A 57,671-nucleotide genomic window follows, 5' to 3' on the forward strand; every position below is an offset into this window, starting at 1 on the left:
GTAATAATTTTTTAAGGATCGCCTCTTTACGTTCTGGTGAATACCGAGCCATATCGTTCTCTTTTGCCGCACCCTGTCTTTAAACATAATGATTATTTAGGGGTGACAACAATCCTGACACAGGGGGGAGATATGAAGTGATACAAAAAAATAACTTGAGCAAGGTCGCCATTTGTGTGGGGCTCGCTTTAACATCTAGCTCAGCTATAGCTGCAAACAGTTGGTTATCACGGGTCAATACTGTCACTGAACAGCAAGACAAATCCATTGTATCAGCAAACCATATGCAATCAGTTTCAGTGATGACTTCTGATTCTTCTAACGCTGTATTCGATATTACTGTGTCTTTGCACAATAATCCTGAAGGGAGTGATCAGAAAGCCTACGAGGAAATATTGGGTTATTTTGCCGATGGGGTATGTGAGCAATCGAACGGTGAACATAAGCTCGGAAAGATAAGTATTTTCAGAGAAAATAAGCATAGATCTAAATCTGACATTATTTGGGGCGAGCGTGAATGGCCGCGAGCAAATACTGCGGGCTTTGGCGCCAATGGTATGCATATTTGGTTTGGAGATGTTTTTCCAAATGGTGCAGGGCAAGGCAAAGATCACAATATGCTCACCGATACCCTGGGCTCTGGCTACACCTTGGCCCACGAGTGGGGACACTACGCCTATGGTGTGTATGACGAGTATAAAGGTAACGCGGTTTCCGGTGCAGCTAATGCAACGCTCACCACTGACGTGGCTACTGATTCCATCATGAGTAATCAATGGCAAGCAAGAAACGGTGATATGAAATGGTTGAATCATTCAACTGCGATTAATATTGGTGATGTAAACCGTACCGCACAGGGACGAGTGTATGGTAAGAGTGCTTGGGAAGTACTTACTCAAGACGTTAAAGACGACCCTAAATCTGGGCGGAAAACGGCTCAGCCAACTCGTACTCGATATACTACTTTGGCGAATAATGCGCCAGATGCTAATAATCCGGTAAAGAAAGAGTTACCCGCAGCGCAGTTTAGTTGTCGTGATCAGCTTGATTTTGTTTGGGTTGAAGGCGATATCGATATGCAGATTGTCATGGACCGTTCGGGTAGCATGTCTGGTTCACCTATCGATAACGCCAAGCAAGCCGCTAAAATACTTGTTGATGCGACTGCTGAAGGCAGTACTGCGATGGGATTAGTTTCATTCTCAGGCCGTTCGAGTGTTGAGCAAGATTTTGCGATGCAAAAATTGCCCAAGCCAGATAACGGTGTTAAACAAGCTTTGAAAGGTGCAATTGATAATATTTATGCCTATGGTTCAACGGCATTGTTCGATGGCAGTCAGTTAGCACTTGATAATTTATCGGCTTATCAGGCTTCGGCGGCAAGTGGCGCACCAGGTGTCGTTTTTGTGCTTGCTGATGGTGACGATAATAATTCTATAAAATCAGAATCCTCGGTCATCACTGCCTATCAAAATGCTAATGTACCAATTTTTAGTTTCGGTTATGGCTCAGCTTCTCCAACGGGTCCCTTAGTGACAATGGCCAATGCTACCGGTGGAAAATACTTTTCTTCACCAACAACACTCGCGGAAATTATCGATGCTTTTTTACAAGCAAATGCCATTGCCACTGATAACCAAAACTTAGTGTCATCAACGCTTAATATTGCAAGTGGCACGGGTGCAACCCAGAGTATTTATATCGATTCTGGTTTAGATAATGTCAATATTTTCGTAAACCATAAAGGCGGCGCTTCTGACCTGCAACTCACGCTAAAAGATGCTTCAGGTCATAATGTCAATGGCGTAACTTTCGATTGTTTACCTGTGTCTGGAGGGCAATCTTGTAGCGTCAATGTCCCTAATAGTCTTGTTGCCTCACTTGGTCATGGTGAGTGGCAACTTGAGTTAATAAACACAAATGCAAATCGTGCGCTAGATGCGACGGTCAATGTCAGTGCAGAGCCAAGTCTAGCGGGAAGTTATACTGTCTCTGTTGAGGGATTTGCTGGTAATGCTGTAAGTTACCCAAGCCCGATGATTTTAACGACTGCGTTAACCAAAGATAAACTTATCACTGGTGCTAATGTCATCGCTACGATCAAGGACCCAATGGACAACACGACCAACTTGGAAATGTTTGATAATGGCCAAGGCGGTGATGCGGTTGCAGGTGATGGTATTTACTCCGCCGTTGCACCATACAATCAGAATGGTATTTATCAAGTCGAAGTGAATGTTGATAACAAAGAAAGCAAGGCTAAATATACTGCCACAGGCCTATTTACACCCACATTAGACGGCTCTGAGCCAGTACAAGAAGCTTTACCTGCCATAACGGAGAATTTTGTACGTATTGCGAAAACCTCATTGGTTGTGAGCAATGTGCCTTATTTTGACAGTGATGGTAGCTATATCACCGCAATTAAACTCGATACGACCAATGCTGGTATCAATGGAGTGATTGACAGTGCTGGCGATCTTGATTTCTATGTCTTAGAAAATATAGATATGAGCAAAGACCTCGTTGTACGTGTGACAGACTCCAGCTTAGGTATGAAGCCAAAGTTAACCGTTTACAAATCAGACGCGTCTACGACAATTGTTGATAATGTTACCCTAGCAACAAATCCATCAGCGACAAACTATGTATTTTCAAAGCTAGCTAAGTCTGAATTGGAATCGACTTTATATGTTGTCGTTAGCCACGAAGATGACACAGCTGTTACGGGAGGATACCAAGTGAGTGCGGGTGAGCCTTTAAACACTGACGTCCCGCCGAACAATGTGCCAGTAGCCAACTCGGATGCTATGACAATTTGGGCTGGCCAAAAAGTGACAATTTCACCTTTGGCAAATGATACGGATGCAGATGGTGATACTTTAGTGATCGATAGCGTTACTACTGGATCTACTAAGGGGACTGTTGCGGTTTCGGGCAATGTTATCAGTTATGACTCAGGTAGTGCCTTTGCAAATGAAACGCCAGGCTCAACCGTATTAGATAGCTTTGCTTACATCATTACCGATAACAAAGGTGGCTTTGCTGAAGCTACAGTTGATGTCAGTGTTAAAATTAATACACCGCCAACAGCAACGCCTGATGCTATCAGTGTCAATGAGAATGCGACTGTTACAATATCGCCGTTAACGAATGACACTGATGCCGATGGTCATACTTTTACCCTCACGGCTAAACAAGCTAGCCTGAAAGGTAAGCTGACAGATAATGGCGATGGTACGTTTATCTACGATCCTAACGGTCAGTTTAATGATTTGGCCAAAGGTGAAACGGCCAATGAAATCTTTAGTTACACCATCACAGATGAAATTGGCGCGACAAGCACAACTGAAGTGACTATTAGTGTTGTTGGTCTTAATGCGGCTCCTGTTGCTGTCGCTGACACAGCGGTAACGACTAAGTCGGGCAACATACAAATTGCCTTACTTGCAAATGATACCGATGTTGATGGAGACACGCTTACTATCACAGCTATTGATGTTGGCTCTTTAAAGGGCAAGGTCACCAATAACAATGATGGTACTGTGACTTATAGCCCTAATGGACAATTTGGTCATCTATATCAAGGTCAATCTGCAACAGAGACTTTTAGTTATACCATCTCAGATGGTGATGCTGAAATGAAGGCATCTGTTACAGTGACGATCAATGGTGAAGGTCAAGCGCCGGTAGAACCTGAAAAAGAAGGTTCTTCAGGTGGTAGCTTGTCATGGCTATCATTGCTACTTGCACCATTAGCGTTTAGCCGCCGTCGAGTTAAATAAGACGGCATAGTGCGCAATAAAAAAGCAAGCTTAACCGCTTGCTTTTTTATTTTCTTAAATTCAGTCAACTCGGTTTGAGGTTCAGTATTTAAAGTGAAAGCTTTACCTTCCAGCTCCGCGTGTTTGCTATTCAAAACAGCGCGACAAAGATGTTATTTTCTAGCAAAATAGGCCAATTTTTTGTCTTAAATACAGCAATTTGGTGAGTTAAATGGCGCGTAAGGGAAAGGGTGAAAGCGAGTCGTATCGCAAGTTTATAGATGAACAGGCAAAGCAAGCTTATGAAGATCTTGTTAAAAACCAATCACCTAAAAAGGCATTTCTAGGGGCATTACTTGGTGTTTTCTTAGGTTTAGCCTTACTTATTCTCTTTGTTTGGAATGGGTTAGTGTTTTATTGGATGCTCTTTGTTCCTGCGGCCGTTATTGGTTACTTGGCCTGCAAGTTTGGGAAAATCTATGAGAGTAAGTATGCAAACATGGTGGGTGTGATTGGGCTACTAACCAATGGCATTGCCGTCATGACCCTGTATAACTTTGAAGCTCTTGCCTTATCATCTATTCCCATTAGCTTTTTTGTGACTCGGTATTTCGCCAAACTGAAATTGACTGAAGCACAGGAGAAGGGGATCTGGCGTAAGGAAATAGGTCAGTTGTAGCGAGTACTCAAAGTTAACGCCTGTGGTCTGTTTGGCGTGGTCAGCCGAGCTGACCGTAATTATACCTTTCAGCCGTAAAACGCTACTCAGTGTCGTTAAATTTGGCTCAATAGTAAGATATCCCCGCGACAAGGCTTGTCTATTGGCGTTTAACCACGTAAAACAGGCTTTTTGGCGTACCTCTATGTACCAAGTGTTAGGAGTAATTGAATTTGGAACACTTAGTGTGGGAGCTCGATCCTGTATTAATCTCGTTTATGGGACTAAAAATACATTGGTATGGAGTCTTGTTTGCTGTTGCTATCACTGCCGGTTTTCAGGTGATGAAGCGGATTTATATCAAGGAAAACCTCGATGTCGAGTCCCTTGATAATCTACTGATTTATTGTGTGGTTGGCATCATAGTGGGCGCGCGTTTAGCCCATTGTATTTTTTACGATCCGGCTTATTACTTTGCCCATCCGCTTAAGATTTTGGCGATTTGGGAAGGTGGACTCGCCAGCCACGGTGGGGGTTTAGGGGCGATTCTGGCGCTGTATTATTACCAACGCAAAGTGAAGCTGCCCTTCCTGTTTTTGTTGGATAGACTCGCGATCGCCACCGCCATTTTTGGCTTTTTTGTGCGTATGGCGAACTTTGCCAACTCAGAGATTTTAGGCGATCCAACAACACAACCTTGGGGCATTATATTTGCCCGTGTTGATATGTTGCCAAGGCATCCGGCGCAGCTTTATGAGGCTTTTGCCTATTTGGCTATCTTTGTCGCGCTTTATGCTCTGTATCAATTTACGCAGATTAAACAACGGCATGGCGCGATTTTTGGCTTGTTTCTGGTGTCGGTGTTTAGTGCGCGAATTGCGATTGAATCGATTAAAGTCAGCCAAGCGGCTTACTCTGAATCTGTGCTAAGTGCGGGGCAACTTCTCAGCTTACCGTTTTTAGCCGTAGGTATAGTCTTGTTGTTTTTGGCGTATCGAAAGAAAGCCGTTTAAGTCAGAATATCAAACGGTTTAAAAAGGCTTTCTATCTAGATAGAAAGCCTTTTTTATGAAGGAATTAATCATCAAGGATGACGTTAGGCTGTCTTCACTATATTGCTCACTTGCACCATGGCATCCCGTGCGGAGCGGCTCACTCCCGAGAGTTGGAAGAATCCATGGATCACCCCAAGATAGCGGCGGCAGTGGGCATTCACGCCAGCCTCTAATAGATGCCTAAATAGCTGTTCTCCTTCATCGACGAGCGGATCAAATTCTGCGGTGATGATATGGGTTTCGGGCAGTCCCGCTAGGTCAGTGCTTCGCAGCGGACTGGCTTCGGCATCGGTTCTGGGGTGCCAATCTAAATACAGATCAAATCCAGTGAGTAAGGTATCGCGGGTAATAATATATTTCTCGCCATTGTCGCTATAGCTTTGGCTTTTAGCAGTGGCATCGAGCATTGGATAGATAAGCACTTGTTTTTGTGGCAACCATTGCCCTTTGGCTTTTAAACGTAGGCAAGTGACTAGGGCTAAATGGCCGCCAGCACTGTCGCCCATCAGGGTGATATTGGTTTTATCGCCACCCCATTGTTGGCAATGCTCATAAATGACCTCGGCGGCATGGCAGGCATCGTCGTGGGCAGCGGGGTAAACATGTTCAGGGGCGAGACGATAGCTCACCGCAATCACCAGTGCGCCAGCATCATTAGCAAGTTTACGCAGTTGTTGATTGTGGGTTTCAACGCCGCCACTGACAAAACAGCCGCCATGGTAGTAAATGACAACGGGTAAATCGTTTGCCGCAGAGGGTTTGAACAGGGTTAATTCTGCGCCATCGATGGAAACTGCGCGCACCTCGAACACGTCTTCCGCTTCACCTGCGAGTACCGTGCCGGCGATATAACCTTGTCTACGTTGCTCAATGGTCTGCTCTCGCACCGATGGACAACCCGCCGTGATAAACTCGCTAACCAATTGTTTAATTCCCTCTTCTAAATAGAGTTGGCTCATTTAATCTTCCCTCATTTTTCAGTGTGCTTAGCAGTTCTGCAATGGGCTGAGTTTATCGGCAGTTTAATTGAAATGGTAGCCGCAGTGATGAGAAGCAATAGCGGATTAGCAGCATTGACATGATTTCTGCCAGTAACTATTTTTGCTCAATTTGTTTTTGCTCAGATTGTTGTGCGCACTCTGGCTCTGTACTCATTGATTAGATGCTTGTTAGCCTAAATTCACACACTGTGATGAGTCCTGTTTTTAGCTCTGCCATCAACTCATTAATGAATACGGTTGCAGTCGGCATATTTTCAATATTACAGATTGAGTTGTATGGCGACTTGTAAGAAAATTACCAACTCAATTGACCATTAGGCTGGATGCGCTTAAATTTCCGCCTGATTGTGTGTTAGTTAGCACTAGGTTGTCTATTTGTGAAAGTTGCTTTCAGTCTCTTGGCTAAAATATAGGTTGCCAAGATACCGTTTGAGCGACATTGAGCCAGCGCTCACATCGTTATCCGTACTCTATTTGCAGGAATTCTTCGTGGCTAAAGCACCCAAAACATTGCAACAACGCATGAGCATAGTTGCCCTCACTTGGCCGATTTTTGTCGAGACCTTGCTGCAATCACTGCTTGGGATCAGCGACATTTTTATGCTCAGCCACTATTCCGATAATGCGGTTGCAGCGGTGGGACTCACGACTCAGCTGATGTTCTTCATGATGGTCATGTCCATGATGGTGAGCACAGGTGCGAGCATTTTGATTAGCCAGAACAATGGCGCAGGCCAGTCGCAACAGGCTGTCGATATCGGGGTGGCAAGTGTCGCATTAAGTTTAGGGCTCGCCTTGATCATGGGCGCCTCTATGTTCTTCGGCGCCAAGGGGATTATCGGCCTGTTTGCGCTTGAACACGATGTGGCGGGCTTTGGATATGACTACTTAGTGATTTGCGGCAGCTTGAGTATAGGCTTGGTCATGAACATCGCTTTTGCCGCGATTTTAAGGAGTTACGGCTTTACCCGCTCGGCCATGTTAGTCACCTCAAGCACAGGCTTGATGAACGTTATCGGTAACTATATTGCCCTGTATTCTCCCTTTGACTTGCCTGTTTATGGGGTAACAGGGGTGGCAATTTCCACCGTCACCAGCCAGATCATCGGCGCTGTGATCATGCTGATGGTGATCCGCTATAAAAAGATCCCGCTGCCACTGCAACGGCTTAAATTATTACCGCGCAGCACCTATTGGAGTGTGATGCGTATCGGTCTACTCAATGCCGGTGAGATGTTGTCTTACAATGTGGCGCAGATGACCATCATCTATTTTATCAGTCAAATGGGGACTTTATCGCTCACGGCTTATACCTATGGATTAAACATCAGCCGGTTTATTTATTGCTTTGCGGTGGCGCTCGGGCAGGCGACGCAAATTCAGACCGGATACTATGTTGGCAAACAATGGTTCGATGAAATCACCGCGAGAGTGCAACGTTACTGTCTGGTGGGGTTTATCGCTTCGCTGGCCATAGTCTTAGTCTTCTACTGGCAGCGATTCACTATTGTTGGCTGGTTAAGTGAGAACGAGGAAGTCATCCAACTGACGGCGTTATTACTGGCAGGTTCTATCGCGCTTGAAACGGGGCGGGTGTTTAATCTGGTGATTATCTCGGCATTAAAAGGGGCGGGTGATGTGGCGTTCCCAGTGCGGGTTGGCCTCTTTAGCATGTGGGGCATAGGGGTATTATTGGCTTGGTTCTTTGGCCTTCACTTAGGCTATGGCGTACTCGCCGCTTGGCTGGCAGTTGCGGCAGATGAATGGATCCGCGGCCTGATTATGGTGTATCGCTGGCGCTCGTGCCGTTGGCAACGTTTTACTCGCATACCCGCTGCGACTGCAGTGTAGTTTTGGTGAGGTGAATTGGAAGCGCAGCAAACATAGGCTGCGCTTTTTGTTTGATAAGCTTAACTTTGCTGCTTCAACAAGGTACGGCACAGCTTGATAAAGTCCGATGATGTGACGATACCGAGCACCTTTTTATCGACATCGACAACGGGCAAGCAGCCGAGTTTGTTTTCGATAAAATATTCCACCACCACAGTTAAAGGTTCGTCGGCGGTAAGATGCTGAAAGTCTTGGTCCATCACGGTTGTGATCGGCGTGTATCGCTCCTTACGATCGAGCGCGCCTTGGCCGTATTTATTCAACATAGTCATCACGCTGGCGATCATCTTTTTATGGGTGAGTACGCCAACGAGGGTGCCATCAATTTCAGAAATCACAGGTAAGTGGCGTACGCCACGGGTTTGCATCAGATGGTGGGCATCTTTCAAGCTGGCGCCATCGCTGATGCAGATGACTTGATCACTCATAATATCGCTGACTTTCATTGTTAAATTCCTTTTCTTGCCATTCTTAGGCGTGCATTTAACACGCTGCGTTAGCCTGCACCGATGTTAGCAGCTTCCTTGTTCGCTGCGCCAGCCCTGCTTAAATAAAGTACGCCATTCAGTATAAGTATTTGAATTGATAGAAATCATAAAAGGCTGACAAAGATGTCACAAATGTGTAACAGTGATGTCTCACAATCGGGGTCTCATTAGACCTCATACCAGTGAAGCCTTTTCTAACAAGGAATAATAATAATGAATCGTACCGTAACTCGTCGTGACTTTTTGGCTATGTCGGCCAAAGGTGTTGGCGTTGCTGTGATCTCTTACGGCTTGATGGGCTGTAGTGATAGTAATGATGATAATTCTGTACCTGCACAATTTTTACATGGGATTGCCAGTGGCGATCCTGCTATTGACGCTGTTATCCTTTGGACCCGTGTCACGCCTGAGTCTGAGGGCGATGTAAAAGTGAGCTGGCAAGTGGCAAGCGATGCGGCCTTTAGTCAATTAGTGACTACGGGTGAGATGGTCACTAATGCAAGCCGTGACTACACGGTTAAGATTGATGCCCGCGGCTTACGTGCTGGCCAAAACTATTTTTACCGCTTTATGACAGGTGACAAAACCTCAGCCGTGGGTAAAACCCGTACTCTGCCTGAGGGCGATGTGAGTTCTGTCAAATTGGCGGTGATGTCCTGTGCGAACTTTCCAGCTGGATACTTTAACGTCTATGAATTAGCGGCGGCGCAGGATGACTTAGATGCCGTGGTGCATTTAGGCGATTACATCTATGAATATGCCCGTGGCGGTTATGCCAGTGAGCATGCTGCAGAGCTTGGCCGAGAAGTCTTACCGGCCACTGAGTTGCTGACGTTGGGCGATTATCGCACCCGTTATGGTCAGTACCATACCGATGCGAGCCTGCAAAAGTTACACGCGAAAGTGCCTTTTATCACGGTATGGGATGACCACGAAGTGGCCAACGATACTTGGCGTGATGGCGCTGAGAATCATAACGAAGGCGAAGGCGATTTTGCCGTCCGCAAAGAAGCGGCACTGCAAGCCTATTTCGAGTGGCTGCCTATTCGTCCATGGCGCGAAGGGAACCATGAAGAGATTTACCGCAGCTTCAGTTACGGCAATCTTGTCGACCTGCACATGCTCGATACCCGTGTATTGGCCCGTGATAAACAGCTCGATTATGCCGACTATATGGATCCCACAACGGGTTCGTTTGCGGGTGAGCGTTTCCTTGCCGATGTGACTTCGACCACTCGCACTATGCTGGGTCTGACGCAATTGTTATGGCTGCAGGGCACTCTGCTGCAAGCAACGGGCAAGTGGCAGGTGTTAGGGCAACAGATTTTGATGGGCAAGATGTCATTGCCGGCGGCGATTGCGACTCAGCAGATGAGCATTCCCCAATATGCCATGTTAGGTGCGTTAGCTAAGTTAGCAGCGCGTGCGGCGGCAAATGATCCCACGCTGACCGCCCAAGAGTTGCAATATCTTCAAGCTAATCAAGCCTTATTAACCCCAGAAGTTATCGCACTGCTGCAATTACCGGCCATTCCATACAACTTAGATGCTTGGGACGGTTATGCCTATGAGCGTGAGGTGATTTTAGGTACGGCTAAATCGAAAAACCTCAACCTAGTCGTGATTGCGGGTGATACCCATAATGCCTGGGCTAACGAGCTTAAAGATGTGAATGGCGATACCGTTGGGGTGGAGTTTGCGACCAGCTCAGTGTCTTCACCAGGTCTTGAGTACTATTTGAATCTGCCAGCTGAGCAGATCCCTGCGACTGAGGCGGCGATCGTCGAGTTAGTGCCAGATCTTAAGTACGCTAACTTAAGAGATCGCGGCTTTATGACGCTCACTTTCACCGCTGATGAGGTGCGCAGCGACTGGCATTATGTGGATACCATTCTATCGAAGGATTTCCAAGCGGCAACGGCACGTGGTTATAGTGCCAAGGCAAAAGTGGGCGAGCATGTGATTATCCCTATCGTTTAACGCAGGTATTTATTTGCTGTTTTTAGGCCACCTTAGGGTGGCCTTTTTGTTGCTTTTGCCTAAAAAGGTAAAATAAATGTCTGTTGTCACGCAAGTTCTTACTATTACTGCAGCACATCGCATTTTTTTGGTATAAAATTCGCTCCCAAAATTCGGCGGCTGCCTACACTTGCTAAGGCAAAGCTGTTTTAGTGTTTTGGGAACCTTTACCCGCCGAACAGACCTTACAGGGGTCATAAGCTTTTGCTTTAACGACCTAAGAATAAAATCAATGTGATGGGGACTGTGTCATGTCAGAAAAGTATTTTGTTACCGCGCAGCAATTGCTGGAAGATTCATTTTTATTAGCTTCGCAAGTGTATGAGAGTGGCTTTCGTCCGCAGTTTATCGTGGGTATTTGGCGTGGCGGCGCTCCAATCGGGATCGCGGTACAGGAATTTTTCGACTTTAAACAAGTTGAAACCGATCACATTGCCGTGCGTACTTCTTCCTATTATGGGATTGGTACCGACAAGCAAAGCAAAGAAATCAAAGTTCACGGCCTGCATTACATCGTTGAAAATGCGAACGCAAGCGACGGTTTATTGATTGTGGATGATGTGTTTGACTCTGGCCGCAGTATCCATGCATTAAAAGAAAAACTCGGTCAGTTGATGCGCCTGAATATGCCAACCGATATCCGTATCGCTTGCCCTTATTACAAGCCCAAAAATACCGCCGTGCCTTTAAAGCCTGACTATTACATCCATGCCTCTGAAGACTGGTTAGTGTTCCCGCATGAAGTCACAGGTTTAACGCCGGAAGAAATTGCCGAAGGCAAGGGCGATTTAAAGAATATCCAGCACCTGTTTAAATAGCTCGCGGCGAGATATAGATTATTTTCGCAATAAAAAAATGCGTTAACGATTAATCGTTAACGCATTTTTTTTTCTATATCGATGACTTATAAATCCATACAGTTAGCATAGTAAGTCACTGTGGCGGGCCAGTCGGAGAACACTCCAATCACGCCGACATCTTTCGCCAGTACATCAAGTAATTCAAAGGTATCGCCTTCGTTATCTATCGCTTCGGTAATGCTTTGATAGTAAAAGCCGCCGCCATTTTTTAATAATCCAGAACGTTCCAGCGACCAAGTGATGATCTTAAGCCCAGCGCCTTTGGCGGCCTTAGCGTATTCCGAAGGGATGATCTTTTTGTCCGCATCTAAGGCGACTAAAACCCAGAGTGGCGGTGCGATAATTTCGACGCCTTGGGTCTTCAAATCCGCCATTGATGGTGACCAAGTGGCAGAGTTTTGCGGATCGAAAGCGCTGTTATAATCGTATCTGTCATCGAGAAATACGGCTTGTTTCGCAAACTCAGGTGCATTGGCAACCCAATATTTGATGTCATCTAAGATAAATGATTGAGGGAATACTTGCGAAGCATCGACGCCTGCCGCCGTGTATTCATCTAACATTTTTTGTGCGTAATCCTGCTGAGTAAAACCATCGAATGGCATAGATACGCTGGCGGCTTTGAGCTCTGGCGTCATCTTCACACCAGCTTTTTTAAACATTTCAATACTTTCGGCGTGGGTCATCAAGGTGCCATTGCCAGCGTAGAGATCGGTGCGCCAGTTTGGAGTACCATTGATGAATTCGGCCGCAGTGGTCGCTTTAGGATTGCTGCCTTCCATCTTACCCTTGAGGGTTTTAAATTCGGCGAGGGTGATATCGCTGGTGCAACAGGTCGCCGATGCACTGACGCCATTGGCTGCATCGGCTGGAGTGAATGGGCTCGAACATTTATTAGCCAGTTCAGGCACGGCTAAAATGTTGGTCGTGCTGGCAAGATCGCACTGTGAGTGGCGGCACACTAAGGCTTTATCGGCGGTGAAGGTGACATCACATTCAACTATGCCAGCGCCCGAATCGATAGCAGCTTGGTAGGATTCCTTTGTATGCTCAGGGAATTGCATTGGTGCGCCACGGTGACCGATGGAAAACTCGCTGCGATAAAAATTGTCAGTGGTGCATTGTTCTAAGCGGGTTTTAAGTGTGCTGTCTTGCATTTGACGCACGAGGAATAAAGGTCTTTCTCCCACTTGAGCTGGAACAGGTTTGCTGGCAGGTGGCGTGACTTCTGTGTTGTTATCGTCACTATTGCAACCAGCTAATAAAGCGCTGGTGGCAATTAACAGGCCGAGTGAGAGCGACGAAATAGGGCGTAGTTTCATCAGATTTACCTATGAGTAATGATGTAAATTATTAATATTAATCAGAAACTCTAAAGTGTTAATGTGACTGAAAAAGCCAATTTTTATGACATAAACAAGAATATATACCGTTTGCACGACGATTATCTAAAGCACGCTAGCTAGCGATAAACAGCCATCGATAGAGGATGAGCGGGATATATGCGCAGTGTTGTTTTAGACTTGAGAATTGACTCCACTGGGCGAGTCGATGAAACTGGCATGAATATTTTCATCTGGGCGATCTTTCTGGGCCGAAATCAAGTACACTGCGCTCCTTTTGTTTTATGATGAGCGTTTGGTTCGCTTGATAAGACAAACGTGACAAGCATCATTTAGGAAATAGAGCAGAATGAGCAAGGGCAAAAAATACGATTTTCGCGTGACACAGGGCGACAAAGGTTGGAAAACTGAAATCACTCGTCGCATGACATCAACTAAAACAGTTGTGTCTAAGAGCCATGATGGTTTTGCGACCGAAGCCGAAGCGCAAGCTTGGGGCTTGACTGAATTACAAGTGTTTTTAGGCACGTTAACTGAGCGCAACAAACGTCGTTCAGAGAAACAAGCTAAAGCAAAATTAGCGGCAGCATTAGCGGCTGAAGCGGCAACCGATGCCGAAGATCTTGATGAAGATGATTTCGACGAAGAGTAACACTCATTCGTTCAGTATTGTCTTATCAAGCTAGTGTGATTGTTAGGGCGCGCATGACGCGTTCTGAAACGTCACTCTGGCTATAAATAACAAAAGGCGGATCTTAGGATCCGCCTTTTGTGTTTTTGTCGCTCAACCTCTTTGAGCTTATCAACTCATTTTTCCTGTTCACTCCGCACGTTTTGGTCGATTGAGAGCCGTTATCGCTATAGTCTTGTTTTTAGCGAGTTTCAGCGTTATTGCGTATTCTATACCATTAATAAATAACGATAATTATTATCATTTGGTTTACTTGGATTCGGGTCTGTGCTCATATGTAGAGAATTCGAACACACGTTTAATTTTATTAAGGTAAGGGAACACCTATGAAACTACTTCAATCCAGTTTATTGCTGTGTTTGTCGGCTTCGGCAACCATGAGTTATGGCCAAGCCTTAGATGGAGAGGCGTTACGCTTGCTACAGGCGTCGCTAAAGGATTCGACTTTGGATGCACAAGCTCAGTTAACCAATACTAAGCGGGCATTGGCGTTAGATTTGAGCCATCAATATGCGCAGCTTGCGCCTATCTTACAGACTGAAATAAACCAGTATCAGTTGGCAGTAAATGCCGATGACATTCTGTCTCAGCATAGGCTCAATGATAATGTGATCACCAAAGCCGATGCGTCGATTCGCCGAGTGAAAGGCTTAAGTGCCAAAGCAGATTCTCTGGTGCAAGTGCGTCTGGCGGATGAAACCATGTTAACCCCATGGCAGCAAGGTGAGTCTCCTTTATTTGCCTATGAGCCCGATGGTGACGAGCGTCAGTGGGATTATATTGAAGCCTTTGATATTCATGGACAAGTGCATCAATTAGACGTGTATAACCTACCGCAGCAGCCGGTGTTTGTGGTCGGTATCGACAGTAAAAAAGCCTTTGTGGCTGGCTTAGAGGTGATGCGGGCGACATTTGCCGAAGCACAATCGGCGAAAAAAGATGGCGCGCTACTGAGCCGTGCGCAAACACAGGCGGTGGCAGACAAGCCGATTTCAACCACAGTGATCAAACAAATATCCTTAAAGGATGACCATGAGCCGTGGATTTCTGGTCGTGCCGAGATTTACGGCATAGTGACTGGGGTTGACCCGAGCCGTGAAGAACCTGTGCTCGATATCGTCGAAATGCCCTATTTAGATTATGCGGATACGACCTATTATCCGAATCAAATCATCATCCATTGGGAGCGTTATCGTTGGGCGGCTGCGGACATGATCCTAATGGAGCATGACGATGGCACTAACTATAAAGTGTTGGCCACTAAGTTGTTGGAAGCGGCGGAGCAGATCTTAAAGTCGATCCCCGATCCTGAAGCTCAGGGTTATGCGCTGATCCCACAAATCACCAATGGTATTTTAAGTGTGATGCCTGATGCTTGGTTCACCAATGACGATGACTTTGTCGACGTGTATTACACCTTACTGGAAGGGGTTGAATATCCTAACTTGAATGGCGCTAACGGTAATGCGATGACGAGCTTTGCGCCATTAGTTATCCAACCAAGGCCCTGATGAATTATTGCGGCTAAATGCAATGGCTGGAATGTAAAAGCGGATCCTAAGATCCGCTTTTGTGTTTTTATCACTTAACTTTAGGCTAAGCCATTCACCTTAAGCTTTTAGCTTGAAACTACCTTGCATAATCGCCCAGTGACCTGGGAAGCTGCAGAAGAATTGGTAAGCTTCGGTAGCGCTCATGCCAGCAGTGCTAAAAGTAATAGATGTTGATTCGCCGCCGCCCACTAATGGCGTGTGAGCGATAACGCGAGTATCACCCGCTTTAACATAGGCTGCATCAGGACCGGCACTCATACCTTCAGTTGCGACGGCTGACATATCGGCTGCCTTAGTTAGTACCCAGTTATGGCCCATAGCTGCTTTTGGCAAAGTGCCTGTGTGGGTTAAGGTTAAGGTCACTTCTTTACAGCTTGCAGGTACTGACAGCTCTTTAGTGTCAAATTGCATTGCATCAGTGGCGGCAATTTTCAGTTCACATTCGTTGGCACTCGCTTGGCTAGCGAATAATAATCCTAGGCCGATTAGGCTAGTGCTGGTCACGTTACGTAAAGCTGTGCTTTTTGCTTTCATCTGGTACTTCCTTAGTTGAACAAGGGTAGCCGAGTCCTTTTGACTCGGACATGCGCCTACCAGAATAAGCAATCTTCATTAAATGGGAATGAAATCAGCGTGTAAATTATGTATATGCAACTTTCGTTTGAGTACTGCATTCTCTGTGACTGCAAAATTCTGTAACGGCAAAATCGCTTGCGGTACACATAGACGAGCGAGTACTTAGCTGGAACCAACTAAATACTCGCGGATTATCATTAATGGCTTTGATTTATAGCTTTGATTTATAGCTTTGATTTATAAATGATAATTTAGAAAGTATGACTCAGGGCGTCTAACTCAAAGTCGCTTACTTTTTTTAGTACGAAAGCTCCTGTCGATAGGGGATAGCACGCTGTGCGCCTTGGCGAGTCACAGTAATGGCACTGGCCGCATTAGCAAATCCCACGGCGGCGGCAATCGACATGCCTTCGCTCAAGCCAACGACTAAGGCGCCGTTGAAAGTATCTCCTGCGGCGACTGTGTCTATGGCTTGCACTTCAAGCGCGGGCACTAGCCCTGTAAAACCTGGGCTGCTGATATATGCGCCGCGACTGCCTAAAGTGATCACCACAATCCCTACACCTTGCTGGTGGAGGAGCTGCGCAGCCATTTGGGCATCATCGAGATGATTTATTTCAACCCCTGTTAAGGCTTCTGCTTCTGTCTCATTAGGCGTAATTATATCTACCCACTTGAGACAGTCTTGCCCAAGTGCCGTCGCTGGAGCGGGATTTAATACCGTCGTCACACCAAGATTTTTGGCCATTTGTAATGCTTTTGCCACTGTGGCTGCAGGCGTTTCTAGTTGAGTCAAAAGGAATTGAGCATGGGAAAACAGAGCATAGTGATTTTCTAAATCATCGGGTGAAAGAGTGGCGTTGGCACCCGCAGCAACACCAATGGTATTTTCACCGTTGTCACCGATAAAAATCATCGCGGTACCGGTACTCTGCTCCGCTATTTGGCTAATTCCTTCTGTACTAATGCCATCTTTAATCCAGCTTTGACGCATATCATCGCCGATACTGTCTTGGCCGAGGTGGCAGATAAAGTCAGTGCGGGTGCCTGGTTTGGCTAAGCGCGCGCAGGCGACGGCTTGGTTGGCACCTTTGCCGCCCAGTTCGAGGCGATAATCTCGGCTCATTAAGGTTTGCCCTGCAGCGGGCAGGTACTCAAATTTCATCACATGGTCGGCATTTGCACTGCCGATAACGAGTATCTGGTTCATAGAAAACTCACTGTTATTTTCATCTGCGATTGAGATAAGTTGGATCATAGACACGTAAACTGTCTACCAGTAAATCGACAAAACCGAGTCTGTCGAGCCCAAATAGCACAGTCGCATTGGCGGGTTTGCCTGTGAGTTGATAGCGATCAACCACTGTCATGCCTAAGGTCAACTCGCTTTGGGTTTCAATCCCGACCCAGCAATCTTGTGCCTCAAACAGTTCAGGTTTGAGCAACCAAGCTATAGTACAAGGGTCGTGCAATGGCGCGCCAATGAAGCCCCATTTAGGATCTCTGTGGTAAATCATAAAGAAATCCAATAACTCGGCGACGCACTGAGCAATTGGATTTGGGATGGCGCGAATCCGTTCTATATCTTCATCCATGATTTGCGCTTGATGGGTCACATCGAGCCCGCACATCGTAATGGGAATGCCTGACTTAAAGACGATATCGGCGGCTTCGGGATCGACAAAAATATTAAACTCGGCAGCTGGTGTCCAATTACCGACATCCGCGGCGCCGCCCATCAGCACAATACGTTCGATTTTAGGGTGCAGCTCACTATGACTCGCCAGTAAAAGGGCTATGTTAGTCAGCGGCCCTGTGGGCACTAAAGTCACTGGCTGTGTGCTTTGGCGGATTTGCTGCGCCATCAGTTCAACGGCCGTTATGGCTTGTGGGCTGAAGCTAGGTTCAGGCAATGCTGGGCCATCGAGTCCTGTCTCGCCGTGAACATTGTCGGCGATAATCAGTTCACGTGTTAGCGGCTTAGTGGCACCGCCCGCGACTGGGATATCACCACGGTTTAACAGGGTTAAGATCCGCAGTGCGTTGTTGAGGGTTTTATCTGGGGTTTGATTGCCAGCGCTAGTCGTGACGGCAAGGGGAACGAGGTCTGGGTGAGCTAAGGCTAAGATCAGCGCGATAGCATCGTCATGGCCGGGATCGCAATCAAGAATGATGTGACGAGTCATACTGTTACTCCTTTAAACAGCGGTACTGGATGCTTAGAATAGCATGCCATAAGTTAGGCGCTAGCCTGTGGAGGGCACTTGCAGAGTAAACTGTGAGCATTTTCGTCTTTTTATCAACAAGCTGCTAGAATTCTGCCCATTTTTGACATTAGGCGATGTTGGGTTATTCCATTTTCGCTCTGTCTGCTGCACAACATTGAATGACATCTCCAAGCAAATACAAGGAAATAAGTAATGCTCACTCATCGAATCACTTGGCCTAAGGCTTTACTCGCGGGCATGGTTGCCATGCAGATCTCTGGCTGTAGCGAGCCTCAACCTATGGCCATTATTGAAAGCAATAACGAGTCATTGCTGCAGTTTGATAACGGTAAACTCATCCAATTTAAGGAAAAACCGAGTCCGCAGTATCGTCATATTCCCTGTGATTTACCCGCAGTAAATACCGTTGTAACAAATGATATGGCAGTGGCTGCTATCACCCCCAATGGTGATGTGGTCACTTGGGGTAATAGCTTTAGTGGCGGCGATAGTCGCGAAGTGACTGCGGAGCTTAAACAGGTTAAACAAGTCGTGCCTGTAAAGGAGGGGTTTGCCGCCCTGCGTGAAGATGGCACTGTGGTGTACTGGGGACGAGCAGGGAAACTGAGCCTCGACAAAGCCCTGCAAAGCCGTATGACAAACATCACTAAACTCTATGCCAACCGTGAGGCGGTAGCCGCACTCGATGCCAGTGGAAAAGTGCACACTTGGGGTTATGGGCCCGAAGGCGGCAATAGCCAACATGTGCAGGATAAACTGTTTGATGTCGTGGATATTTTTGCTGAAGGACGAAGTTTTACTGCTCTTAAAAAAGACGGCAGCACTGTGATTTGGGGGCAAGTTGAACGTTCAACCAATATGAAAAAGCTGCTGCCGCAGTTAATGGATGTTGTGCGTGTTGAGTATACCCAAGGGACCTATGCCGCTTTGAAAAAGGATGGCAGTGTCGTGACTTGGGGGCAGAGTAGCGATATTTACCCTATTCGCAGTGCGCTACAGGATGTCGCGAGTATTACGTCAAATAGCTGTGCTTTTGCAATCTTAAGTCCAACGGGTGAGGCGCACTTTTGGGGCAATGAAACGAACTGTGGTATCGATTGGCTCAAACAAACGGATATTAAAGGCGTGAACAGTATTGTCAGTGTTGGCACGGGATTTTTGTTGCTGCGTGACAATGCCGTACCGCAAATCCTGGTCGATGACAGTGACTACGCCTATCTATATGGTTTTCACTATGCTCAAGATATTCTTAATCGGTATTGGCAGGAGGGAAGCAAGATCACCCCAGGTTCGGCATCATTTGTATTTACCCGTCCTGACGGCAAAGTCGTGCCAGTAGGTTATAGGGCTAACCTAGACAATGTTGAGAAGCTCATAGCGCGTATTCCACGATTAACTTGGTTAGCGAGGGCGGGTGAGGGGTATGTCGGGATCAGTGAAAAGGGGGAATGGGTCTCTTGGTCGATGAATAACGAGATGTTCGCTAAATCTCCGCTACCGCCTGCCGATTCGTTGGTGATAAAGCCGCTGGATTTTACCCCTGTTGCCCAATGCGAAACGCCAGAGCAACGGCAGGTGATTCTGAGTCAGGAAAGGCCTAAACCTGAAGTGAAAATGTGGTTGTTTAGTGAATAGCACTAACCTCTTTGCCGCTATTGTGCTGATAAACGGGATATTTCCCTGTTATTCAAGTCGTGATAGTGATTATTTCTTTTAAAGTGGCAGTTAATATAACTTTTTGACTGTTTTCAGCGAAGGTTCTTCGTTAGAATGCTGGGTGTTTTCTGTTCAATTTCATGATGTCGTATTAATTATAAGTGCGATACAAGGATGATAAGTATGAAATTAGCATTGTGTTCACCTATTGGATTGTTTCAAGGTGCCAGTGTGTTATTACTCTGCAGCTTAATTGGCTCAGAGCCAGTTCAAGCCACATTAGATATAGCTCGGAGCGAAAGCGGCGCAGCTCATACCCATGTATTGCCGGTATTTGGTCAGCAATTAGGGTTCAATCTGCCTGCGGGCTGGAAGCAGGCTTATCATGAGGAGCAAGCTGGCATGTTTATGGCAGAATATGTGCCTGAGCAGGAAGCATTAACCCAGTGGAGTGCACTATTTTGCGTGCAGGGCTTTAAGGATATGGCCGAGAGTATTAGCCCTGAGCGTTTTTTAGATGCGATGGCCCAGACCTATAAATCGACCTGTGACGGCGAAGTGGTGTACCAGAAGCTCGGCGACACTGAAGTTGATGGACATGAGGGATTTAAGGCTATTTTAGGCTGTACAGCCATGCCCAATATCCACAATGTCACGCAAGTGAATCCCAAAGCCTATGCTTCAACTCCTCAAGGGGAAATTGGCTACTATACGGTTGTCAGTGGCAATAAAGATTTGTATCTACTGCATAAGTCGATGCGAGGTGCCGTTTTTTCTGCCGATAAACCACCACTGCAGGCAGATAATAGCCAAGATTTTATCTCCGCTTTAGTCCCATTCTCCTTGAAGTAGACTGTAGATGTTCGCTTGAGTTTGATGGACTTTCATCCGTATAGACGTCTATAATGCGCGCGCTCAGGCTCTATAATGTGCTGAGCCTTAAGGGAGTATCGCTGTTTTATTGATGGCTGTGCCCTATGAATCAAATTTTTAGTCAACCTTCTGAGGTGCTTGCGTGCGAAAGCCGCGAGATAATCGGGAAGCCAGTGAAATTCTGGCACTGCCCCCGCAACGGTAAAAGGTGAGAGAAGACCGCGTTTGATTGGTGTGTTCAAGACAGAACCCGATAGTCAGAATGTTAAAGGTCAGTCTCGCGTTAATTCTATTTTTACGGATTAACATAGCCTAAGTCCGGAGACCGGCCCTAAAGGTGTTTTTGAGATTTCGGTGGGCAGATCTCAAAATGCGATAGTCAATGTCAGTATCTTTTACTGAATGAACAGTATCGTGGCGCTAATGCCCCGTTTTCCTTGCAGGAGTTAAAGGTAAAATGGGAACAAATCCAACAAAAATCGCGCTGCTGATCGGTAGCCTTTGCAGTTTTTCCGTTATCGCGCCCGCTATGGCGGCTGACGCTACCAGCACAGCGAAAGTCGACGAGCATCTTGTCGTGATCGGCCGCTCTGACAATACCCCGTTAAATATTGCCGCGAATGTGAATGTGATTGACGCTGCGGCGATTGAAATGAGCGGTGCCACTAGTGTGACTGAGGTTTTACGCGGTCAAAGTGGTATTCAAATTTCGGATAATAACATCGGTACTAGTTTTGCGATGCGTGGCTTTAGTGCCAGCACTGCTGTGAATAACACGCTGATTTTACTTGATGGTCGTCGCCTCAATAATATCGATATCGCAGCTCCTAGTCTTAATGCCATTCCGCTTAACCAAGTCGAGCGCATCGAAATTTTATCGGGTAGTGCGGGTGTGCTTTATGGTGATCAAGCCGTGGGTGGGGTGATTAATATTGTCACTAAGTCCCCTGAAAATACTGGCGGCAGCGTGCAGTTATCTGGCGGTAGCTTTGATACCTATGAAGGTCGCGGTGATGTGTCTGGCGCGATCAACAAAGATTGGCGTTACTTTTTCACCGGTAGTTACAACCAAGGTGACAACTATCGCAAACATAATGCTAACGAAACCGGCTCTATTCTTGGCCGCATTCAATATAAAACGGCCACAGACTCGTTCTTCGTTGAAACCAGCTATTACGACGATGACCGTGAAAATCCTGGCTCGCTTACAAAAGATCAATTTAAAGACAACCCACGTGACTCTGGGAACGATAAGCAATATTCTCACGAGATGACCACTGCAGCGCGCACGGGTTACCAGCATCAGCTTAATCAAAATTGGGCTTTAGCAGCGGATTTAGATTATAGCGATACCTTAGTGTCTTCTTTTAATTGGGGGGCGAACAGCCATAACACGCGCTCACTGTTGATGTTTAGTCCTAAAGCGTTAGCTAACTACAGTACCCGTCAAGGTGAGCTAAACCTAGTCACAGGTTTAGACATCAGCCGTGGTAAGGCTGATTTTGACACTATGGCGCGCAGTAATGTGCAGCAAACACAAAGTGCTTACTTACAAGCCACTGTGCCATTAAGCCATACCCTAAGTTATGTTGTGGGTGGGCGATATGCGCGGGTGACCGACGAGTTAGTCGATCGCAAAGTTTATCCTAATGGTATCGATTTAGATGAAGATGCGACAGCATTTGAGTTTGGCCTAAACTACCGTCCTAGTACGGAGCACAGATTCTATCTACGTGGCGATGAAAACTTCCGTTTTGCGAAAGTGGATGAGCAAGCTTATACCCCTAAAGATGTGTTTGGCTTAAAGCCACAGACGGGCCGCTCCTATGAGGCGGGTTGGGATTGGACGCTTGCCAGCCAAACCCTGCGAGTGAACCTGTATCGCCTCGATTTAGAGGATGAAATCGTGTTCGATCCTAGCGCAGAGACACCTCCAAAAGGAGATTTCCAAGGTGCGAACGTCAATGCTGACGCTTCTCGTCGTTATGGCGCCAGTGCCGATTGGGATTGGCAAGTGACTAAAGCGCTGCAGCTCGGGCTAGAGTATAACTATATCGATGCTGAATTTACTGACGGTATCAATGATGGCAAAGAGCTATCTTGGGTGGCAAAACACACGGGGCGCGGTTATGTCAGCATGGATTTTGCTGAGCATTTCCAGGTGTTTGCCGAAGCTATCTACACGGGTGATCGTTTTATTGAAGGCAATAACGGTAACGAAGGCGATAAGTTATCTAGTTACGTGCTTGGTAATTTAGCCTTGAACTACAATCGTGATGCTTGGCTTGCCAGTCTGCGTATCGATAACCTATTCGATAAAGACTATGTTAGCGCAGGTTATTACGGTGGCCTTTGGGGTGATAGTTATTACTCTGGTCGAGGCCGTGATATTCGTTTAACCCTTGGTTATCGTTTTTAATATCTGATTATATAAGCTATTTTGCAGCCTTTAAATGAATATAAAGGCTGCTTTTGCTATTATCTATTCTTAAATTGTTTATCTTGTTCTTCTTTATTTAGCGGTTTAATACCAAGATAATATTCATAGCTATTTTTATCATTATTATCGGCAGACATCTCATTTTTATTATTAACTTCTTTCGATGTGTTGTCTTCTTTTTTTGCATACATAGTTAATTTAGGCTTAGTCTGTTTAGACTTGGTCTCCTCTGCAGCTGACTTATTCGCTATACTTTTAATCTCTTCATTGTCAGTAGCGGGTTTGTCTTCTATCTTGCCAAATTTATAGTTAAAAACAGCATTGGTTTCTACTGTTTCAATGGTTGATTTTTTCATGGTTTTGTATGATGCGACAATACCATGCTTACCTAAGGTAACTTCGGGATAAATTTTCTTACCTGTACCAACCTTTGCACCATCGACATACCAGTCTGCATCAACGTTGCTCGTAAGGGTAATCACCGTGGACTTAAGGCCCAGTTTTTCATTGAGTAATGATTCTATTTTGTTGTTATATGACGGCTTAAACGTCATGTTAACTCTATAATGCAGTTCTCCATTCATATTCATACTTGCATCAATAACCTTGTATGATAGCAGCACACTTTTATCACTAAGGAATGGATCTGAATTAATCGTGTTCTTAACTGTATATTTTTCGGTATCTTTTAAACAATCATTTATAGATTGAAATTTAGAACAGGTCATGGAGCTTTCTAGGTCAACTGACTTAACACTATCAGAACTAGATAACTCAGCAATAATACGATTAACAATTTCTTTTTTCAATGCAAAAAGCTGTGTACTTCTTTGAGTGCGTTGACTATTAACAACTTCGTATTGTTTTAATATATCTTGATAGTTTTCTTTATTTTTAATTTCGTCATCGACTGATTTCTTTTCAAGTGAATCAATGTTTTTTACTAAGGTTTCGATTCCTTTGAAGTAATTGCTCGGGTCACTTTCTGTTAAAATAGCATTGGGTAATGCCAATATTGCCTTGTTATAATTATCTTTCTCGTTTTTGATGTTTGTTAATAGTGATTCATAATCATATTCACTTTTCTTATGATTAGATAAACGATCATTTATAGATATTAACAAGTTATCAATATCAAACTTTTGTTCGATTTGGTTTACTGTTTGGTTTTCAGTTGCTGTTATCAACTCTAAGGCGTACGAGTTACTTGCACACAAGCACAACAAAGCAATGGTAAATTTACTGTATCTCACGTTTCTCTCCGATATTTTATCTGAAACAGTCAAAACTGCTTACTATTTCCGTGCTTTGAGCAAAAAACTCTACGTTTTGACCATGATACTTAAGTTGATTTTTCTTTTCAAATGGATTGTTTGTTTGCTAATTTCAAACGAAGGCATTTCCACTTTGATATCAGTTTGAAGCTGAATTGTACCCCCTTTGATTGTGTCACCTTATATTGGCAAGATTCACGAGCTCTTGATACTAAATGATGCCCATGACAGAAGAAGTGCAGCTAAAACTGTGACATCTGGCTGATGAGTAGTAATGAGCTAAAAGTCGACTATGTAGCGGGAATGCTATGCTTCAACACTGATGTTGAATTGGTCATTGTAAGTGAGAGGCATATTGCAATGAAATGCGAATGGGTGTCGCTTACCCTCGTTGTAGAAATAGAGATAAATTATTAGACGGACTGGCTCGTGACGACTTGAAGAATGGAAATGTTAAAATTGTTTTAAAACATGGGATTATATCTCCACCTCCAGCACCTTATTTGCTTCACCATTTGATGTTACATATAAGGTAGTCATTTTTTATTCTTTTCGTTAGGCTATTGTGCGACTTAGTACTGAAATTCTTTAAATTTTGGGTATGATGTGAAGAGTAACCGAATCATCTTATTGTTAATAAACAGGTGCAAAGTGTCTTATGACTGATCTTGAGCAACAGGTTTTTACTCAAGTTAGAGCTATCATAGCGAATGAAGAGCAAGTGATTGGCCGGCGAGGGATTTTAATTCCACTCAAAAAAGCGATCCTTGCTGAAGGCGACATTCGTAACGTGATCGACATCATCTCGAGTGACCCCGCATTGGCGGCGCACATGCTAATGCGCAGCAATTCCGCACAGGCATCAGGGGTGATTAACCCTAAGACTCGCTCCTTGAAAGAAGCTTTAGTCCGCTTAGGTCAAGTGAATATCTATCGCTATGCCTTTACGTTTTATCTGCAAGAGCGTCTCGATGAGCTGCCACAGCCCTATAAAAAGTTGGTCCAAGGTTATTGGAAGTTGACTGAAGATATTGCAACGGATGCGGTGGACAGTTTAGCGGATATGGAAGGCGTCGAGGTTGATGCTGACGAAGTACAAACCTTAGCTCTGTTCAGTGTGTTCGGCCAAATTATCGCGCTCACGGCCTTTGCGTATTTAAATGCTAATGCCGAACAATCATTCCCTTTAAGCGTAATTAAGTCATTGATTGATAATCAACAGCAGACATTGACGATAGAATCATTCGAAGCGTTAGATTTAGATCAGGACTTACGTCAAGAGTTTATGATTGCCCATAATTTGCGTCAGACCCGTAATTCGAATTCCCCTGGTTTAATCCTGCGCCGCGTATTGTCTATGCGTGGTCTATTGATGAATCCGCTGTAATATTTAGATGCAACGGTTTGAACGAATAAAATAACCATTTAATTCAATAAAAAAAGCCTGCATTCGCAGGCTTCTATATTAGATTTTACCGGCATTAATTTGTCTTCTGCTGGCGAGATAAACCTTCACTCGCCACTAGTTGTAACCAATTTTGGATCAAGGCTGAGTTGGCGCTATGGCGGCGATAGGCGCCAAACAAAGGGCGTTTCAAGCCTTCTTGCCCAAGCTTCACTGTGGTAAGGCTTAGGCCATGTCCTTCATTTATCGACCAGTTCGGCAGCGCGGCTATGCCGTCTTTACAGGCGATGCGTTGTAGTAACATCATGGTTAAATCACAGGTTTTTTGCTCGCCCGCTTCTATGCCTGCGGGTTCTAAAAAGTGGCGATAGATGTCTAAACGCGTCAGTGGTACTGGATAACTGATAATAGGCAAGTGTTCTAATTGCTTAGGGGTGACATAGGCTTCTTTTGCTAGAGGATGATCTTTAGCAACCACTAACTTCACTTCAAAATCAAACAAATGCTGATAAGCGAGTGAATGCCCAGGTACAGGATCTGAGGTCAGCACTATATCCAGTTCACCCATTTCCAAGGCATTGAGCGAGTCGAACAAGTGACGGCTCGACAGATCTAACTCCGCTTGGGGATAGTCTTGTCTAAATTGCTCCATCACAGGCATTAACCAGCGAAAACAGCTGTGGCACTCAATACCTACCCGCAACTGATTGGTTTCGGTTTCAAGGCCATTCTTAAGATCTGTCTCGGTTTCTAACACCTTAGGCAAAATCTCTTCCGCGAGATGAAGCAGGCGTGCACCTTCTTGGGTGAATGACAGCGGCTTACTCTTACGCACAAAAATAGGCGAGTTAATCCTTTGCTCCAACTCCTTAATTTGGTGGGAGAGTGCGGATTGAGTGACAAAACGTTTTTTGGCTGCGCCCGCCAAACTGCCACTTTCCTTCAGGGCCATTAAGGTTCGCAGATGTCTTAGTTCGATCATGTTCACTCCAGGTGAAATTCGCTCATGTTGTGCTTGAAATCAATTCGGTTGCTGGAATAGAGACTAACACAATAAACTTCTAGACGTCCAGACGCCCATTGTTATTTATCAAGGCGGAAATGTTGAAAAGTGCCGAGAGAACACAATCTGGTGGGTGCAAGTGCCGAATATGGCTTATCTCAAATAAAGGAAGATAGGGTATGCAATTAAATAGTCTTGGTTTTCCCCGTATCGGGCGTCGTCGTGAATTGAAATTTGCCTTAGAAAAATACTGGCGTGGTGAGATCACTCAAGCTGAACTGCGTGAAGTGGCGAGCGAACTGCGCCGTACCCATTGGCAGTGGCAAGTTGCTGCTGGCATCGAGCAAGTGCCTGTGGGGGATTTTGCCTTTTACGATCAAGTATTAACCCTGAGTGCGACCTTAAATGCCATCCCTGATCGCCACCGTGGTGAAGGCGCAATCGACCTCGATACCTTATTCCGTATTGCCCGCGGCAGAGCGCCAACGGGCCAAGATGCGCCAGCTTCTGAAATGACCAAGTATTTCAATACTAACTATCACTATCTGGTGCCAGAGCTGACGCAAAACCAAGATTTTTCGATTGCTTACGAGCAGTTTTTTGATGAAGTCAGCGAAGCGCAAGCGCTAGGCTATAAAGCCAAACCTGTTCTACTCGGCCCAGTCAGTTACTTGCACCTTGCTAAAACTGTGGGTCAAGAGTTCGATAAGTTAAGTTTATTACCTAATTTATTAACGGCTTATGCTGACATTTTGGCCCGTTTCGCCGCCCAAGGTGTGGAATGGGTACAGTTAGATGAGCCTGTGTTGGCATTAGAGTTAGACACGCATTGGCAAGCGGCGATGACTAAGACTTATCAAGCATTAAGCACTGCTAACGTTAGCATCCTCTTGGCGAGTTATTATGGCGGTATTGTGCATCATCAAGCCCTCGTATCTGCCTTGCCTGTTGCTGGTTTGCACTTAGATTTAGTTACTGCGCCAGATCAGCTGACTGTGTTTGCGAATGCGTTGCGCGGTGAGCAAATTTTGTCGGCGGGTGTGGTTAATGGCCGTAACGTGTGGGCGGCGGATATCGATTTGATTGCCGAGCGTATTGGCGCTGTGGCGCGTGATTTAGGCGATCGTCTGTGGATTGGCACATCATGTTCATTACTGCATAGCCCAGTCGATTTAGATGTTGAAGTCAAACTATTACCTGTGCTGCGTAAGCAGTTAGCCTTTGCTAAGCAGAAACTGTTGGAATTGAGCAAAATTCGCCAATTATTGTTGGCGCCTAATTCGGATGAAGCACAGAAAATCAGTGCTTTTTGTATCGCTCGTCGCCAAGCAAAAGCGCTGGCTGCAGATAAGCAAGTAGTTGATCGCGTTGCGGCATTAACCGCTGCAGATTATGAACGTGTCAGTGATTTCAGTGTGCGCCAAAGTGTGCAGCAGCGAAAATACCAATTACCTCTGTTACCAACCACGACCATAGGTTCGTTCCCACAAACACCTGCAATCCGCGGACTACGCAGCCGCTGGCGCAAGGGTGAGCTTAACGATGCTCAGTATAATGAGCAGTTACAGCAAGTGACCCGCGATACTATCGATCGCCAACTCAAACTGGGTATCGACGTACTCGTGCACGGTGAAGCCGAACGTAACGACATGGTGGAGTACTTTGGCGAGCAGTTAGCTGGCGTTGGTTTTAGTAAAAATGGCTGGGTGCAAAGCTATGGCTCACGTTGTGTTAAGCCACCCTTGATTTACGGCGATGTGAGTCGTCCAAAAGCCATGACGGTCGATTGGGCTGAGTTTGCCCAGAGTCTCACCGACAAGCCCGTAAAAGGCATGTTGACGGGGCCAGTGACGATTTTGCACTGGTCATTCGCCCGTGAAGATATCAGCCGCGATGCGATTGCGACACAACTGGCGCTGGCGATTCGTGATGAAGTGGTCGATTTACAAAATGCGGGGATTGGCATTATTCAAATTGATGAACCTGCCTTCCGTGAAGGTTTGCCATTGAAACAAAGTGAGTGGCAAACCTATTTAGATTGGGCGGTGAATGCCTTTAAACTCAGCGCTGCTGGCGTGACTGATGAGACTCAAATCCACACCCACATGTGTTACAGCGAGTTTAACGACACGATTGCCGCGATTGCTGCCATGGATGCTGATGTGATCACAATCGAGACGTCGCGTTCGCGGATGGAGTTGCTCAACGCCTTTGAAGATTTTGAATATCCCAACGAAATCGGCCCCGGTGTGTATGACATCCACTCACCAAATATCCCAAGTGTGGAGGCCATGGTGCACTTAATCGAGAAAGCTGCGCAGAAAGTCCCCGTGCGTCAATTATGGGTCAACCCAGATTGTGGCCTAAAAACCCGCACTTGGGATGAAGTCGAACCTGCATTGAAAAATATGGTTGATGCAACCCGCGTACTGCGTCGTCGCCTTGGCTAATATCACTGCTTGAGTGAGAGTTTTTAACTGAACTTATTGAGCTTACTCAGTAAAAAGACACCGGATGTTTATGCCTCCGGTGTGTTTTATTCGCTGCGAATAAGGGAAACGCCACTGTCTATTGGCCATGTTTAATATCAAGGTTCAATAGACGTACAGAGCGAATAACGATTCTTAGTTTAGGCTAATTAATCAGTAGTAAGCTATTGATAACCTTGTTAGATGTTAAGCATCTCGTGGTAAGCCTTTTTTGATAATACGCACCATGCGTTCAGTCTTGCGGCGTGCTTTTTGTTGTTCAATTGCTGCGATATCGGCAAGGCGCGATTGCTGAGCATTGAGCGCCCATTCGATATGTTCACGCACTATCTCATCGATATCTTCGTTGTCATTGCGAGCGTTAAGCGCGGCAATAATGCTTGGGCTTGCGGGGGCGTTACCCAGCGCGACTGCTATATTACGTAGCCAGCGTTTATGGCCAATTCGGCGAATGGCGCTGCCTTCAGTTTGCTTTAGAAATTCGGCCTCGCTCCAAGCAAAAAGGCTGAGAAGGTCGGGCTGTTTTAATTGGGGACGAATGTGGAAGTCGGTTTCGGCGGTGAGCGGCGCTTGGCGATTGATTGGGCACACGAGCTGACAATCATCGCAGCCATAGATGCGATTGCCCATAAGTGGCCTAAATTCTTCAGGAATGGCGCCTTGCAGCTCGATGGTGAGATAGGAAATACAGCGTCTGCCATCGACCACATAAGGTTCTACGATTGCACCCGTCGGGCAGGAGGTGATGCAGGCGACGCAACTGTTACAGCCTTCTTGGATTGGAATATCCACAGGCAGAGGCAAATTGATCAGTAGCTCACCTAAAAAGAACCAACTACCCGCCTCATGGTTGAGTATGAGTGAGTGTTTACCTGTCCAACCTATACCGGCTTTTTCGGCTAATGGGCGCTCGAGCACGGGCGCTGAGTCGACGAAGGGACGGAAATCGGCGGCATCGAAACCGAGCGCAACTAACTCTGCACTGATTTGATCCCCCAGCTTTTTAAGCCGAGCGCGGATCAACTTGTGGTAGTCGCGGCCCCCTGCATAACGGGAGATATAACCTAAGTTGGGATCGGTGAGATTAGTGGCAAAGCCTGCTTCGGGTGGTAAATAGTCCATCCGTACGGATATCACTCGCACTGTGCCCAGATGCAATTCTTGCGGGCGAGCGCGCATCATCCCGTGGGTGGCCATATACGCCATTTCGCCATGAAACCCTTTGTCTAGCCATGCTTGGAGTTTGGCTTCTTCGGCCGTTAAATCTGTATCGCAAATGCCAACTTGTGCAAATCCGAGTGCTTTTCCCCACGTTTTTATTTGCAGCGCAAGCCGCGACAGTGTGCTGGCATAGGATTGGTTGGGGATTTGATTGGCTAAAGTCGACATGGATTCATTGCAGTGAGGCTCTTGGCTAGGTGGCAATATGATAGCAAGTTTTCACTTGTTACGGACGAGTTTACTCAGTGAGCATGAATGAGAGGCTATTTTCTTTGGGCATATGTTTATTTGCAGCAGGGATTGAGTCTATGATTAGGTTTAATGTTTCCCGTTTGGTATCCGTATGCTGAGTGCGTTTCCCCTTAGGGCGTGTTTTCTTGCGATGAGCTTATTAGGCCTGATGCCTAATCTTGTTTTTGCAGCGCCTGATAAGTTGAAGTTAGTGACCGAAGCTTGGCCTCCCATGAGTTACGAGCAAGATGGCGTTCCCCAAGGTTTTGCGGTGGACTTAGTCAATATCTTGCAATCGAGACTGGGCCAGAGTGAAAAAATTGATGTGTTACCTTGGGCACGGGCGTATTCGATTGCCAATACTTCGGCGAATGTCTTACTTTTTGCGACGTCTATTAATGACGAGCGTGAAGAGCATTTCGATTTTATCGGCCCGATTGCAACCAGCAAAATTGCTTTGTATGCGAGAGCGGCAGATCCTATTGCACTCGATCAACTTGCCGAACTTCAATCTAAAGATATTGTGGGGGTTTATCGAGAATCTGCTGGGGCGCAGCTGTTACAACAAGCGGGCGTGGATAATTTGCTGGTGGCGAGTTTTCCGCAGCAATCGGCGAAGCAATTACTGTTCTCTCGAATTCGTTTCTGGTGCCAAGCGGATCTTGCGGTTAAGCAGATACTTGAAGAAGTGGGCGCAAGTGAGGCAGATATACGCCAAGTGTATGTCGTATCTGAGATTAATCTGTATTTAGCCTTTTCTAAAGGGACGTCGGCGGCCACGGTCACGAGTTGGCAAACAGAGCTTGAGAAAATGAAAGACTCAGGGGAATTTAGTCGTTTATATCAGACATGGTTTGGTGCTCTGCCACCGCCCTTACAGCATCAAGTGTTTTGGCATAAAAGTGTTTAACTCTCACTCGCAGCCTCATTTTTGGCGGCTTTAACACAATTTCTTCCCGCATTTTTAGCCTCATAAAGGGCGTCGTCGGCACGTTTCAGTAGGCTGGCAAAGTCTTTGTCTTGATAGGTGTTGTCACTATTGGGCTGCGGCGCTAAGGTTGCGACACCTGCACTAACGGTCAATTTGAGTTCAGCGGGTAAATCCTCTGCGCCTAGACGACTAATTTGAGCTTGCAACTGATGGGCAAGTTCACAAGCACGTTCAGCATCTGTGTTGGGTAAGAGAATTAAAAACTCTTCACCACCGATACGGCCAATAAGATCTTTATTACCCGTTAGGGCTTGACTTGCGCTTGCGATCGTCAGTAAGGCGCGATCGCCCAGCTCATGGCCGAAGTTATCGTTAATTTTCTTGAAGTGGTCCGCATCAAAGATTATCACCGAAAAAGGGCTTTGTTGTTTTAAGGCTTGCTGAAAATACTGTGCGGCTTGGGCATAAATATGCCGACGATTAGGGAGCTTGGTGAGGTAATCGGTGAGGGCTATGACCTGTAATTGGCGATTTCTCTGCACTTGTTTATACGCAAATATCGACACTATTGTTAGGATAAAGCCCGTCAATAATAAAATGATGTGTTGCAATGACTTATTCTTCTCAAGCAGCGCGAGTTCTTGTTCTTTAAGGTTTTGGTTTTCAATCAAGCGCTGATTTTCAGATTCAATCCTAGTGGTATCAAACTTCATTTTTAATTCTGTGGTTTGATGAGAGAAGGAGTTGTCATCGACTTTTTTGGTGAGGGCGACAAATTCCTGCAGTGCGCCATAGGCCGCAGGTAAATTATTCATCGCCGCATAGACATCACTTTTCAGCTGTAATAGTTGGGTGAGTCCCCGATCATTTTGCAGAGTTCGAAAGGCTTTTTCCCCTTGTTCGAGTTCAGTAAGCGCTTCTTTATAACGTGCTTGTTGAAACTTGATATTGGCCGTAAAGAGTTTCATAAAGCTATAAGCGGCATAATCTTTTTCGCTAATCACAGCTGCGGCTTCAGTTAAATATTTTTCCGCTTCATTAAGACGATGGAGTTTGATTAAGCTAAAGGCAATGTCCGTCGCCATAGTGGCGGCCACTTTTTCTAGCTGATGTTCCTTAAAGTATTGATAGCTGAGCAAGAAGTGATCAATAGCTTGTTGATGTTCACCCAGTTCATCTAAAGCCAGACCTATTTCTGAGGTGACATACATTGCCTGCTCTTGGTTATTGTTCTTTAAATAGAGTGCTTTGAGTTTATTGTAGTAACGGATTGCACTTTGGGGATCGCCATAACGTCTAAAGCTGGTGGCCATATCGGCAAGATTGATGTTAGCCCAGCCGGTTAAATTCAGTGACTCGTAGAGATCTTGTGCAGTTATCAGATCGTCTAATGCCGCAGAAAAATCGCCAATATAGGAATACAGAGCGCCGCGAAGGCTGCGTGAGTCGGCAATGAGTTTAAGATCCTCATGCTCATAGGCACGCTTAACACTGAGGTTATAGCCTTCCATTGCGCTATCTACATCACCATTTAACTGCAAAAACCAAGAATGACAAAGCATGAGGTCGGTGATGAAATGCGCGGAAGCCGTTAGTGGAATAAGGGTGAGTGTTTGACTCGTATTCTTAACTGCCTGTGCTATGTCTGTATCCGTTTCGGCACTTTGATCCCAGCATTTTAGTAGCTGTAGCTTTTCATTGCGGAGTACATCGTCGGTTGCAATCAGTTTGCTCAATAACGCAAGATCGCTGTCAATTGCTTCGCGGGTCATGGGCTCACCGCTTTCAAGTCTTTCAAATATTTTATCAACCTGAGTCTTTTCTTCTGCCATAGCGAGGCTGAGCGGCAGTAAGAGCAGCAACAAAAAAAATGATAAGTATCGGAATGGACGTAGCAAAAAAGGTTTCCTGTTCGCATTAAAATCAATAGCTAATAATCAGCTTAGCATAACTTGTTTGTTCATTTTGAATATAGATGTATCGCAATTTTGCATTCGGCTAGCTATCAAGGTATAAACTTCGCCTTGGAAATCATCCTAAAAAAGGAATCACCCTTGAAAAAATTACTTTGTGCTGCCCTACTCATGATGAGCGGCACTAGCTGGGCGGGCTCAGATTTAGAAACCTCGGGCGATGTATTGCATTTATTGCTCCCCGCAACGGCAATGGGTGCGACGTTATTTTATGAAGACGGTTACGACGGTAGTTGGCAGTTAATTCAGGCGGCAGTATCGAGTCGATTAATTGTTGAAGGCCTAAAATATGGCGTGAGTAAAGACAGACCCGACTGTAGTGGCGATGATTCGTTCCCATCGGGTCATACCTCTGACAGCTTTATGGCGGCGACGTTTATTCAGCAACGTTATGGCTGGCAGTATGGTTTACCCGCCTATGTCGTGGCATCGTATGTTGGCTATACCCGAGTGGCGAGCGATCAACATTACCTAGAAGACGTGTTAGCGGGTGCTGCAATTGGCGCACTAGCGGGTTGGTATTTTACTCAGCCCTATGAAGGAATTACTGTCACACCGATAGCAGGTAACGGCGTTTATGGTTTATATGTGAGTGGTCAGTTTTAAGTCTATTTTTTGAATGAATGTTAATCGAGATTTTTTATGAGTGAATTATCAGCTGTTTACCGTGAAACTGCCGAGCAGATTTCTTACAATGTTGCGAATAAAGTGCTGCCAATGGCAAAACTTCCGGATGGATTATTGGCTGCATATCAAAGCCTGTGCGCTGAACTGTTGGAAGACAGAGAGGGCAAATTTAGCCAAGCTTGGGCATCTTTGCCTGCTAGCGCGCGTAATCTCATGGAGCAAGCCGCATTCCATGGTTTTTATATCGCGAATGCTTGGTTGCAGTTGAGTCGTGTTGCCCAAGAGATTTCTGAGCAGGCCGATACCGATGGTGAAATCCAAGAGCAAGAATATAACGGTATTTTTACCCGTTTAGCCGATGAGTCGCTCAAAGAAAGTCTACGCAAATTGAAAAAAGCCCGTACCGATCGCTCTATGCTCAATAGCTTTAAACAGGTGATGGCGCCTTAGTTTTTATTGAAATAAGCGCTGAGTCTGAAAATTAAAAAGCCCGTCACTTTGCAGTGACGGGCTTTTTGCTGGCACAACCCCTTAGCTAAAGCTGCGTTGCCACGACTCAAGTCGCGGCAACGCTATGCTTAGAACGAAGTGCGTTTGTAGCGGCGATATTCTGGACTCCAGAAATTGCCTTCAATTGATTGTTGTAAGATTTCATCGCTCATTGGCAGCGTTAAACCTTGTTCAACTGCGACTTTACCTACGGCGAAAGCGATGTGTTTACTGACCGCGTGGATATCTTCCAGTTTAGGTAATAATGGGCCGCTACCGTCGATTGCCAGTGGCGAGCATTCTGCAAGTGCGCGGCTTGATGCCATTAACATGGCATCGGAAACGTGGCGGGCACCAGAGGCTAAAACACCTAAGCCAATACCAGGGAAGATAAAGCTGTTGTTACACTGGGCAATCTCAAAGGTTTCACCATCAACCACAACTGGCTCGAACGGGCTACCCGTGGCGACTAATGCTTGACCTGAAGTCCAATGCAAAATGTCTTTTGGTGTCGCTTCAACACGGCTGGTTGGGTTAGACAGTGGGAAAATAATCGGGCGGGCACAATGGCTGTGCATAGCGCGAATAATTTCTTCGGTGAATAGACCCGGTACGCCAGACACGCCAATCAGCACGGTCGGCTTAGTGTTGTTAACCACATCCAATAATGAAATATTGTCGCTGAAATTACTCCAGTTTTGGATATTGGTGCATTTCTGCGCCAATTTTTGCTGGAATGGCAACAGGTTAGGCATGTTGTCTAACAATAAGCCCCAACGGTCAACCATGCACACTTGAGTGCGAGCTTGCTCGTCGCTGATCCCTTCGGACACCATTTGCGCCACGATAGCTTCGGCGATACCGCAACCCGCGCTACCCGCACCAAGGAAGGCAATACGTTGTTGATTTAATTCAGTACCTGCAGCTTTACAAGCGGCCAGCAATGAACCGACTGCAACGGCAGCGGTACCTTGAATATCATCGTTAAAGCAGCAATAGCGATCTTTATAACGCTCTAAGATCGGCATGGCGTTCTTTTGGGCAAAGTCTTCGAATTGGATTAAAGTGTCTGGCCAACGTACATGTACAGCTTGCATAAAGGCTTCGATAAACTCGGCGTATTCTTCGCCACCGATGCGCGGATGGCGCCAGCCCATATACATAGGATCTTCTAATAACTGCGGATTATCTGTGCCTACATCTAAAGTGATAGGCAGAGTATAAGCCGGACTGATGCCACCACAGCTAGTGTAGAGTGACAACTTACCGATAGGGATCCCCATGCCGCCAATACCTTGATCGCCAAGACCTAAAATACGTTCACCGTCGGTAACAACGATGATTTTAACTTTTTGGCGAGTCGAGTTATTGAGAATGTCATCGATCCTATCTTTGTTCGGATAAGAGATAAACAAACCACGGTTGCGGCGATAGTTTTTCGAGAAACGTTCACAAGCCAAACCTACCGTCGGCGTATAGATGATAGGCATCATCTCGCTGATGTTATTTTGCACTAAACGATAAAATAAGGTCTCGTTAGTGTCTTGGATATTACGTAGGTAAATATGCTTGTCTAAGTCGTTGTTGAAACTTCTAAATTGATCGTAGGCGCGGGAAGCCTGCTCCTCAATTGTTTCAATGGCATAGGGAACTAAGCCTTCGAGGTTAAAGAAAATACGCTCTTCTTCAGAAAATGCACTGCCCTTGTTAATCAGCGGGGCTTCAAGAATGGCAGGTCCTGCAAACGGAAGATAGAGGGGGCGTTTATTATCGTCCATGGGTAACCTTTTGAGTTATTGTTTAAGTGGTCAATACGTGCTGTAAGTCACGTAAGGTTATCATGAAATGTGATCTTTGTTGTCCGTGGAACGAGGTATTTGTGGTTTTTTTTGCAGCAGTAAAAAAGTCCGCTGTTTTAAACAGGATTTATGAGGTACTTCAGATGGAATTGTTATGCTGTTGTTTATGCCTAAGCAACTTTAGGCATAGCTTAAATTGGATATAAAAAAACGCAGCCTAAGCTGCGTTTGATGTGACAAACTTATGTTTTGCGTTATTCACCGCGATACTTAAGTGATAAGCCGCGAATAAAGTTACGCAGGATTTGATCGCCACACTCTTTAAAATTCTTATGATCCGGATTGCGGAACAGCGCACTCAGTTCTGATTTTGACATTTGCACTTCGGCTAGAGCCAAGGCTGCAACTATGTCTTCTTCACGCATTTCGAGGGCCACTCTGAGCTTTTTGAAGATTAAGTTATTGTTTAAACGTGATACTGGCGCTGGGATTTCTGCACCTTCACGTAGGCCACGCTTTTCGATGATAAGGCCGTCTAGGAACTGACATAAAGTGGTGTCATTACAGGCTTTGTAACCTTCTTCCTCTTCTTTGTGCAGTAGAGCAATGATCTCTTCTGTCGGCACTTCTCTTCCAGCTTTGGCAAAAATTTTAATCATTTTGGCATTGTTGAAATCAAACACGAAGCGCAAACGGCGCAAAATATCATTATTAATCATGGTCATCTCTTGGCGCGGCTGCGCTGTCTGGTTTAAGAGGCGGTATTATATACCCAAACCGCCTCAAAAGCAGAATTTAGCAGGAATTTAACGCAGCGTAGCGAATGCTATTTATGACTTTGGCATAAATAGCTGTCATGCCATCTTAGCAATCAACCTTTAATGACGTTGTACCAATAGATAAACAGTGCCGCGAAAATCAGCAGATAACTCAGGCCAAACCAAGAGAGTAGTTTCATCTTAGTGCCATACCTATCGGCTTCGGGGAGCTGTTTGCTGGTCATTAAGCGGTAGTTCAACCAAGCAAAAATGACTGTGGTCATAAAGGCCAAAATCATCACAAACTCAAGTAGCGGCAACAGTGCGCCTTTAAAGAAGAGGATCAGCAATAAGCCAAAGGCACTGATGGCGAGCATGATCCCTGTGAGGCGTTTGTCTGAACTGGCCTCTGAGGTGAGTAATTGCCAGCCCATATCTAAGGTGCGGCTGTAGCCATCGATAACGGTTACTGTGGTGCTAAAAATACAGAGAAAAGCCACAATCCCAATAAGATAACGACTTTCACCACCCATCACTTGGCTGTAAAGGTTGATCAATTGATTAGCAAATTGTGCGCCCGAATCGGAAAAGTGCTCACCACTGCCGTGCATCACTAAGGCGCCCAAGGACAGAAACACGATCGCGAGGATCGCGGTGATGATGTAGCCTAAGTTAAAGTCGAGCAGCGCCTGCGCTTTTGTGACCGTCTGGCTTTTTTGTTTTTCGAGCAACCAGAGGGAATTCCAAGCGCTCACTTCAATCGGTGCCGGCATCCAGCCCATCATGGCGACCAGAAATCCCACATGGGCCCATTGCCAAGGTGAGGGAGAGACAAAATTGCTCGCTAATGGCTGAGCATGATCCCAAGCTAAGGCCACAGCAATCAAGGTAGTAAGGGTTAGGGCGAACATGATGATCTTAGTGAGTCTATCGAGTAGTTGATAATGGCCTAAAATCAGCAAAGCCAATGAACTCAGCAATACCAGCAGGGCTAACCAATCGATGGGAAGCGGAATAAATTGGGTCAACATGGCGGCGGTGAGCATGCAAACACCCGCAGTGCTAGCGACGGCGGCGATCACATTCAGTCCAGTAAATAGCAGCAAATAACCTCGGCCCTGTTTGAGGTAACCGTGCAGTAAACTCTCCCCTGTAGCAGCTGTGTAGCGTGCACCAGCGGCAAAGAAGGGATACTTAAGTAAATTCACCCCTAAAATGACCCAAGCCAGTTGCCAGCCAAATTCGGCGCCGGCACGAGTCGAGGCGACTAAATGCGATGCGCCAATCGCCGCTGCGGCCATAAGCACACCGGGCCCCATAGCTTTAATGCCAAGCGTCAGGTGTGCCATCCAAGAGGATGAAGGGGAGGTTGTCGAGGATTCAGTCATGTCGTTATTAAAAGTACCTGTTGAAAATTAATCTGGGGAATCGAACAAGCCCTTATGTTAAGGCTGCGCTCATGCTAAAGCTGTGCTAACGCTAAGTGAGTGGCTCAACATTAAAGGGAAAGTGATTGAACTGAAAGTCGTTTTATTCAATTTATCTATTTAATTTTTGGCTGAGCAAGGCTTCAATTCGTTTTAGGCTTGCTGCCATCTCGACTACGTTTTGTAATAACGCATCATCAGGTTGTACAGATGGACTCGCTGGATGTGGGCGCTGAGTAAGACGCTCTTTTTGTTCTAATACGCGGGTTCTAAATTGAGGCGCATTAACTATGCCGACTAAGCTTATCAAGGCACCTGCGCCCGATTGCCCTGCGGTTTTTACCGTGAGTTTATGCAGACCAAATAGGCGCATAATTGGGCCTTGGATCAATGCCATATCGGTAATTTTGTCCAAAGGCACTGTATTTTCGGTACGAGTTAATATTCCGCGGCGCACAATCAACTTATTACTGGTGAGCTCGGCACTCATATTACGAATATAGCGGCGAGTTCCCCACAGCCCGATTGGAAACCAAAGCAATAACAAGGGAATGCCGACTATGCTGAGGCTGAAATAGGCGGCCCCTGAAAGCAACCAATACAAACCTAGATTGGACTCAAACTCTGCTTGATGAATGATCTTGTCTTCCATGTTTCTTCCTTAAATTCTGATATTCAAGTACAACTCGCTCTTGAGTTGGCTGCTTTACTGGGCATTTCCTATCTTGGAGCATCGCTTCGGTGAAATACATTGTTTTAATATATTAGGATGTAATTTTATAGCGATTGTTTGAGTTTTATTTGGTGCAGTCTCAGTGTATCTTCGGGACTTAGCTTACCTACAATCACTAAAAGGACGTTGCAATGATCACTTTATATGGCACACCGCGCAGTCGCGCATTACGAGTTGCTTGGGTGTTGGAAGAGTTGGGGGTTGATTGGGATTTTTCCTTTGTGGATATGACTAAAGGTGAGCATCGCAGCGCGGCATTTTTAGCGATAAATCCCTGTGGTAAAGTGCCTGTGCTAACGGATGCTGAGCTAGTGTTATCCGAATCTGCAGCGATTTGCCTTTATCTCGCAGAAAAGTATGGCGAGGGTAAGTTGTTGCCACCAGTGGGGAGTAACGCTTCGGGTTTGCACCATCAATGGGTCAGCTTCATCATTACTGAGCTTGAGCAGCCGCTTTGGACTTTGGGTAAACATAAGTTTGCCTTGCCTGAGGCGCAGCGTCATCCGCAGATCATGCCTTGTGCGGTATGGGAGTTTGATAAGGCGGCGGCATTGGCCGAAGCCATGTTGCCTGAGAGTGATTTCTTGCTCGGTGATGACGTTTCAGTGGCGGATATTTTACTGGCCCATACCTTGATATGGGGCACATTGTTCGAACAAGCCATTCCACCTAAACTCGCCGCTTATCGCGATAGGTTGTCTGCGCTGCCGTCGCGTCAATCGGCTTTGCAGAAGATGGATGCTGTGGTGGCCGCTAAGGGTTAATCATTCTAAGTCACTGATTATCTGAAAATCATTATGAGAATATGAAAAGGGCAGATAGTGATATCTGCCCTTACTGTTAATGCGAGTACTAAGCTTCTGGATTTGCACGCTTATAGCTGAGTTGCGGCCCATTTAGCACGGCTTTCGCGGCTTTCGCTCATTTTGGTCGGTTCACGGAAGGCTTTGTAGGCCTCCACGTCCAGCGCCACTAGGCTGACGTCGACTTCTAGGACCAGTTTGCACTCTTTCTTGATGCGCCAAGCTGCGGTGTTGTACAGCTCAGTAAAAGGCAATGAACTTAAAAATTCGGGGTTGTATTGAGTGTAAGTGGCTTGAGTGGGGTACACCACAAAAGCTAAATGACGCTTAGGTTCTTTTTTAAATAGTTCTTCGATACCATCGCAGGTGTTGAGCACTTGCATCTCAATGATGTCATCAATATCAAGCAGTTTCTTTTGCGCCAGCTCAGGTGCCGCTTGTTCGCCACTTTCCCAGGCTAATACATCGGTTTCGCTATGGTTAGTTAGCGTGCCAACTTGAGCCGCACTTAAGCTCAATGATTGGCGTAAGTAGCTCATTTCGATGGCATTCAAGCCAATGTTTTTAGACATAATCGTGTTCTCAATGCAATAAAAGTAAAATTAGTATTTAATCTTTAGCCAGATTTCTTCAACCCATTCCCAGAACGACTCCCAATAGATATCGGTAAAACCGCCGTTTTTCCAGAAATGCACTTGGCCATCTTGGTCGATACAGTAAAAAGCATCGCCCTGCTGACAAATGGCAATCATGTCCCTTGGCATGCCGATAGACCAAGCATAACAAGTGACCTCAGGCAGATAGGTGTGTGAGTAAGGATCCGATGCAGTTACTGGCTCTATCGTGCCGTAAATCACATCACTGGCATACAGCAGGTATTCTTTTAGCTCCCGTGGTAATGAAATCAGGATTTGCTCTTCAACTTCGACGAGCTGCTCAAATGTGGGTAATTCGAGTGGTACAGGAACAGTTTCGCTGCGTTCTTGGAGTTGCTCAATGATGTCGTGCATGGCGTTTCCTGCTGATAGGGCTATGGCGCGGGATTATATACTTAAATGGCACTTTGATGCGAGAGAGTGCTTTTTTCAGCTTATTTTTAATATGGTTTTTCAGGCGCTGTAAAATATAAAAAAAAGCGCTGGCACCTTTGCAGGAGACCAGCGCAACAGTGGAAGCGGTTGTGGGTTAAGCGACTGAGACTCTTAATAAACTGGCTTCATCGACTCGCTTATAGTTAAGCCATGCTTTGTGGTACAGCTTGTGTGATTCTTGGCGTAATTGGGCAATCTGTGCCAGCTCAAACTCACTGAGTGATCTTTGCTGTTTACGGGCATTGGCTTCAATCGTCTGCACTTTTTCATATACCTTGTGCTCTGGGCCGTTTTTAATATCGGCGATATCCTGCAAGTGTAATTGCACCTCGGCAATCATGCCCGATTGGGGTAAACGTACCAGCAAGTTGAGATCGCGATAGCCAGATGCTTTGGGCTCAGCAAAGCGGTTTTTCTGTTTCACCACTTGGGTCTGTTCGTTCAAGGCTTGGTAAGCCTGCATCAGATCTTGAATGCTGTCGGTCACGATACTTGCCCTTGCCAGGTCGGTAATTTGGCTGGCGTCACCGTTAAATTTTGTCGCCACTTTATCTGCAGCTCTTTGATAACTCTTCACCGGAGGAATAATCACTTGCGTCTGTGAACGATGGGCAATTCGGGTAAGCAACTGAGCCAGCTCAGCCTGAGCATCATAGGCTTGGTGATGGAGAACGGATAAGTCATTCGAGGTTTGACGAGGCGCATCAAAGGTCTGACTGCTGAGTGCGTATAGACCTTGTAGATCGTGGCTTTGTGCCTGTCTTGCACTGTAATTACCACGTTCTGTTTTTGTGTCACTGACGTCGAGAGAATTTGCTACACCAGCGCGGCTCGATAATAAGAGTAGAAAAATAAAAAAGGTACGAAATAACTTAGTCATGCGGCCTACTTCCTTATGGGTGAGTTGTACAGGTCACCCATCCACCATAGGCTTCTTTTGCTTAATTAAAGCTGAATCAATCATTAAGACTTGTTCATCTTGCGCATGGGTTCACATTCATCACTCAGGATTGAGGAGTTTAGCCAAAAAAAATGGCGCCACCTGTGACAGTGAGCGCCATTGTTGTTGCTCAGCTTATGCAGCCGAGCGGCGATTTAAATCTGGCTTACCAAATTTTTACGCGTTTTTCTGGTGCGATATACATAGCATCACCGGGTTTCACATCATATGTGGTGTAGAACTCAGGCATGTTAGATAGGGCACCCAGAGCGCGGAATTCCGCAGGTGAGTGTGGATCGGTCGCAACGCGGTTACGCATCGCTTCTTCTTTGGCCTTCGCGCGCCAAATTTGAGTGAAACCGATGAAGAAACGTTGATCGCCCGTTAAGCCATCGATGACCGGTGCTTCTTGACCATTGAGTGATTTCTTATAGGCGCGGTATGCGATAGTCACACCTGATAAGTCACCAATGTTCTCACCTAGCGTTAAACCACCGTTGACGTGCAAATCGTCAAACACAAAGTAACCGTCGTATTGTGCAATCAGCGCTTGGCCGCGGGCAGAGAACTCTTTCAAGTCTTGCTCAGTCCACCAGTCACGCATGTTGCCTTCGCCATCGAACTTAGCACCTTGGTCGTCGAAACCATGGCCCATTTCGTGACCGATAACGGCACCAATACCACCGTAGTTGACTGCATCGTCAGCCGCCAAATTGAAGAATGGTGGTTGCAGAATTGCTGCAGGGAAGACGATTTCATTCATGGTTGGGTTGTAGTAAGCATTAACCGTTTGTGGGGTCATGTGCCATTCGTCTTTGTCGATTGGCGCGCCCAGTTTGGCTAATGACTTAGCATGTTCAACTTCGCTGGCACGAATAGCGTTACCGATTAAGTCGTCAGCCTTGATGCTCAGCTTGCTGTAATCTTCCCACTTATTCGGATAACCGATTTTCGGGTTGAATTTGGCTAACTTATCCGCCGCAGCCACTTTAGTGCTGTCGCTCATCCAGGTTAAATCTTTGATGCTGTCGCCGTAAGCGCCCCGAAGATTTTCCACCAGTGCCTGCATACGGTCTTTGGCTTCAGGCGTGAAGTGACGTTTAACGTACACTTTGCCGACAACTTCACCCAGCATGCCGTTAACAGAGGCGACGCCACGCTTCCAACGCGGTTCTTGCTCTTCTTGACCGTTTAAGGTTTTAGAGAAGAAATCGAAGTTTTCGTTGTCCAGCGCTTCACTCAAATAGTTCGCCGCATGCGTTAGCACTTGCCATTGCATGTAGGTTTTCCAAGTGGCTAAATCGGTCGTTTTTAAAACCTCGTTCAGACCTTGGATATAGCTAGGCTGGTTAATGATGATGTCGGTTTGCTTGTCTGCGCCAAGCGCTGTTAAGTAGACAGTCCAATCGATATCCGGTGCCAGTGTTGGCAGATCTTTCACTTGATATAGATTGTAGGTTTTAGTGCTGTCGCGGTTTTCAACCACATCCCAATGCTTAGAGGCAATCGCTGTTTCTAGGGCAAGGATAGAATCAGCGCTGGCTTTAGGATTAGCAAGACCAGCAAGAGTAAACATCTTTTCGATGTGAGCGACATACGCTTTACGGATATTAACGAAGCGTTCTGACTCGTTAAAATAGTAGTCTTTTTCTGGCAGGCTTAGGCCATATTGATAGAGATGAGTCGCGTAACGGCTAGAGTTTTTCGCATCGATATCGATATAAAATGCCATAGGCGTACCCGCACCAGCGATTTGGCTGTGGGCGAAGTACTTCACTAATTCATTCTTATCTTTTAAGGCATTAATGGCATCGAACTCACCTTGGATTGGTGTCACGCCCAGTTTGTTGAGTGTGTCAGTATCCATAAATGAGCGATATAAGTCGGCTACTTTTTGCTCGTCTGTACCAACGGCGAGATTTGGCGTTGCTGCCACTTCTTCGATAATAGCTTTTACGTCGTCACGTGATTTTTCACGTAAATCGTAGAAAGCGCCAATGCTAGTACGATCGGCTGGGATCTCAGTGTTTTTCAGCCAAGTGCCGTTAACATATTTGTAGAAATCGTCTTGTGGGCGAATCGCTTTATCAAAATTAGCGAATTCAATACCAGAACCCAGTACTTGAGTTACAGCAACTGCGGTGGCTGTTTTAGCGGTTTCAGGTGTTTTAACGTCGGCTGGCTTGTCATTACAGGCAGTCAGGCCTGCGATAAGTGAGGCACACAGTCCCCCAATGAGTACTTTTCTCATGTCGTTTCCTTCGAGTTTATTATTGTGCCCATTATTGGGGCTGTTATTTTTTGCAAAATGGGATTGCTTCAGGCGCAATGAACTATGTTAATGCCTTACTAGGAATCTAAACAAGGTCATTACAGTTTTTATCGCGGATTTATCTTGAGTCATATGTAACTAAAGGTTACCAGTTACAGTCTTAAGCTCATTAGCGGCAAAGTTACCGTATGCAAGCCTTTTCAGGTAAGCGAGCACTTAGCTTTCTCTTTTTTACCCGCGATTAAATTAGCTGCCGGATCGGCTTTGCGGGGTTACCTGCGACCACGGTTTTGGCGGCTACATTTTTTGTAACTACGGCGCCAGCGCCTATGATGGCGTCATCACCAATAATGACGCCTGGCATTATGATAGCGCCGCCACCAATCCATACCCGTTTACCGACCCTAATTGCTTTAGCGGTTTCTAAACCTGAGCAACGCAGCTCGGCATCGAGTGGGTGACTCGAGGTATAAAACTGTGCATTGGGGCCGACCATAGTCTGCTCACCAATAGAAATAGGCGCATTATCCTGCAAGGTGACATTCACATTGATAAACACTTTGTCAGCAAGGGATAGGTTGGCGCCATAACTGATAAAAATCGGCGTGGATATCGTTGCGGCTGGTGATTTATGGGGAATGAGCTGCTGACAGAGTTGGCTGTACTCTGGGGTATCTTGGTCAATTATTTGATTTAATTGTCGATTCAGCCGTTGCTGCTGAGCTCGTAAACTTAATAGTTCGCTGGCAAGGCAATCATATTCTTGGCCTGTGATCATCTTTTGGAATTCAGTCATGTCATCTTTCCCTAGGGTGACTGTCGTTAATGCGTAAGGGCTAAACAGAAACACATCGCGTGCTGAGCAGCAATTCTTTGCCCTTTGAAGTGGTCGGCCTCATAATATGGCAGTTTTCTTTATTGAAGTTGAGTATTAACGTGCGTTTAGACAAATTTATCTGTGAGAGTACCCCACTGACTCGCTCATTAGCGAAAAAAGCCCTGCATCGCGGTGACATTACTTGCGATGGCATAATCGTCAAAGACTCGGGCTTTAAAGTGACTGAAGGTATGCGTGTTTGTCTCGAGGGCGAGCCTATTGCCTTAGTGGGCGTACGTTATTTAATGCTCAACAAGCCAGTCGATACGATTTGTTCAACGATTGATGAAACCTATCCATCGGTATTGAGCTTAGTGGATGTGCCCAAGCCTGAAACCTTGCACATTGCTGGTCGTTTAGATGCCGATACCACAGGGCTAGTGCTGATCACGACCGACGGCCAGTGGTCGCATAAAATCACCTCACCTAAGAAAGAATGCGGTAAACGCTATTTAGTGCAACTCGCCGATCCTGTGGATGCCGGCTTGATTGCAATATTTGCCGCTGGCGTTGAATTACGCGGTGAAGATGGCTTAACTAAGCCTGCATTGCTGGAGATTATTGAGCCGCAATTAGTGCGACTCACCATCACTGAAGGTAAGTACCATCAAGTGAAACGTATGTTCGCTGCTGTGGGCAACCACGTGCAAGGGTTACACCGTGAAAGTGTGGGCCAAATTGAATTAGATCCCGCCTTAGCGCTGGGTGAATGGCGTTATTTGACTGCCGAAGAAATAGCATCAGTCTAACTCAAGGAATCTACAGAAATGCCGCCCGAGTTTGACTCGTGGCGGCATTTTTATTGGCGCGATAAAATCTGACTGATTACTGCTTCTTTAAAACCAAATCACCGCTGATAGTGTTCATTTTTACACTGGCAGCTCCCGAACCGGTTTGGAATGACAGCTCGGCGCGTGGCACGTATTTCTGCTTTTTAGGTTCATCTTGGGTTAAGGTATTTTTGATCTTGCCACCTGGGCCGCCGTCTAAGTCAAAGCTGGCATCCGGCATATCGGCAAAAGTCACTATGATATCGCCACTCACACTTTCTAAATTGGCTCTGTTGAAGTTTTTCGCCAGTGACACTTTTGAGTCACCGCTGACGGTTCTGAGTACGATTTCCTTAGCTAGGCTCAAGTTAGCATTCACTTCGCCAGAAACTTGTTCAACCGTGACTTTTTCGGCCTGAGTATGACTTTTTAAGTCACCACTTACGAGGCGATAGTTCATTTCCCCTTTACTGTCCGAGTCTTGAATCGTGCCTGATACTGTCTCTAATTTCACTTTACCATCGAGCGCTTGAGTGATGATGTCGCCTGAGACTGTGTGCAACTCAGGTTTACCACTAAGGTTGTTAGCTTTGATATCGCCACTGACGGTATTCAAATCGAGTTCACCTTGGGCTTCGGCGACTTGCAGATTTGCTGAAATAGTATCTGCACTGAGTTTTACTGTCTTTGGCACTTTAATGGTGAGCTGCGAGCCTTTGTCATTACTGCCATTGTAGTGGCGGGGCATTTTGTCTTCGATATTAAGACTGTTTCCCTGTTGCTCGAACACAAAGCCTTCGCTCAATTCATCGAGTGTACCTGTGACACTGACTTCACTCTTATCCCAGGTTTGAATCGTTACATCGCCGCGCTGGACTTTGATCTGCAGTTGGGTGTCGCTGCTAATATTAAGTTGTTTATCAACACTTTGCGCTGCGAACACATTGCCCATCAAACCTAAATAGAGTGTCGAAACCAATAGACTGGCTTTAGTGAGATTGAGGTTACTCATAGGGTGTTTCCTTGTGTCGAGTTTCTAATGGGTAGTTTTTGGCCCTGTTGCAATAGGTCGAGCTCACGTTGCTGCACCCAAAGCCAGAGTTGCCAAAGTTGTTTATCGGTTGGATTTGCTTGTAAAGCTTGGTAAATCTGGGTTGCCGCGCGTCTTAGTTCCGCCAAACCTTGCTCAACGGGCGCGCTGAAACTGCTGGTCTGCCAAGCTAGCGCATTCGTTGTCTGCTCTAGGTTATCCACTTGCGCTTGGTGCGATGCCGCGATTTGGGTTAACAGTAACTGTAAGGCCGCATCCCCTTGTTGCTCTGGCATAGCTGAGTTTTGGGCAAGCTCTGTCTGCTGTGTGGTTAATTGATTGAAATAAGGCAATTGGCTATATCCCAATGCCACTAGCATGATAAAGGAGGCTGCTATCACCCACTGTCGGCCGTTCTGGGATTGGCGTGTTTGGGAAACCAGCGGTTTGTCCATACGCTTTTCAATGCCTTGCCACAGATCATGGGTGGGCGGCATTGCGTTGGGAGCGCTATTGATCAGTTGCTCAAGCTGTTGTTCACGGGAAAGCGGCGTTAACGTCATTACAGCATCTCCTGTAGTAGTTGCTTAGCTCTATGGTATTGGGTCTTGCTAGTGCCGACGGCAATGCCAAGCAAGTCAGCGATTTCATCGTGTTGATAACCTTCGATGGCGCAGAGTACGAACACCATGCGTGCCCGCTGCGGCAGTTTGAAAATCAACTTATCTAATCCGCTATAACTTTCATCTGAACTCATAGGTTCAGTCTCATTTTCCAGCGGGATAAATCGTGCCCAGAATGATTGTTGTTTACGAATACTGCTCAAGGCTTGATTGATACAAATGCTGTGTAACCAAGTGGAAAACTGACTCTCACCTCGAAATTGCGGCAACTTCTGCCACACTAAAATAAAACACTCTTGGGTAATGTCTTCCGCCATGGTTTTATGGCCGCAAAGGCGCAGTGATATGGCATAGATACGTTGGTGATGGCTTTGATACAGCAATTTAAAGGCGGCTCTGTTGCCTTGGCTGGCTAAGGTGACCAGTTCAAAGTCAGACATTGCGCTATTGAGTGGGAGTATCCCTGCCGTCACTGTCATTCCCTGCCATAATTATTAAGTGTTGTCGTTTTGACGCACTGAATGCTGCAAAAGGTTTGGAACTGTAAAAAATATATTTTATTAAGATTCATTATCCAGCGTAACATTTTTGTAATCTGTAGTAGAATTCGCCCGAAAATATACAGTTAAACTAATGAAGTTATTCATTTTATACCAATTGGTGCTGTGGTGTTTATATCGGCATTGAGACGGTATGTTTAACAAAGTTAACACGCATTACTTTGAAAAATATGTCGGCATCATCTTGATGAACTAAGCTAAAAATAATGAGGTGCTTTCGGTATGAGAGCTTAAATCCACAAATTGTCAGAGTATTTGATATGAACTTTTCATGTATTGCTACACTTGCGCTGTTAAAGGCTTAATTTGCAGCTATCTTTTTAAGATAGATTATTTATTCGGGGACTTTCTATGCTAATCCGCTCAAAGTTGTTACTCAGCGCAGCTGTGTCTATCTCGGCATTAGTTGCCATGTTTGGATTACAACTCCATTCAAATTCGGTTAAGTCTGAGCTCTCCCATGCCGTTCAAAATGTGCTTGAGTTAGAGCGCGATGTCTTAATTCTGCGTAAAAACGAAAAGGATTTCTTCGCGCGTAAGGATTTAAAATATGCCGAGCTACATAAGCAAAGCCACATGGCAATCGACAGTATTGTCCCAGAATTAGAGAAAGTCTTTAAAGAATACGGTGTGTCCAAGGCATCGCTTGAAAGTTTTGATAGTAATTTAAATCAGTATCAAGCTGCTTTTTCTGAAGTGGTGCAGCTACAGCAGGAAATTGGCTTAACGCCTAAAACAGGTTTGTACGGCACATTGCGTACGGCGGTGCATAATGTTGAAACGCTGCTGAAGCAATACAATCAGCTCGAACTCGAAGTGGCTATGCTGCAACTGAGACGTAACGAAAAAGATTTTATGCTGCGTCGAGAGCTAAGTTATGTTGAAACCTTCGATGCCAACATTGGCAAGTTTAATGACAAGCTACGTTCATCGAGCTTAGATGCCGATACCCAAAATAAAATTGCAGAGCTTATTACTCAGTATCAGAAAGATTTTAAAAGCTTAACCAATAAAGAGCAGCAACTCGGTTTAACCGAGAAAGATGGCACTATGGCGCGTCTTGTCGCTGCCAACCTACAAATTGAAAGTAGCGCGAATGACTTACATAACCTAGCGCTTAAGGCGATTGATGATGCTGAGAGCAGCAGCGTTAATGTCGGTATTGCGGTGTTTATCTTTATCGCGTTGCTGTTATCTATCATTACCTATTTGATTATCCGCAGTATTATTGCGCCGGTTGAGCGTATCACGCAGATCATTTCTCGCATCGAAGTGAGTAAAGATCTGACCTTGAGATGCGATGCATCAACGCAAGACGAACTTGGCGAAATTGCGCAGCATTTCAATAGTATGGTGACTAGCTTCCAGCAATTGATTGAACAAGTGATAGAGTCGGTCGCGACGATTAACACTTCCTGTAAGCGCGTATCTGAAAATGCCATGCTTGCCTCTGAAGGCGTGGGCCAACAGCTCAATGAGACCGATATGGTTGCAACGGCGATAACAGAAATGGGCGCAACCATTGACGAAATTGCTAAAACAACTGAGTTAGCGGCGTTAAAAGCGGGTAAGACGCATGATAATGCGCAAAGCGGTCAATTAGAAGTTGAGCAAACTATCCATAAAATTCAGTCGCTTGCTGAGCAGCTCAATAGTTCTGCTGCGGTCATCGGTGAATTGGAGCGTGACAGTGAGACTATTGGTAGTGTGTTAGATGTGATCCGCGGCATTGCTGAGCAAACTAACCTTTTAGCCTTGAATGCCGCGATTGAAGCGGCACGTGCAGGTGAACAGGGCCGTGGTTTTGCAGTGGTTGCCGATGAAGTGCGTAACTTAGCGATGCGGACACAATCGTCAACACAAGAGATTGCGAACATTATTCAGACCTTACAGACGCGTACTCGCTCGATTGTGCAATTGATGGAATCGAGTCAAAAACAAGGTGTTGAGAGTGCGGAGCAAGCGGCGAGTGCTGGTGCCTTACTTAAGCTTATCAATACAGATGTGCGTAACATCATGGATATGAGTACTCAAATTGCTGCGGCGATTGAAGAGCAAAGCATGGTGGCGGCCGAAGTGAATAAGAACGTGGTGGTGATCCGCGATATCGCCGAAGAATCCTCCCATGCGGCAGATGCCAATGCGTCGGCATCGGATGAGCTGAAAGCGCAGGCTGAATTCTTATTCCGTGCGGTCAGTAATTTTAAAATCTAATATTTAAAAGCCAACTCTAATCTAATGAGCAGAAGCTAGCTTAGAAAATACACTAACAAAAACGCACTCCGAGGAGTGCGTTTTTATGTCTGAGTGATTAGCTCTGCAAGCTTAGTGATTCGTTAAAACAGCACACTGTGCATTGGAACCACTCAGATTAGTCAGAACGTTCAGTGACTATAATGATTGACAGAACTATTAGTGACGGAACATGGCAGAGATAGACTCTTCGTTGCTTACGCGACGAATTGCCTCAGCCAGTACCGCAGACATAGTTAACTGAGTCACTTTAGCCACTTTCAACATTTCTGGGCTTAAAGGAACAGTGTCAGTCACAATCACTTCATCAATCACTGAGTTAGCGATATTTTCAGCCGCTTTGCCAGAGAACACTGGGTGAGTTGCGTAAGCAAATACGCGGTTCGCACCATGTTCTTTTAAGGCTTCAGCCGCTTTACACAGAGTGCCGCCTGTGTCGATCATATCGTCAACGATAATGCAGTCACGACCTTGAACATCACCAATGATGTGCATAACTTGAGCAACGTTCGCTTGTGGGCGACGTTTATCAATGATCGCTAAATCAGAATCATCCAACAGTTTTGCTACTGCGCGAGCGCGAACAACACCACCGATGTCTGGAGAAACAACGACTGGATTATCTAAGTTCTTCGCTAACATATCTTCTAGCAGCACTGGGCTACCGAATACGTTATCAACAGGAACGTCGAAGAAACCTTGGATTTGCTCAGCGTGCAGGTCACAGGTCAGAACGCGGTCAACACCCACGCTAGACAGGAAATCGGCAACGACTTTTGCAGTAATCGGTACACGGGCGCTACGAACGCGACGGTCTTGACGAGCATAACCAAAGTAAGGAATAACGGCTGTGATACGGCCAGCAGATGCACGGCGCAGCGCGTCAACCATCACGATGAGTTCCATCAGGTTGTCGTTTGTCGGCGCGCAAGTGGATTGGATGATGAACACATCGGCACCACGTACATTTTCGTTAATTTGGACACTGATTTCACCATCGCTGAAACGACCAACCACTGCGTCTCCGAGTTTGCAAAATAGACGATCGGCTATCTTTTTAGCGAGACTGGGGGTGGCGTTCCCAGCAAAGAGCTTGATGTCGGGCACTGTATGAACCTCAGGCGTTTGCTTTATATTTTAGTGGCTAGAGTAACGACGATATAGGGACGGGAGGAACCCGAGGCGTTATCGTTAAGTGGTTACTCTAGAAGAAAGTAGTTTAAGGGTGACTGAGTCGCGTGATGAGCGGCGAAAGATTCATCCCTTGTGCAACAAATCCTTGCATTTCAGACGGTAATTTCGCCAAGGCTGCGAGAGCTTGTTGCTGTTGTGTGAATTCCCCGAACACGCATGCGCCTGTTCCTGTCATTCTCGACGGCGCATATTCTAGCAGCCAGCCTAATGCCTTGGCAACTTGAGGGTATTTAGAAACGACTAGTTTTTGACAATCATTTGCCCAAGGTTGGCTCATTAAGGTATCTATGGCCAGTTTCGGGGTATCACGCGGTAAAAGTGGATCTTGGAATACGTCGGCGGTGGAAACATGGGCATCGGGTGCTATGACTAAGTACCAAGGCTCACTCGGATTTACTGCTTGTAAGCGTTCACCCACACCTTCGGCAAAAGCGGCGAAACCATGAATAAAAACAGGAATATCGGCACCCAATTTAAGGCCGATTTTAGCCAATTCTTCGGTCGATAATTGGGTATGCCATAACTTGTTCAATGCCACTAATGTGGTCGCAGCATCGGACGAGCCGCCGCCTAAACCGCCGCCCATGGGCAGCCGTTTATCCAGCCAGATCTCAGCGCCACCGTTAAAGCCCGTGGTTTGTTGTAATGATTTTGCGGCTCGCAGAATTAAGTTATCGCTGTCAGCGACAACGCCCGACATATTGGAGTGCAAAATCAGTTCAGGGGTTTCAGTGACCTTAAAATCGAGCATGTCGCAGCAATCAATAAACTGAAATAAAGTTTGCAGTTCGTGGTAACCGTCGGCGCGGCGGCCATTAATGTGTAAAAACAAGTTGAGCTTGGCTGGCGCAGGCCAATTGCGGGAAATTGCAGCGGGCATGTTAAGGTTGTTCTCCTACTAAGATCGCGGGCTTGCCAAGAGCTTGCCATTGATTCAGTTGTAGTTTGAGTTGTAAATCGCCACGTTCAAGCTTTAATTGATGGGGCACACTGGCGCCGCTCTGGGGTTGCCAACTTAAAAATACGACCTGCCAAGGTGGCGGGGTTTGAGTATTGGTTAGCTGCTTGGGTTTGCCTTGGCTATCGCGTGCGATGACCTGATCATTGGGGCCAACTTGGCCTGTGATCCACAAAGGTAAATCGGCCAAGGGGATGGACCAACCGCTGACTCGCTCGAGTAAACGCTGGGCATTATCGTCGCGAAAATCTTTGCCATCGATATGCAAATGGGCCGAGTTCGGGGTTGAGTTAAGCGTCAACACAGTCGTACCCAGCATAGTGGTGAGTGTCAGTTCGTCACGATCTTCACTGTGGCGCCAGTAGATATTAGCGCTGAGCTTATCGTCAGGAGTTTTTATCGCCAGTTTACCCTGTAATTCCCAAGCGGTTGCTTGGCGCGCATCGGTGACTGTGATTGGGCTTAAGTCAGTCATCGGCGGCAAGGTTTCACACCCCGCCAGCAAAAGTAGGGCGCTTAAGGTAAAACAAGAGAAAATGGTTTTTGTGAGGCGCTTCAAATTATTCATCTATGACTGATATACCAAAGTCCTTATGATACGAGGGCTTGGAAAGAATACCAATGCCAAACGTAAAATTTCCATCGGCGGTCACTTAGATTTGTTCCTTCGGGGCAAATCCTGCCTTACCTATCATTGATAGAAAATTTAGGTAAGAAGTTAGACCTTTATTCGGTTTTGTTAAGCGTATTCTGTTTTTAGTTGGGCCGATTCAGTAGAATGCCCTTATTAAGAGAGTCGCCAAGAATCTAGAAAGAGTCAGATGAGCCTTGTAGCAATCGGTATTAACCATAAAACAGCCACGGTAGACCTGCGCGAGAAAGTTGCCTTCTCTCCGGACAAAATTCATGACGCTATGAAAAGTCTGGCCAGTCGTACACGCTCGGGTGAAGCCGTTATTGTCTCGACCTGTAATCGCACTGAGTTGTATTGCAACAACGGCGATGAGGCCGACATTATTGCGTGGCTTGAAGAATATCACGGCCTTGATCATAAGGACGTCGCGCCTTGTCTCTATAATTATCACGGTCAGGATGCCGTCAGGCATTTGATGCGTGTGGCCTCTGGGCTCGATTCGTTGATCTTGGGTGAGCCGCAAATTCTCGGCCAAGTAAAACAAGCATTCGTTAAGGCCAAAGAGGCTGGTACGGTTGCGCTAACCATAGATAGACTCTTTCAAAATACCTTTTCTGTCGCCAAAAAAGTCCGTACCGATACTGAAATCGGCGCCGCCGCAGTGTCTGTGGCATTTGCCGCGGTTAGCATGGCGAAACATATTTTCTCGTCGATATCGACCACGAAAGTGCTGTTGATTGGCGCGGGTGAAACCATAGAGTTGGTTGCTAAGCATCTTAAAGACAACGGCGTGGCGTCTATGGTCGTAGCAAACCGGACGTTAGAGCGCGCCCAAGGCATGTGTGAGGAGTTTGGCGCAACAGCAATTACACTGGCACAGATACCAGATTATCTCCCAAAAGCCGATATCGTGATATCCTCTACCGCCAGCCCTCTGCCTATCCTAGGTAAAGGCATGGTCGAAAAAGCGCTAAAGCAGCGTCGCCATCAACCTATGTTATTGGTTGATATAGCAGTTCCCCGGGATATTGAGCCGGAAGTCGCCGATTTGGATGACGCGTTTCTGTATACAGTGGACGACCTGCATAGCATTATTGAACAGAATATGGCTTCTCGAAAAGAAGCCGCCGAGCAAGCTGAAGTAATTACTGAAGAACAATCTTTCCTATTTATGGATTGGATCCGTTCTTTAGAGTCGGTCGACAGTATTCGCGAGTATCGCAGCCAGAGCATGGCGGTAAAAGATGAGTTAGTGGAACGCGCCCTGAATAAATTAGCCCAGGGCTCAGACACTGAGCAGGTATTGATTGAACTAGCCAATCGCCTGACCAATAAACTTATCCACGCACCGACACAGGCCCTCACGGCAGCGAGTCGTCAGGGCGATTTGAATACTCTCGGTCAGTTAAGATCAGCGCTTGGATTAGATAAAAACTAAGGTTAGCGAGTTAAATGAAGGAATCCGTTATCCGCAAGCTGGAAGGCTTGCTCGAGCGCAATGAAGAAGTCATGGCTTTGCTGGGTGATGCTAGCGTCATTTCTGATCAAGACAGGTTTCGCGCGTTATCGAAAGAATATGCCCAGTTAGAAGACGTTGTTGCTGGCTTTAAAGCCTATCAGCAAGCGCAGGTCGATCTCGATTCTGCCAAAGAAATGCTGGAAGAAGACGATGCTGAAATGCGTGAAATGGCGCAGGAAGAGATGAAAGCCGCTAAGGCCAAACTCGAGCATCTTGAAGATGAACTGCAAATTCTATTACTGCCAAAAGATCCCGACGACGATAAAAACGCCTTCGTTGAGATCCGTGCTGGCGCTGGCGGCGATGAAGCGGCGATTTTTGCCGGTGACTTATTCCGCATGTACAGCCGTTATGCCGAAGCAAATCGCTGGCAGATCGAAATCATGAGCTGTAACGAAGGCGAACATGGTGGCTTCAAAGAAGTGATCATGAAGGTCAGCGGCGACGGCGTATACGGCAAACTTAAGTTTGAGTCCGGCGGTCACCGCGTACAACGTGTACCTGAAACCGAATCTCAAGGCCGTGTGCATACTTCAGCGGTTACTGTGGTTGTATTACATGAAGTGCCTGAAGCCGAAGCGATTTCAATTAACCCAGCCGATCTGAAAGTAGATACTTTCCGTTCATCGGGCGCGGGTGGTCAGCACGTTAACAAAACCGATTCTGCCATTCGTATTACCCACATTCCAACGGGGATCGTGGTGGAATGCCAAGATCAACGCTCGCAACACAAGAACCGTGCCCAAGCCATGAGTGTACTGGCCGCACGTATTCAAGCTCTTGAAGACGAAAAACGCCGCAGCGCCGAAGAATCGACCCGTCGTAGTCTGGTTGCCAGTGGCGATCGCTCCGAACGTGTGCGTACTTATAACTTCCCGCAGGGCCGCGTGAGCGAACACCGCATCAACTTGACCTTATATCGCTTGAACGAAGTGATGGAAGGCGATCTCGATGCTATTTTATTGCCTCTGATGCAAGAGCATCAAGCCGATCAGTTAGCCGCACTGGCTGACGAGCAGGGGTAGTTTTGTCAGATCAATCTAGCATAGCCGAAGCCCTGCAATGGGCTTATGTGCAGTTAGCATCAACCTCTGAATCCGCTCATCTGGATGCAGAGGTTTTGTTGTTATATTGCCTCAATAAAAGTCGCAGCTATTTATACACTTGGCCTGAAAAATCCCTGACGGTTGAGCAGTGGAAACGCTTCCAGCAAATGGTGCAGAAACGCCAAAAGGGCGTGCCTGTGGCACATATTGTCGGTGAGCGCGAATTTTGGTCGCTGCCTTTTATCGTCAACGACACGACTTTGATCCCGCGTCCCGACACGGAAATTTTAGTCGAAACCGCCTTGAACATGCCGCTTTCTACCTATGCCAAAGTGCTCGACTTAGGAACAGGCACTGGGGCCATTGCGCTGGCGTTAGCGTCTGAGCGTGAGTCTTGGCAAATCACGGCGGTCGATAAAGTCGATGATGCCGTGGCTTTGGCTATCGCGAACCGTGAGAACTTAAAGCTGCCGCAGGTCGATATTCTTCAAAGTGATTGGTTTAGCGCGGTAAAGTCGCGTGACTTTGACTTAATCGTCTCAAATCCGCCTTATATTGATGAGACTGACGAACACTTGCATCAAGGTGATGTGCGTTTCGAGCCCCAAAGCGCGTTAACCGCCGCCGAGGAAGGCTTTGCCGATCTGTATTATATTGCCAACACTGCCCGAGATTACTTAAAGCCTAACGGCTATATCCTGCTCGAGCATGGCTTCGAACAGGCGGTAAGACTCAGAGCTAAGCTTATCGAACTGGGCTATGAAAATGTCGCCACAGTGCGAGACTTTGGCAGCAATGACAGATGTACTATGGGTAAATGGGCTGAATAACGCGCTGCTTTAAGTGAAGATATTTACCCAGTTATGCCGATTTAACGAACGCCATTGGTTATTGCCAATGGCGTTTTTGTTCTCTAAACAGTCACCTTAAGCAGATGTTAAGCTGACGATCGCAAGCCTTAAACATCACAACACTTTCACCATAAAGAATTTACTGCCGGTTTCTGGGTAGGCTTGTTGTATCCATTGCACGCGATAGCCGTGGCGCTCATAAAAGGGCTTAGCTTGGAAATCTAAGGTATCGAGTAGGGCAAATTGGCAGCCGCGCGCTTTTGCTTGGCTTTCTGCTTCTAATAGCAAGCGCGTGCCGATTTTTTGGTGTCTTAGGGCGTCATCGACCCACAGATACTCGATTAACAACCAATAGCCGAAGGTTTTGCCGCTTATGCCTGCTAACAGTTTACCTTCGGCGTCTTGTAATTTGAGGCCGAGATTCTTACGGCTAAGCCCTTGCCATTGGGCTTGGTTAAACTCGACGATTTTTTGTTTTACGGCATCGGCGAACTCAGTTGATTCATCGTTAATTAAGCTTAAATTCATCGTCACTTCTCGTTTGATTTTTTATGATGTTAGCTCTGGCTATCTAGGCTGATAGGCATTGGTATGCCGTCACGGATTAGGGTAAACTAGCGCCTTTGTCACTGGCCATAAGTATCGTAATGGAAACTTTTTACAGTCTATATCCTGCGGTTAAACATCTGCATTTTACCTTTATCGCGTTAAGCGTGTTGCTGCTTACCGTGCGCTTTGTTCTGCATCTGCGCCAATCGGCTTTGATGGAGAAGAAACTGCTCAAGATAGCGCCCC

Annotated in this window: 49 protein-coding genes and 1 riboswitch (1 of these 50 running past the window's edge); of the genes, 23 read left to right on the forward strand and 26 right to left on the reverse strand. The window is 46.2% G+C overall.

Translation table 11 applies throughout. The features are described from left to right. Positions 1 to 284: 284 nt before the first annotated feature. From MO387_RS13605 to lgt, 3 genes are all read left to right on the forward strand, one after another. Positions 285 to 3,785 (forward strand): Ig-like domain-containing protein, encoded by a 3,501-nt coding sequence (locus tag MO387_RS13605; protein WP_234420959.1) that lies wholly within the window; start codon positions 285 to 287, stop codon positions 3,783 to 3,785. A gap of 211 nt (positions 3,786 to 3,996) precedes the next feature. After that, on the forward strand, positions 3,997 to 4,443 hold the full coding sequence (locus tag MO387_RS13610; RefSeq protein ID WP_006084117.1) for a hypothetical protein: 447 nt from the start codon (positions 3,997 to 3,999) through the stop codon (positions 4,441 to 4,443). Between the two features lie 212 nt (positions 4,444 to 4,655). Next, positions 4,656 to 5,435 (forward strand): prolipoprotein diacylglyceryl transferase, encoded by a 780-nt coding sequence (lgt, locus tag MO387_RS13615; protein ID WP_006080213.1) that lies wholly within the window; start codon positions 4,656 to 4,658, stop codon positions 5,433 to 5,435. 83 nt (positions 5,436 to 5,518) lie between these two features. On the opposite strand, the gene MO387_RS13620 is transcribed toward lgt, so the two are convergent. Next, positions 5,519 to 6,436, reverse strand: a complete 918-nt coding sequence (locus tag MO387_RS13620) for an alpha/beta hydrolase (RefSeq protein ID WP_107949153.1) — start codon at positions 6,434 to 6,436, stop codon at positions 5,519 to 5,521. 531 nt (positions 6,437 to 6,967) lie between these two features. Between MO387_RS13620 and MO387_RS13625 the strand changes: the two genes are divergently transcribed. Continuing rightward, positions 6,968 to 8,329 (forward strand): MATE family efflux transporter, encoded by a 1,362-nt coding sequence (locus tag MO387_RS13625; protein ID WP_107949151.1) that lies wholly within the window; start codon positions 6,968 to 6,970, stop codon positions 8,327 to 8,329. A 59-nt stretch (positions 8,330 to 8,388) separates the two neighbouring features. On the opposite strand, the gene MO387_RS13630 is transcribed toward MO387_RS13625, so the two are convergent. Further along, the gene (locus MO387_RS13630; protein WP_107949149.1) at positions 8,389 to 8,814 is read right to left on the reverse strand and encodes a CBS domain-containing protein; all 426 of its coding nucleotides are present in this window, start codon (positions 8,812 to 8,814) and stop codon (positions 8,389 to 8,391) included. 255 nt (positions 8,815 to 9,069) lie between these two features. Between MO387_RS13630 and MO387_RS13635 the strand changes: the two genes are divergently transcribed. Together MO387_RS13635 and MO387_RS13640 are read left to right on the forward strand one after the other, a co-directional pair. Continuing rightward, on the forward strand, positions 9,070 to 10,836 hold the full coding sequence (locus MO387_RS13635; RefSeq protein ID WP_107949147.1) for an alkaline phosphatase D family protein: 1,767 nt from the start codon (positions 9,070 to 9,072) through the stop codon (positions 10,834 to 10,836). A gap of 290 nt (positions 10,837 to 11,126) precedes the next feature. Continuing rightward, a complete protein-coding gene (locus tag MO387_RS13640; protein WP_006080219.1) occupies positions 11,127 to 11,693 on the forward strand; it encodes a phosphoribosyltransferase family protein in 567 nt (188 codons plus the stop codon). 86 nt (positions 11,694 to 11,779) lie between these two features. Here MO387_RS13640 and MO387_RS13645 read toward each other — a convergent pair whose 3' ends face one another. Further along, a complete protein-coding gene (locus MO387_RS13645; protein WP_107949145.1) occupies positions 11,780 to 13,057 on the reverse strand; it encodes a glycerophosphodiester phosphodiesterase family protein in 1,278 nt (425 codons plus the stop codon). 370 nt (positions 13,058 to 13,427) lie between these two features. Between MO387_RS13645 and MO387_RS13650 the strand changes: the two genes are divergently transcribed. Then, positions 13,428 to 13,730, forward strand: a complete 303-nt coding sequence (locus tag MO387_RS13650) for a DUF3622 domain-containing protein (RefSeq protein WP_006080221.1) — start codon at positions 13,428 to 13,430, stop codon at positions 13,728 to 13,730. Between the two features lie 365 nt (positions 13,731 to 14,095). Continuing rightward, positions 14,096 to 15,280, forward strand: coding sequence for a DUF3103 domain-containing protein (locus MO387_RS13655; RefSeq protein ID WP_107949143.1), 1,185 nt, complete (start codon positions 14,096 to 14,098; stop codon positions 15,278 to 15,280). Positions 15,281 to 15,379: 99 nt separating this feature from the next. On the opposite strand, the gene azu is transcribed toward MO387_RS13655, so the two are convergent. The 3 genes from azu to rihA form a co-directional block, all read right to left on the reverse strand. Beyond that, entirely contained in the window at positions 15,380 to 15,856 is a 477-nt protein-coding gene (gene azu / locus MO387_RS13660; protein ID WP_106651603.1) for an azurin, read from the reverse strand. A gap of 340 nt (positions 15,857 to 16,196) precedes the next feature. Next, a complete protein-coding gene (gene rbsK, locus MO387_RS13665; RefSeq protein ID WP_107949140.1) occupies positions 16,197 to 17,108 on the reverse strand; it encodes a ribokinase in 912 nt (303 codons plus the stop codon). 19 nt (positions 17,109 to 17,127) lie between these two features. Beyond that, positions 17,128 to 18,084, reverse strand: coding sequence for a pyrimidine-specific ribonucleoside hydrolase RihA (gene rihA / locus MO387_RS13670; RefSeq protein WP_107949138.1), 957 nt, complete (start codon positions 18,082 to 18,084; stop codon positions 17,128 to 17,130). Between the two features lie 234 nt (positions 18,085 to 18,318). On the opposite strand from rihA, the gene MO387_RS13675 reads away from it, so the two are divergent. The 3 genes from MO387_RS13675 (at position 18,319) to MO387_RS13685 (ending at position 23,074) form a co-directional block, all read left to right on the forward strand. Continuing rightward, positions 18,319 to 19,761, forward strand: coding sequence for a hypothetical protein (locus MO387_RS13675; protein ID WP_107949136.1), 1,443 nt, complete (start codon positions 18,319 to 18,321; stop codon positions 19,759 to 19,761). Between the two features lie 204 nt (positions 19,762 to 19,965). Next, positions 19,966 to 20,634: a hypothetical protein gene (locus MO387_RS13680; protein ID WP_107949135.1), complete on the forward strand. Its 669-nt coding sequence runs from the start codon at positions 19,966 to 19,968 to the stop codon at positions 20,632 to 20,634. Positions 20,635 to 20,770: 136 nt separating this feature from the next. Beyond that, positions 20,771 to 21,004: riboswitch (cobalamin riboswitch) on the forward strand. 108 nt (positions 21,005 to 21,112) lie between these two features. Beyond that, complete coding sequence (locus MO387_RS13685; protein WP_107949133.1) at positions 21,113 to 23,074, forward strand: TonB-dependent receptor; 1,962 nt, start codon at positions 21,113 to 21,115, stop codon at positions 23,072 to 23,074. A gap of 59 nt (positions 23,075 to 23,133) precedes the next feature. On the opposite strand, the gene MO387_RS13690 is transcribed toward MO387_RS13685, so the two are convergent. Beyond that, the gene (locus MO387_RS13690; RefSeq protein ID WP_107949131.1) at positions 23,134 to 24,348 is read right to left on the reverse strand and encodes a hypothetical protein; all 1,215 of its coding nucleotides are present in this window, start codon (positions 24,346 to 24,348) and stop codon (positions 23,134 to 23,136) included. Between the two features lie 679 nt (positions 24,349 to 25,027). Here MO387_RS13690 and MO387_RS13695 point away from each other — a divergent pair. Further along, complete coding sequence (locus tag MO387_RS13695; protein WP_063883536.1) at positions 25,028 to 25,756, forward strand: HDOD domain-containing protein; 729 nt, start codon at positions 25,028 to 25,030, stop codon at positions 25,754 to 25,756. A 94-nt stretch (positions 25,757 to 25,850) separates the two neighbouring features. Here MO387_RS13695 and MO387_RS13700 read toward each other — a convergent pair whose 3' ends face one another. Beyond that, complete coding sequence (locus MO387_RS13700) at positions 25,851 to 26,756, reverse strand: LysR family transcriptional regulator (protein WP_107949129.1); 906 nt, start codon at positions 26,754 to 26,756, stop codon at positions 25,851 to 25,853. Positions 26,757 to 26,956: 200 nt separating this feature from the next. On the opposite strand from MO387_RS13700, the gene metE reads away from it, so the two are divergent. Continuing rightward, on the forward strand, positions 26,957 to 29,227 hold the full coding sequence (metE, locus tag MO387_RS13705) for a 5-methyltetrahydropteroyltriglutamate--homocysteine S-methyltransferase (RefSeq protein ID WP_107949127.1): 2,271 nt from the start codon (positions 26,957 to 26,959) through the stop codon (positions 29,225 to 29,227). Positions 29,228 to 29,452: 225 nt separating this feature from the next. Here metE and queG read toward each other — a convergent pair whose 3' ends face one another. Further along, positions 29,453 to 30,655, reverse strand: coding sequence for a tRNA epoxyqueuosine(34) reductase QueG (gene queG / locus MO387_RS13710; RefSeq protein ID WP_107949125.1), 1,203 nt, complete (start codon positions 30,653 to 30,655; stop codon positions 29,453 to 29,455). A 175-nt stretch (positions 30,656 to 30,830) separates the two neighbouring features. On the opposite strand from queG, the gene MO387_RS13715 reads away from it, so the two are divergent. After that, positions 30,831 to 31,628: a transporter substrate-binding domain-containing protein gene (locus tag MO387_RS13715; RefSeq protein WP_107949123.1), complete on the forward strand. Its 798-nt coding sequence runs from the start codon at positions 30,831 to 30,833 to the stop codon at positions 31,626 to 31,628. Here MO387_RS13715 and MO387_RS13720 read toward each other — a convergent pair. After that, on the reverse strand, positions 31,625 to 33,481 hold the full coding sequence (locus tag MO387_RS13720) for a diguanylate cyclase (protein WP_325050854.1): 1,857 nt from the start codon (positions 33,479 to 33,481) through the stop codon (positions 31,625 to 31,627). The genes MO387_RS13715 and MO387_RS13720 overlap by 4 nt on opposite strands. Positions 33,482 to 33,703: 222 nt before the next feature. Between MO387_RS13720 and MO387_RS13725 the strand changes: the two genes are divergently transcribed. Both MO387_RS13725 and MO387_RS13730 read left to right on the forward strand, forming a co-directional pair. Then, complete coding sequence (locus tag MO387_RS13725) at positions 33,704 to 34,228, forward strand: phosphatase PAP2 family protein (protein WP_107949119.1); 525 nt, start codon at positions 33,704 to 33,706, stop codon at positions 34,226 to 34,228. Positions 34,229 to 34,264: 36 nt separating this feature from the next. Next, positions 34,265 to 34,699: a DUF3069 domain-containing protein gene (locus MO387_RS13730; protein WP_006084096.1), complete on the forward strand. Its 435-nt coding sequence runs from the start codon at positions 34,265 to 34,267 to the stop codon at positions 34,697 to 34,699. A 128-nt stretch (positions 34,700 to 34,827) separates the two neighbouring features. On the opposite strand, the gene MO387_RS13735 is transcribed toward MO387_RS13730, so the two are convergent. From MO387_RS13735 to MO387_RS13750, 4 genes are all read right to left on the reverse strand, one after another. Further along, the gene (locus MO387_RS13735) at positions 34,828 to 36,516 is read right to left on the reverse strand and encodes an NAD-dependent malic enzyme (RefSeq protein ID WP_006080238.1); all 1,689 of its coding nucleotides are present in this window, start codon (positions 36,514 to 36,516) and stop codon (positions 34,828 to 34,830) included. Positions 36,517 to 36,791: 275 nt separating this feature from the next. Beyond that, positions 36,792 to 37,256, reverse strand: coding sequence for a DUF1456 family protein (locus tag MO387_RS13740; RefSeq protein ID WP_006080239.1), 465 nt, complete (start codon positions 37,254 to 37,256; stop codon positions 36,792 to 36,794). Between the two features lie 152 nt (positions 37,257 to 37,408). Beyond that, positions 37,409 to 38,683 (reverse strand): Nramp family divalent metal transporter, encoded by a 1,275-nt coding sequence (locus MO387_RS13745; protein ID WP_107949117.1) that lies wholly within the window; start codon positions 38,681 to 38,683, stop codon positions 37,409 to 37,411. Positions 38,684 to 38,834: 151 nt separating this feature from the next. Continuing rightward, positions 38,835 to 39,374: a PH domain-containing protein gene (locus MO387_RS13750; RefSeq protein WP_107949115.1), complete on the reverse strand. Its 540-nt coding sequence runs from the start codon at positions 39,372 to 39,374 to the stop codon at positions 38,835 to 38,837. 212 nt (positions 39,375 to 39,586) lie between these two features. Between MO387_RS13750 and MO387_RS13755 the strand changes: the two genes are divergently transcribed. Continuing rightward, positions 39,587 to 40,219, forward strand: a complete 633-nt coding sequence (locus MO387_RS13755; RefSeq protein WP_107949113.1) for a glutathione S-transferase family protein — start codon at positions 39,587 to 39,589, stop codon at positions 40,217 to 40,219. Positions 40,220 to 40,329: 110 nt separating this feature from the next. On the opposite strand, the gene MO387_RS13760 is transcribed toward MO387_RS13755, so the two are convergent. From MO387_RS13760 to MO387_RS13780, 5 genes are all read right to left on the reverse strand, one after another. Next, a complete protein-coding gene (locus MO387_RS13760; RefSeq protein ID WP_107949110.1) occupies positions 40,330 to 40,830 on the reverse strand; it encodes a DUF4447 family protein in 501 nt (166 codons plus the stop codon). A gap of 30 nt (positions 40,831 to 40,860) precedes the next feature. Next, the gene (locus tag MO387_RS13765; RefSeq protein ID WP_011845817.1) at positions 40,861 to 41,268 is read right to left on the reverse strand and encodes an SMI1/KNR4 family protein; all 408 of its coding nucleotides are present in this window, start codon (positions 41,266 to 41,268) and stop codon (positions 40,861 to 40,863) included. 175 nt (positions 41,269 to 41,443) lie between these two features. Then, a complete protein-coding gene (locus MO387_RS13770; RefSeq protein ID WP_107949108.1) occupies positions 41,444 to 42,229 on the reverse strand; it encodes a RelA/SpoT domain-containing protein in 786 nt (261 codons plus the stop codon). Between the two features lie 226 nt (positions 42,230 to 42,455). Next, positions 42,456 to 44,540 carry a M13-type metalloendopeptidase gene (locus MO387_RS13775; protein WP_107949106.1) on the reverse strand — a complete coding sequence of 695 codons (2,085 nt, stop codon included), beginning with the start codon at positions 44,538 to 44,540 and terminating at the stop codon, positions 42,456 to 42,458. A gap of 262 nt (positions 44,541 to 44,802) precedes the next feature. Then, positions 44,803 to 45,357, reverse strand: a complete 555-nt coding sequence (locus MO387_RS13780; protein WP_107949104.1) for a sugar O-acetyltransferase — start codon at positions 45,355 to 45,357, stop codon at positions 44,803 to 44,805. Between the two features lie 77 nt (positions 45,358 to 45,434). On the opposite strand from MO387_RS13780, the gene rsuA reads away from it, so the two are divergent. After that, positions 45,435 to 46,187, forward strand: a complete 753-nt coding sequence (gene rsuA, locus MO387_RS13785) for a 16S rRNA pseudouridine(516) synthase RsuA (protein ID WP_199908826.1) — start codon at positions 45,435 to 45,437, stop codon at positions 46,185 to 46,187. Positions 46,188 to 46,263: 76 nt separating this feature from the next. Here the strand turns inward: rsuA and MO387_RS13790 are convergent, their stop codons facing one another. Genes MO387_RS13790 through MO387_RS13800 form a run of 3 tightly spaced genes read right to left on the reverse strand, consistent with a single transcriptional unit; the run spans position 46,264 to position 48,334 of the window. Beyond that, positions 46,264 to 47,220: a DUF4097 family beta strand repeat-containing protein gene (locus tag MO387_RS13790; protein WP_107949101.1), complete on the reverse strand. Its 957-nt coding sequence runs from the start codon at positions 47,218 to 47,220 to the stop codon at positions 46,264 to 46,266. After that, entirely contained in the window at positions 47,217 to 47,801 is a 585-nt protein-coding gene (locus tag MO387_RS13795) for an anti-sigma factor (RefSeq protein ID WP_107949099.1), read from the reverse strand. Before MO387_RS13795 ends, MO387_RS13790 begins: the two co-directional genes overlap by 4 nt. After that, positions 47,801 to 48,334, reverse strand: a complete 534-nt coding sequence (locus MO387_RS13800) for an RNA polymerase sigma factor (RefSeq protein ID WP_107950325.1) — start codon at positions 48,332 to 48,334, stop codon at positions 47,801 to 47,803. The genes MO387_RS13795 and MO387_RS13800 overlap by 1 nt, the downstream gene beginning before the upstream one ends. A 438-nt stretch (positions 48,335 to 48,772) precedes the next feature. On the opposite strand from MO387_RS13800, the gene MO387_RS13805 reads away from it, so the two are divergent. Further along, a complete protein-coding gene (locus MO387_RS13805; RefSeq protein WP_012090156.1) occupies positions 48,773 to 50,635 on the forward strand; it encodes a methyl-accepting chemotaxis protein in 1,863 nt (620 codons plus the stop codon). Between the two features lie 198 nt (positions 50,636 to 50,833). Here the strand turns inward: MO387_RS13805 and MO387_RS13810 are convergent, their stop codons facing one another. The 3 genes from MO387_RS13810 to lolB form a co-directional block, all read right to left on the reverse strand. Then, the gene (locus tag MO387_RS13810) at positions 50,834 to 51,781 is read right to left on the reverse strand and encodes a ribose-phosphate pyrophosphokinase (protein ID WP_006080255.1); all 948 of its coding nucleotides are present in this window, start codon (positions 51,779 to 51,781) and stop codon (positions 50,834 to 50,836) included. A 112-nt stretch (positions 51,782 to 51,893) separates the two neighbouring features. Continuing rightward, a complete protein-coding gene (gene ispE, locus MO387_RS13815; RefSeq protein ID WP_006080256.1) occupies positions 51,894 to 52,748 on the reverse strand; it encodes a 4-(cytidine 5'-diphospho)-2-C-methyl-D-erythritol kinase in 855 nt (284 codons plus the stop codon). Position 52,749: 1 nt separating this feature from the next. Beyond that, positions 52,750 to 53,394: a lipoprotein insertase outer membrane protein LolB gene (gene lolB / locus MO387_RS13820; protein WP_107949097.1), complete on the reverse strand. Its 645-nt coding sequence runs from the start codon at positions 53,392 to 53,394 to the stop codon at positions 52,750 to 52,752. Positions 53,395 to 53,647: 253 nt separating this feature from the next. On the opposite strand from lolB, the gene hemA reads away from it, so the two are divergent. Genes hemA through prmC form a run of 3 tightly spaced genes read left to right on the forward strand, consistent with a single transcriptional unit; the run spans position 53,648 to position 56,855 of the window. Beyond that, positions 53,648 to 54,898 (forward strand): glutamyl-tRNA reductase, encoded by a 1,251-nt coding sequence (hemA, locus tag MO387_RS13825; RefSeq protein WP_006084077.1) that lies wholly within the window; start codon positions 53,648 to 53,650, stop codon positions 54,896 to 54,898. 14 nt (positions 54,899 to 54,912) lie between these two features. After that, positions 54,913 to 56,004 carry a peptide chain release factor 1 gene (gene prfA, locus MO387_RS13830; protein WP_011845827.1) on the forward strand — a complete coding sequence of 364 codons (1,092 nt, stop codon included), beginning with the start codon at positions 54,913 to 54,915 and terminating at the stop codon, positions 56,002 to 56,004. A 2-nt stretch (positions 56,005 to 56,006) separates the two neighbouring features. Then, the gene (gene prmC / locus MO387_RS13835) at positions 56,007 to 56,855 is read left to right on the forward strand and encodes a peptide chain release factor N(5)-glutamine methyltransferase (RefSeq protein ID WP_006080260.1); all 849 of its coding nucleotides are present in this window, start codon (positions 56,007 to 56,009) and stop codon (positions 56,853 to 56,855) included. A gap of 135 nt (positions 56,856 to 56,990) precedes the next feature. Here prmC and MO387_RS13840 read toward each other — a convergent pair whose 3' ends face one another. Continuing rightward, on the reverse strand, positions 56,991 to 57,404 hold the full coding sequence (locus MO387_RS13840; RefSeq protein ID WP_107949095.1) for a GNAT family N-acetyltransferase: 414 nt from the start codon (positions 57,402 to 57,404) through the stop codon (positions 56,991 to 56,993). Between the two features lie 119 nt (positions 57,405 to 57,523). Between MO387_RS13840 and MO387_RS13845 the strand changes: the two genes are divergently transcribed. Continuing rightward, on the forward strand, positions 57,524 to 57,671 hold the beginning of the coding sequence (locus tag MO387_RS13845; RefSeq protein WP_006080263.1) for a SirB2 family protein. The gene runs 248 nt beyond the window's last position; only the first 148 of its 396 coding nucleotides appear in the window; it begins with the start codon at positions 57,524 to 57,526; the stop codon falls past the right edge of the window.

Origin of the sequence: Shewanella sp. N2AIL (genome assembly GCF_022690845.1) — a bacterium.
GTDB lineage: Bacteria > Pseudomonadota > Gammaproteobacteria > Enterobacterales > Shewanellaceae > Shewanella > Shewanella baltica.

Coding starts and splice junctions, on each gene's coding strand:
- MO387_RS13605 (WP_234420959.1), top strand. CDS start 285: ATGCAATCAGTTTCAGTGATGACTTCTGATTCTTCTAACGCTGTATTC.
- MO387_RS13610 (WP_006084117.1), top strand. CDS start 3,997: ATGGCGCGTAAGGGAAAGGGTGAAAGCGAGTCGTATCGCAAGTTTATA.
- MO387_RS13620 (WP_107949153.1), bottom strand. CDS start 6,436: ATGAGCCAACTCTATTTAGAAGAGGGAATTAAACAATTGGTTAGCGAG.
- MO387_RS13630 (WP_107949149.1), bottom strand. CDS start 8,814: ATGAAAGTCAGCGATATTATGAGTGATCAAGTCATCTGCATCAGCGAT.
- MO387_RS13635 (WP_107949147.1), top strand. CDS start 9,070: ATGAATCGTACCGTAACTCGTCGTGACTTTTTGGCTATGTCGGCCAAA.
- MO387_RS13640 (WP_006080219.1), top strand. CDS start 11,127: ATGTCAGAAAAGTATTTTGTTACCGCGCAGCAATTGCTGGAAGATTCA.
- MO387_RS13645 (WP_107949145.1), bottom strand. CDS start 13,057: ATGAAACTACGCCCTATTTCGTCGCTCTCACTCGGCCTGTTAATTGCC.
- MO387_RS13650 (WP_006080221.1), top strand. CDS start 13,428: ATGAGCAAGGGCAAAAAATACGATTTTCGCGTGACACAGGGCGACAAA.
- MO387_RS13655 (WP_107949143.1), top strand. CDS start 14,096: ATGAAACTACTTCAATCCAGTTTATTGCTGTGTTTGTCGGCTTCGGCA.
- azu (WP_106651603.1), bottom strand. CDS start 15,856: ATGAAAGCAAAAAGCACAGCTTTACGTAACGTGACCAGCACTAGCCTA.
- rbsK (WP_107949140.1), bottom strand. CDS start 17,108: ATGAACCAGATACTCGTTATCGGCAGTGCAAATGCCGACCATGTGATG.
- rihA (WP_107949138.1), bottom strand. CDS start 18,084: ATGACTCGTCACATCATTCTTGATTGCGATCCCGGCCATGACGATGCT.
- MO387_RS13675 (WP_107949136.1), top strand. CDS start 18,319: ATGCTCACTCATCGAATCACTTGGCCTAAGGCTTTACTCGCGGGCATG.
- MO387_RS13680 (WP_107949135.1), top strand. CDS start 19,966: ATGAAATTAGCATTGTGTTCACCTATTGGATTGTTTCAAGGTGCCAGT.
- MO387_RS13685 (WP_107949133.1), top strand. CDS start 21,113: ATGGGAACAAATCCAACAAAAATCGCGCTGCTGATCGGTAGCCTTTGC.
- MO387_RS13695 (WP_063883536.1), top strand. CDS start 25,028: ATGACTGATCTTGAGCAACAGGTTTTTACTCAAGTTAGAGCTATCATA.
- MO387_RS13700 (WP_107949129.1), bottom strand. CDS start 26,756: ATGATCGAACTAAGACATCTGCGAACCTTAATGGCCCTGAAGGAAAGT.
- metE (WP_107949127.1), top strand. CDS start 26,957: ATGCAATTAAATAGTCTTGGTTTTCCCCGTATCGGGCGTCGTCGTGAA.
- queG (WP_107949125.1), bottom strand. CDS start 30,655: ATGTCGACTTTAGCCAATCAAATCCCCAACCAATCCTATGCCAGCACA.
- MO387_RS13715 (WP_107949123.1), top strand. CDS start 30,831: ATGCTGAGTGCGTTTCCCCTTAGGGCGTGTTTTCTTGCGATGAGCTTA.
- MO387_RS13720 (WP_325050854.1), bottom strand. CDS start 33,481: ATGGCAGAAGAAAAGACTCAGGTTGATAAAATATTTGAAAGACTTGAA.
- MO387_RS13730 (WP_006084096.1), top strand. CDS start 34,265: ATGAGTGAATTATCAGCTGTTTACCGTGAAACTGCCGAGCAGATTTCT.
- MO387_RS13735 (WP_006080238.1), bottom strand. CDS start 36,516: ATGGACGATAATAAACGCCCCCTCTATCTTCCGTTTGCAGGACCTGCC.
- MO387_RS13740 (WP_006080239.1), bottom strand. CDS start 37,256: ATGATTAATAATGATATTTTGCGCCGTTTGCGCTTCGTGTTTGATTTC.
- MO387_RS13745 (WP_107949117.1), bottom strand. CDS start 38,683: ATGACTGAATCCTCGACAACCTCCCCTTCATCCTCTTGGATGGCACAC.
- MO387_RS13750 (WP_107949115.1), bottom strand. CDS start 39,374: ATGGAAGACAAGATCATTCATCAAGCAGAGTTTGAGTCCAATCTAGGT.
- MO387_RS13755 (WP_107949113.1), top strand. CDS start 39,587: ATGATCACTTTATATGGCACACCGCGCAGTCGCGCATTACGAGTTGCT.
- MO387_RS13760 (WP_107949110.1), bottom strand. CDS start 40,830: ATGTCTAAAAACATTGGCTTGAATGCCATCGAAATGAGCTACTTACGC.
- MO387_RS13765 (WP_011845817.1), bottom strand. CDS start 41,268: ATGCACGACATCATTGAGCAACTCCAAGAACGCAGCGAAACTGTTCCT.
- MO387_RS13770 (WP_107949108.1), bottom strand. CDS start 42,229: ATGACTAAGTTATTTCGTACCTTTTTTATTTTTCTACTCTTATTATCG.
- MO387_RS13775 (WP_107949106.1), bottom strand. CDS start 44,540: ATGAGAAAAGTACTCATTGGGGGACTGTGTGCCTCACTTATCGCAGGC.
- MO387_RS13780 (WP_107949104.1), bottom strand. CDS start 45,357: ATGACTGAATTCCAAAAGATGATCACAGGCCAAGAATATGATTGCCTT.
- MO387_RS13790 (WP_107949101.1), bottom strand. CDS start 47,220: ATGAGTAACCTCAATCTCACTAAAGCCAGTCTATTGGTTTCGACACTC.
- MO387_RS13795 (WP_107949099.1), bottom strand. CDS start 47,801: ATGACGTTAACGCCGCTTTCCCGTGAACAACAGCTTGAGCAACTGATC.
- MO387_RS13805 (WP_012090156.1), top strand. CDS start 48,773: ATGCTAATCCGCTCAAAGTTGTTACTCAGCGCAGCTGTGTCTATCTCG.
- ispE (WP_006080256.1), bottom strand. CDS start 52,748: ATGCCCGCTGCAATTTCCCGCAATTGGCCTGCGCCAGCCAAGCTCAAC.
- lolB (WP_107949097.1), bottom strand. CDS start 53,394: ATGAATAATTTGAAGCGCCTCACAAAAACCATTTTCTCTTGTTTTACC.
- hemA (WP_006084077.1), top strand. CDS start 53,648: ATGAGCCTTGTAGCAATCGGTATTAACCATAAAACAGCCACGGTAGAC.
- prfA (WP_011845827.1), top strand. CDS start 54,913: ATGAAGGAATCCGTTATCCGCAAGCTGGAAGGCTTGCTCGAGCGCAAT.
- MO387_RS13840 (WP_107949095.1), bottom strand. CDS start 57,404: ATGAATTTAAGCTTAATTAACGATGAATCAACTGAGTTCGCCGATGCC.